Source organism: Streptomyces sp. NPDC001970 (assembly GCF_053594115.1).
On record NZ_JBSFDW010000015.1, the window covers coordinates 55,481 to 112,515 of the forward strand.

Below are 57,035 nucleotides of genomic sequence, written 5' to 3' on the forward strand. Positions count from 1 at the left end.
GGCCGGTCCGTACGAGGAGCCGGCCGCGCACTCCGGCTCGCTGCTCAGCCGGGTCGGCAGCGCCGAGTGGAATCTGCTGTCGGACGAGGTCAGTTGGTCGGACGAGCTGCACCAGATCTTCGGAAGGCCGCTGGAGGGCGGCCCGATGTCGCTCGACGAGCTGCCGTCGATGGTGTTCGCCGAGGACCAGTCCCTGCTCACCGCGATGGTGACGGACTGTCTCGTCGACGGGAAGCCGATCGACGGCGAGTTCCGTATCGTCAGGACCGACGGACGCGTCCGTACGCTCCACATGATGGGCGAGCCGGTCCTCGACTCCGACGGCTGCACGGCTTCGATGTGGGCGGTTCTGCGGGACGTCAGCGAGCTGCGCCGCAGCCAGCGCGCCGTCCGAGAATCGCGGGACACGCTCGCACGCCAGCGGCACATCGACCGCACGGAGCGCCGGATCGCCGTCGAGCTCCAGGAATCGGTCCTGCCGCCGTGGCGCGGCTCCCTCTCATTCCCCCAGAACGGGCCTGCGGCCCTGGATCTGGCGGGCCACTTCCTTCCCTCGGCGAGCAGCGCACTGATCGGCGGGGACTGGTTCGACGCGCTCGAACTGCCCAGCGGGGGCACGCTGTTGAGCGCCGGCGACCTCACCGGCCACGGGGTGACCGCGACGTCGACGATGGCGATGCTGCTCGGTGCCCTGCGCGGACTGGCCGTGGCGGGTATCCAGCCCGGCCCGCTCATGGAGCACCTCAACCAGCTGCTGGAATCCTCCGCACAGCCCGCGCTGGGCAGCGCACTGTGCTGCCACTACGATGCGGCGGCCCGGACGCTCTCCTGGGCGCAAGCGGGGCACCCCGCCCCGCTGCTGTTCCGCGACGGGACGGGGCGCGTGCTGACGCCGCCGGAGGGAGTGCTGCTCGGGGCGACACCCGGAGCGGTCTACGAGCAGGCCGAGGTGCACCTGCTCCCCGGCGATCTGCTGGTGCTGCACACGGACGGCCTGACCCGGAGCGCCGACGTGCGCAACGGGTCCGGAGCGGACCGTGTCCTCGCTCTCGCCCCCCGCTTCGCGGTCTCCCGCAGCGCGCAGGAGTGCGTGCGGACGATCGTCGAGGAGTTCGGCGAGAGCGAGCGTGAGGACGACGCCTGCGTGATGGTCGCCAGGATCAGCTAGCGCGGTGCACACGGCGGGCCACCTCGGTGGTCGTAGGTGTCGTAGGTGGTAGGTCGGTTGTTGTCGGTTGTTGCGTGCGCCGACCAGCAGTACTCCGCGAGGTGGTACACCCCTGGGCGGCACGCCGACAGGCAGTCCCGCGAGGTGTCCCGCACGGGGTCGGATGCGGTCAGATCTCCGCGCTTCTCCGACGGCCGGCGGGGCTGTTGGGCAGGGCAAGCTTGATCTCCTCGCGGAGGTCCTGGATCTTCGCATACCCGGAGTACTGTCCGGTGAGCCGGTACATCTCGCGCAGCCGGTCCCAGGTGCGGTGCGACGAGGTCTCCCCCATCGACACCAGTGCCAGCCGGGCGTACCGGTCGGCCTGTTCCGGGTCGTCGGCGATGAAGCAGGCCGAGGCCAGGGAGAGGTAGTCGAAGATCTTGGATCGCTGCCGGCCGCCTTCACGCAGGTCCAGCGCCTGTTTGGCGTGGCGCTGGGCGGTGGTCGCGGCGGCGGGCTCGTGCTCGGCGAGGGTGCGGTAGGCAAGGGCCTGCATACCGTGCAGGTCCGCCTCGTCGAACAGCTGCATCCAGCTGGGCGGTGGCACGTCGCCCTTGTCGGACACGAAGAGCTCCTCGGCCTCGCCGAGGGTGCGGCGCATGGCCTGGCCCCGGCCCATGGATGCCTGTGCCCAGGCCTCGATGGTGCGCAGCATGGCGTGCGTGCGCGGCAGGGTTTCCTCGCCCGAGCCGGACTTGGCGAGCTTCATGAGGTCGAGGGCGTCGTCCGGCCGGCCCAGGTGCACCATCTGGCGCGCGGCCCGGGAGAGGGCTTCGCCGGCGCGGGGGCGGTCGCCGCCCTCGCGGGCCGCATGGGCGGCGATGACGAAGTACTTCTGGGCGGTGGGTTCGAGGCCGACGTCGTGGGACATCCAGCCGGCGAGTACGGCGAGGTTGGCGGCGACGCCCCACAGGCGCCGCTGGAGGTGGTCGGGGTGGTGGTAGGCGAGCATCCCGCCCACTTCGTTGAGCTGGCCCACGACGGCCTTGCGCTGGAGCCCGCCGCCACGCGCCGCGTCCCAGGCACGGAACACTTCTACGGAGCGCTCGAGTGCCTCGATCTCCTGCGACCCGATGGGGGCGGCCTCATAGCGGTCGAACCCAGCGGGGTCGGCGTGCAGGGGATGGTCGACACGAGGGGCGTCGGTGGCGAGTGCGGGGTCGGTGTGCAGCCAGTCGTGCATGGCGCTGCTGAGTGCGGAGCCTGCGGCGAGCGCGGCGCCCGCGCCCACCAAGCCGCGTCGGTTGAGCATGAGGTCCATTCCCGTGAATTCGGTGAGGACCGCCGCCGTACGTTCGGGTGCCCATGGCAGGCCGTCAGGGTTCTGCGTGGTGCTGACGTCCCGCCTCTTTCCCGTGCGTTTCTGCCGTACGAAACCGAGGTCCTCGATGGTCACGACACGGCCGAGCCGCTCGGTGAACAGAGCTGCCAGCACCTTGGGCACGGGATCGCGCGGGGTCTCCCCCATGTCGATCCAACGCCGCACCCGCGAGGTGTCGGTCGCCAGCTGCGGGTGGCCCATGGCCGCCGCCTGCCGGTTCACGAGCCGTGCGAGTTCGCCCTTGGACCAGCCGGTGAGGCCGAACAGGTCGGAAAGGCGGGTGTTGGGTTCTCCGGTCACGTCAAGCCCCCAGGTTCTCGGCTGAGTTGACAGTAACCCCCTGTCATAGGGCTGGCGACTATTCGCCAGGGTTCGCCAGGGTCCGCCAGATGGTGTGCCACCCGCGAGCGGGTGTCAGGTAGGAACGCGCCACCCCGCCCCGGCGGCCCGAGCCGCACTCCCCAGGGTGCCGAAGGCTTCCGGGGCAGGGGCCGCGCAAGCGACCTGTCGGCACACGAAGGGATCTGTCTCGCCCATGTACACAGCATCGTCCTCCGTGTCCGCCCCGCTCCGGCCGCAGCGCTCCGTGCAGGCAGGCGGCAGGCCGTTTCTCGACCCCTCCCCGGCCGCGAGGGCCCGGCGATGGCCGGCGACCTCCGGCCAACCGCTCAGCGGGAGAATCGACTTGTCCGGCCCCCAAGGCGCGCAGCTGCGCATGGCGATCGCGTCGGTGCACCGGATCTGCCCGGAGTTCAATCCGGTGCAGGTACTGCGGAGGAGCGGACGCTCGGTCCTGCTCGTCGGCAGCACCGGACGCGCGACGGTCGTCGCCAAGTGTTTGCTGGATCAGTCGCCGGTGTGGGCGGAGCGGTTCCAGCATGAGATAGCTGCATATCGTGCGTTCGTCCGGCACCGCCCGCCGGTGCGGGTGCCGCGGCTCATCGCCGCGGATCCGGACAACTGCACGCTGGTCATCGAGCGGATGCCCGGCCGCCCGGCCGCCCTCGCCCGGCATCCCGCGGAGGCTCCGCCACGTGCGGACGTACGGGCGGCCCTCGGGGCGATCACCCGGCTCAACTCGTGGCGACCGCCCGCCGGGATGTTCGACGCGCCGCTGGACTACGCGTCGCGGATCGCCCGCTATCACGAGCTCGGGCTGTTCACCGACCGCGATCTGGGCGATCTGCAGAAGCTGTTGCACGGTCTCGCGCACGCGAGCGGGCGGCAGGGCGTCGGGCAGTTCTGCCACGGTGACGCGCTGCTGTCGAACATCCTGCTGGCGCCGACCGGTCCCGTGCTGGTCGACTGGGAGCACGCCGGCTGGTATCTGCCGGGGTACGACCTGGCGACGCTCTGGGCCATCATGGGCGATGCCCCGCTGGCCCGGCGGCAGATCAGCCAACTGGCCCAGCAGTCGGGTCCCGCCGCTCGGGACGCGTTCCTGGTGAACCTGATGCTGGTGCTGACCCGGGAGATCCGCACGTACGAGACGGCTGTGCAGCGCACGATGCGGGAGGCCGCTCCGGCCGGGACCGTACCGACACAGTCCGGCGCCGTCTCGTCCGGTGAGGAGCAGCGGCTGCTGTTGCGGCGGCTGCACGACGACTGCGCGCTGGCACGGCGGGCTGTGCGCGCTGCGGTCGGCACTCGCTGACCGTCAGGGACGGCGAAGTGACCCCAAGGGGCGTGGTGGAGCGTCCCGACGGGGTCCCCCCGCCCAGGGCAGGGGGACGATCCGAGCCGTGAGGGGGGAGCGCTGCGCGCCCAGTGCCGACACACTGGACGCGCAGCGCTCTGTTGTCTCCAGAGTTCCGGGGCGCTTGTCAGCGGCCTCCGGGTGTTTCCGAGGCGCACATCGACGCCCGTACGGGTGACACCGCGACCTGGGCAGGGCGCCGCCGCACGGGTTCTCGTATATCAAGTCCCGCTCGTCCGGGCGCCATTGGTCCACTCCGCTGACGCGTCACAGGCCACCGCGCCACCACCATGGGTTCGTTGACGCCTCGTCGCGCAACCGCTACCCCTGTAGGCGAGTCCAGTCCCGCGCGTCCCTTCGCGCGTCGCCCGTCTCAGGAGGCTGCATTGCGAGGACGAGGTCCCACCCCCGTACGACCGAGAAGTCCCCGCACGCGCGCAGTTCTGGCCTCGGCGGCCCTGCTGCTGTCGCTGGTCTCGGCCGCTCCGTCCGCGACGGCGGAGCAGTCCGCGTCCGGGGCGCTGCAGCGAAGTTTCGCCGCCGCTGCCACCGAGTACGGGGTGCCGGAGCGCGTGCTCCTCGGTGTCTCGTACCTCCAGTCCCGCTGGGACGGGCACGGCGGCGCGCCGAGTGTCACCGGCGGGTACGGGCCCATGCATCTGACCGACGCCAAGGCCGCGCCGGCCGATGCGCCGCACCACTCGCACGGCGCGGAGGACGCGCGCGGCGACGACGCCCGAGCGGCGCGCAGCGCCCTCGACGCGGCGATCAAGGACCTGTCCGCGCTGCCGGCCCGGCTGCGGACGCTGGAGCGGGCAGCGGAGCTCACCGGGATCCCCGAGGAGGAGCTGCGCACCAGCTCCGCCGCGAACGTCCGGGGCGGCGCGGCCCTTCTCGCCGACGCACAGCGCCGGCTCGGCCAGGAGCCCAGCGCGGATCCGGCCGACTGGTACGGGGCGGTCGCACGCTTCTCCGGCGCCGACGACACGGCGACCGCGACGACCTACGCCGACGACGTCTACGACGTCATGCGGTCCGGTCAGCACCGCACCACCGACAGCGGCCAGCAGGTCGCCCTGCCCGGTGACGCGGCCCTGCGACCGGACACGGCGACGGCCACGGGTCTCGGACTGCGCACCGTGGACGAGGGTCTGACGGAGTGTCCGCGGACGGTCGCGTGCGAGTGGATCCCCGCGCCGTACGCGGAGTTCGGCGAGGGCGACTACGGCAACCACGACAAGGCGAACCGGCCGTCGTCGCAGTCGATCGACTACATCGTGATCCACGACACCGAGGCGAGCTGGGACACCACGCTCCAACTGGTCCAGGACCCGGAGTACGTGTCCTGGCAGTACTCGCTGCGCTCGTCCGACGGGCACATCGCCCAGCATCTGCGGCTGAAGGACGTCGGCTGGCACGCCGGAAACTGGTTCGTCAACGCCAAGTCGATCGGTCTGGAGCACGAGGGCTTCCTCGTGAACCCGGACGCCTGGTACACCGAGGCGATGTACCGCACGTCGGCGCGCCTGGTGCGGTATCTGGCCCAGCGGTACGACATCCCGCTCGACCGGCAGCACATCATCGGCCACGACACTGTGCCGGGCACGGTGCCCTCGACCGTCCCGGGGATGCACACCGATCCGGGCCCCTACTGGGACTGGGCGCACTACTTCACCCTCCTCGGGCGGCCCTTCGTGCCGTCCGCCGGTCCGCGCGCCGCCGCAGTGACGATCCGCCCGGACTACGCGCAGCACCAGCCGCCCTACACGAGCTGTGCCGAGCCCGGTGACACCTGTGCGCCGCACGGTTCGGGCGCGGTGCGGCTGCACACCGCGCCGGACGCCTCCGCGCCCCTGGTGAAGGACATCGGTCTGCGGCCGGGCGGCGGGGACTCCACGGACGGGGTGAACGACACGGGGGCCCGGGCGTCGACGGGTCAGCAGTACGCGGTCGCCGAGCGGCGCGGCGAGTGGACGGCGATCTGGTACCTCGGGCAGAAGGCGTGGTTCCACAATCCCCGTACGCAGCCGACGGCGCTGAACGTGCGCGCCAAGGTCCTCACACCGCGCGACGGGCTCGCCGAGGTGCCGGTCTACGGCCGGGCCTACCCGGAGGCGTCGGCGTACCCGGCGGGTGTGCCGGTGCAGGCGGTGACGCCACTGCCGTACAAGCTGCTCGCGGGCCAGAGGTACGTGGTCGGCGAGCGGACGGCGGGCGAGTACTACTTCGCAACGACGTTCGACACGACAGATCACACGGTGGTGCGGGGCGAGGAGCTCTACTACCAGATCCAGTTCGGGCACCGGGTCGCGTTCGTGAAGGCCGCGGATGTGCGGGTGCTGAACGTGTAGGAACAGGGGCGTACCTGCGGGTTCATCCGGACGGGTGATCACCGCGGCCGCGTGGGCCGGATGGGCGACGGGTAGGGCTGGCCCGTACGCGACCGGTCCGCGCGGCTCATGCGCGGACGCTCACCGAAAGGCCGGGCACGCATGGCACAGCCCTTCCAACTGCCGGATTTCTACGTACCGTATCCGGCGCGGCTCAACCCCCATGTCGATGTGGCGCGAGCGCACACCCGTGAGTGGGCGCGCCGCATGGGCATGCTGGAGGGGTCGGGGATCTGGGAGCAGGAGGATCTCGACTCGCACGACTACGCCCTCCTGTGCGCGTACACCCACCCGGACTGTTCCGCCGAGGCGCTCTCGCTGGTGACGGACTGGTACGTGTGGGTGTTCTTCTTCGACGACCACTTTCTGGAGGTCTTCAAGCGCAGCGGGGACCGGGCGGGCGGCAAGGCGTATCTGGACCGGCTGCCGGCGTTCATGCCGATGGACCCGGCACAGGGCACGCCGGAGGCGACGAACCAGGTCGAGGCGGGACTTGCGGATCTGTGGACGCGGACGGTGCCGAGCATGTCACCCGCCTGGCGGGCCCGGTTCGCGCGGGCGACCGAGCATCTCCTCGACGAGTCGCTGTGGGAGCTCGACAACATCAACGAGGGGCGGGTCTCCAATCCCGTCGAGTACATCGAGATGCGCCGCAAGGTCGGCGGGGCGCCCTGGTCGGCGGGTCTCGTCGAGTACGCGGCGGGCGCCGAGGTCCCCGCGCAGGCGGCCGGCTCGCGGCCGCTGCGGGTGCTGACCGAGGCGTTCGCGGACGCCGTGCATCTGCGCAACGACCTCTTCTCCTACCAGCGCGAGGTGGAGAACGAGGGCGAGCTCAGCAACGGCGTGCTGGTCCTGGAGACGTTCCTGGGCTGTACGACGCAGGAGGCGGCCGAAGCCGTCAACGATCTGCTGACGTCGCGGCTGCAGCAGTTCGAGAACACCGCACTGACCGAAGTCCCGGCGCTGTGCGTGGAGAAGGGCCTCGATCCGGTGGAGTGCGCGGCGATCGCGGCGTACACCAAGGGGCTCCAGGACTGGCAGTCCGGCGGCCATGAATGGCACATGCGCTCCAGCCGTTACATGAACAAGGGTGTGGAGACGGGTCCTTCGCTGTTCGGCGGGGTGCTGGGTACATCGGCCCTGGACATCAGGACGCTGTTCGGCCGTCCGGCCAGTGCGCGGCTGCGCAGCCTCACCCATGTGCCGCACCGGCAGACCGGCCCGTCGCTGCTGCCGGACTTCGACATCCCGTTCCCGCTGACGCTCAGCCCGCATCTGGACGACGCGCGGCGGAAGTCCCTCGCATGGGCGGGCCGGATGGGTCTGCTGGACGACATCTGGGACGGCCAGATGCTCGCCGGTTTCGACTTCGCGCTCTGTTCGGCGGGACTCGACCCGGACGCCACGCCCGAGGAGCTGGAGCTCAGCGCCGAGTGGCTGACCTGGGGGACGTACGGGGACGACTACTACCCGCTGGTGTTCGGGCGTCCGCGCAACCTCGTCGGGGCGAAGGTCACGACCGAGCGGCTCAAGGCCTGCATGCCCGTCGACGATCCGGCCGCGGGAGCCGCGCCGGCGGCCGGTCCGATGGAGCGGGCGCTGGCGGACCTGTGGGCGCGGACCGCCGGGCCGATGGGCCCCGAGGCGCGGGCGGCACTGCGAGGGGCGCTCGACACCATGGTCGAGAGCTGGCTGTGGGAGCTGCACAACCATGCGCAGCACCGGGTGCCCGACCCCGTCGACTACATCGAGATGCGACGCCACACGTTCGGCTCCGAGCTGACGATGATGCTGTGCCGGCTGCGGCACGAGGGTGAGCTTCCGCCGGAGATCTACCGCAGTGGGACGGTGCGGAGCCTGGAAAACTCCCTGGCGGACTATGCGGCCTTCCTCAACGACCTCTTCTCGTACCAGAAGGAGATCGAGGTCGAGGGCGAGGTGCACAACATCGTCCTGGTGGTGCAGAACTTCTTCGGCTGCGGCTATCCGGACGCTGTCGCGATCACGGACGATCTGATGCGTTCGCGGCTGCGCCAGTACGAGCATGTGAAGCGCAACGAACTGCCCGTGCTGTACGACGACTTCGACCTGGACACGGAGGGCAGGGCGGCACTCGACGCCTATGTGCGGGAGCTGGAGGACTGGGTCGCCGGGATCCTGAACTGGCACCGGGGCGTGCGGCGCTACGGGGCGGAGGATGTACGGCGCGGGGCGGGTTCGCCGCTGCGGACCGACGGGCCCACGGCGATCGGCATGTCCGCTGCCAGGGTCGGCGCACTGCTGCGCGCGGACGGGCCTACTGCGGCCGCGGGGGTCGTCCGGGTGTAGTCGCGGGGATGTGGGGGCGGCCCGCTGTGACGTGGTCACGGCGGGCCGCACGTGGCCCTACGGCGTCCGCGGGGTCAGCCCGTCTGGAACAGTTCCGCGGGCAGCGGCTTGAGCAGCGCGTACAGATCGTCGGTGATCGGCCGGTCCCAGCTGGCGATCGTGACGAGCACATTGTCGCTGCGGTCGAACTGGACGCAGGAGATACGGCTCTCGGAGAGCTTGATCCGGCGAACGATCAGCAGGTTGTCGCCCTGCATGACCGGGACGTCCTCGGTGCCGGTGACCGTGACCTCCTCGTCGTTCTCCAGCGCCGCGAGGAGCTGGGCGACCTCGAAGGGCACCTGGCCCTCGGCGAGCTCGCGGGCGGGCGAGCCCTCGGGCAGATTGCCGATGATCATCGCGGGACCGCGTCCGCCGAACAGGTCGTAGCGGAGGAAGACGCCCTGGCAGCTGCCGTCGGGCGCGGGCAGCAGACCCGCGCCGAGGTTTCCGGGCCAGTCCCCCGGGTCCATGGCCAGGACGTCGAAGTCCGGGCCGGCGGGAGTGGCGGCGCTGCGGCGGCGGAGGAAGGACATGCGGCCATGGTACGTGCACGGGGACCGCGCACGCCGACCTGGGTACGGCCGGCCGGACGGGTGCGCGCGGGTGTTCCGGGGCCCTGTCCACGATCGCGTCGGGCTCCACGTCGACGAGCCGGGCGGGGTCGATGAAGCGGGACACCTCGACGAAGGTGCACGCGGTGTGTACGGCGGTGAACCGCTCGCCGTGCGCTCGCGCCGCTTCCTTCCACGGCCGCTGTCGGTGAGCATGACGCGGGTCCGCACGACCTCGTCGAGCGAGTGGCGAACCGGAACGCACCTGGGGACGGTCGTACCCCGGGGCGTCATGGTGGCAGAGGGGCTCAGCCGGTGCGGTGGCGTTCGTGGTGCCGGGCGACGCGGGCGCGGTTGCCGCAGGAGGGCTTGCACCACTCCTGGCGCGGATGCTCCTTGAGGAAGTACCGCACACAGCGCGGCGCGTGGCAGGCCCGCAGCCGTGCCCGGTCGGGGCCGGCGAGCAGCGCGATCGCCGCGCGGGCAAGGACGGCGGCGAGGGCCTCGCGCTCGCCCGCTCCCGGCACCGGCAGGTGGGCAGCGACCGGGTCCGCGTCTTCGGGCCAGTCCAGGTGCGCGACCGTGGGCACGGCGCCGGCCGCGGCGTTGAGCCGGTGCAGGGCCTCGTCGTCGGGCAGCAGCCGCTGGGCGTCGGCGGGGCTCGGCGGGCCGGGGCGTACGGCACGGGCGAAGAGGCTGCGGACGGCTGCGCGCAGGTCCCGGACGCCGGCCACGGTGCCGGCGTCCGCCGTGAAGCCCCGGACGTCGAGCACCCCGGTCAGCGCATCCTCCCGCTCGCGCACCCAGCGGGTGAGGCCCTCGTTCTCCAGGAGGTCGTCGGCGACCCCGCCGTGTCCGTCGTGGCGGATGGTGAGGGCGAGATCGAGCGCAAGGGCGGGAGCCAAGGCGGGAACCGTCATGGGCTAATGGTAAAGCCGCTGAAGTCCATTAGCCGGAGCGGGGCCGCCGCCACCTCGCAGGGGCGCGTCAGGTGAGGTCGAACTCCCCCTCACGGGCGTTCAGGACGAAGGCGCGCCACTCGGCCGGGGTGAAGATCAGCGACGGGCTCCCGGGCCTGCCACCGTTGCGCATCGCGATGAAACCCTCGACGAAAGCGATCTCGACGTCCCCCGCGCCCTGGGTGCCCGACTGCCAGTCGGCCTGGCTGAGGTCGAGGTCCGGCTTGCTCCAGCCCGTCAGCGGCTGCTCCCTGGTGATGCTCTCGGCCACGTCCGTACTCCTCCCGGTTCGTCGTCCGGGCTCAGACTAGCGATCGTCGACGGTCACGGACAGGCCCCGGAGTGCAGCGGAACGTGGTCGCCGCCGTTCCGCCCGCGCCGCCGGTCAGTTCGCCGGGGACTCCGCCCCGACCAGCCACATGGAGAAGAACTGCGATCCGCCGCCGTAAGCGTGTCCGAGCGCCTTGCGGGCGCCGTCGACCTGGTGCTCGCCCGCCTGTCCGCGCACCTGGAGCGCCGCCTCGGCGAAGCGGATCATCCCCGACGCGCCGATGGGATTGGTGGACAGCACCCCGCCGGACGGGTTCACCGGCAGATCGCCGTCCAGCTCCGTGACCCCGGACTCGGTGAGCTTCCAGCCCTCGCCCTCCTCCGCGAAGCCCAGGTTCTCCAGCCACATCGGCTCGTACCAGGAGAAGGGGACGTACATCTCGACGGCGTCGATCTCCCGGCGCGGATCGGCGATCCCGGCCTGCCGGTAGACGTCGGCCGCACAGTCCTTGCCGGCCTGCGGGGAGACGAAGTCCTTCCCCGCGAACAGCGTGGGCTCGCTGCGCATGGCCCCGCCGTGCACCCAGGCCGGCGGCTGCGGCGAACGGGCCGCGCCCGCGCGGTCGGTGAGGATCATCGCGCAGGCGCCGTCGGACGACGGGCAGGTCTCCGAGTAGCGGATCGGGTCCCACAGCATCGGCGAGGCCTGCACCTTCTCCAGGGTGATGCCGTGCTCGTGCAGATGCGCGTACGGGTTCCTGAGGGCGTTGCGCCGGTCCTTGTACGCGACGAGGGAGCCGACGGTGTCGGGTGCGCCGGTGCGGCGCATGTACGCCCGGACGTGCGGGGCGAAGAAGCCGCCGGCGCCCGCGAGGAGGGGCTGCTGGAAGGGGATCGGCAGCGACAGGCCCCACATCGCGTTCGACTCGGACTGCTTCTCGAAGGCGAGGGTGAGGACGGTGCGGTGGACACGTGCCGCGACGAGGTTCGCCGCGACGAGGGCGGTGGATCCACCGACCGAGCCCGCGGTGTGGACGCGCAGCATGGGTTTGCCGACGGCGCCGAGCGCGTCGGCGAGATACAGCTCCGGCATCATCACGCCCTCGAAGAAGTCGGGCGCCTTGCCGATGACGACGGCGTCGATGTCGGACCAGGTCAGCCGGGCGTCGTCGAGCGCGCGCCGGGCCGCCTCGCGGACGAGTCCGGCGAGGGAGACGTCGTGGCGGGCCGCCACGTGTTTGGTCTGGCCGACGCCGACGACGGCCACGGGCTCCTTACCGGACATGCGGCTCTCCTTCGAGGACGGCGACCAGGTTCTGCTGCAGACAGGGGCCGGAGGTGGCGTGGGCCAGGGCGCGGTCGGAGGCGCCTCGGTGGATGGCGGCGGCGGCCTCGCCGAGACGGATGAGACCCGCGGCCATGACGGGGTTGGCGGCGAGGGCTCCGCCGGACGGGTTGACTCTCACCCTCTCGTCGAGGTCGAGGGCCTTGCGGAGCACGACCTCCTGGGCGGTGAAAGGAGCGTGCAGTTCGGCGGTGTCCACGGGCCGCTCGAAGGCCCCGGCACGTTCGGCGGCGAGGCGGGCGGACGGCGAGTCGGTGAGGTCGCGCACACCGAGGCTGTGCGGCTCGATGCGGTGGTCCATGCCACGGATCCAGGCAGGCCGCTCGCACAGTTCGCGGGCCTTGTCCCCGGCCGCGAGGATCACGGCGGCGGCACCGTCGCCGATGGGCGGGCAGTCGCCGGCGCGCAGGGGCTGTACGACGTACTCGCCCTGCTCCCGGGGGCCGCGCAGCTGGGCGTGGGGGTTGTCGGCCGCGGCGGTGCGGCTGCGGGTGGCGATGCCGGCGAGTTCCCGCTCGCTCGTGTCCCCGGCGTCGATGAGCGCCCGGGCCTGGAGGGCCGCGAGGGCGACCGAGTCGGGCCAGAGGGGGGCGACGTAGTAGGGATCGAGCTGGCGCGTCAGTACGTCGCGAACGGATCCGGCCGAGGACTTGCCGTAGGCGTAGACGAGTGCGGTGTCGGCATCGCCGGTGAGGAGCTTGACCCAGGCCTCGTAGAGCGCCCAGGCGCCGTCCATCTCGACATGGGACTCGGAGATCGGCGGCCATGCGCCGACCCCGTCGAGTGCCATCGTGAAGGAGAAGGCCCGGCCGGCGAGATAGTCGGAGGAGCCGGAGCAGGTGAAGCCGATGTCGCCGGTGCGCAGCCCGGTCCGCGCCAGGACGTCGTGCAGCACCGGCATCAGCATCTCGACCTCTGAGAGCTCTTCGCTGCTGCGCAGATGGTCGGTCTGGGAGAAGGCGACGATCGCGACGTCTCGCATGGCTACAGCAGCTCCTTGTAGGTGTCGTAGTCGGCGTCGGGTTCGCCGGTGGGCCGGTAGTGGTCGGGGTGGCGGCCGCCTTCGCTCCACACCGGTTCGACGCGCAGCCCCATGCGCACCTGGTCGTACGGGATCCCGCCGATGCGGCCGTGGAGGGCGAGGTCGGCGCCGTCGAGGGCGATGTGCGCGTAGACGTACGGCACTTCGATGTCGAGGTTCTTCGCCTTGATGTTGACGATGCAGTAGGTGGTGACCGTGCCGCGCGGACCGACCTCGACCGGCTCGGAGGTGGCGACGCCGCAGGTGGGGCAGGCACCGCGGGGCGGGACGTACACCTTGCGGCAGGACGGGCAGCGCTCGCCGATGGTGCGCTGTGCGGCGAGGGCCTTGATGTGGCGGGACTGGGCGCGGCCTGGGCTGTAGGTGTAGTCGAGGCGGGCGGGGGCGACGATGCCGGTGACGGGGTTCTCGAACTCCCCGCTGTGGTCGCGTGCCCCGGCGTCGCCGTCGTTGCCGTCGCTGCCGTCGCTGCCGTCGCTGCCGTCGTACGGCTCGAAGCAGGCGATGTCGGTGATGGCTCCGCTGCGCTCGGCGGCCCAGCGGATGCGGACGCGCATTCCGGTGCGCACGGCGTCGGGGCCGGAGGCGTCCAGGGCGTGGAGGAGCGCGGTGTCGGCGCCGTCCAGCTTCACCAGTACCCAGGCGAACGGTGTGCCGAGGGGCTGGCCGCGACGCGGCTGCGGGTTCCAGGCCCAGGTGGTGACGGTACCGGCGGCGGCGACCTCGACCAGGTCGCGGATCTCGTCGGCGGTCTCCGGGTCGTACTCGACGGGCGGGACGAGGACGCGGCCGGCGGACGTCTTCACGCCGAGCACGGTGCGCTCGCGGAGCCCGGTCAGGAAGGCGGACTGGACGGGGCCGAGTGAACGGGTGAAGGGGAACTCGACGACCAGGGGTGCGCGCAGCACCTCCGGTGCGGGGGCGGCTGACATGTGCGGGCTCCTTGTCTTGGGGTGCGGGCCGTGGGTGCGTTGGGGGCTGCTGCGCGGAGCCTTCTCCCCGCCCCGCCCCTTCCTGAACGGGGGGCGAGCCCCCCAGGCCCGCGAAGGGGCCAGTACGGTGCGGTGGGCCCGGGTGTCCGTCCTCCCCGCCGGACGGGCTCCCAAGGGGGTGAAGCCCCTCACGCGGCGGAGCCGCGCACGTCGACGCAGCCGGGAAGGGCGGGGTGGGAAGAACTCACGCTCGGCGGTACACCGGGTCGCGTTTCTCCGCGAACGCGCGGGCGCCCTCCTTCGCGTCGGCCGTGTCGAAGATGGGCCAGCCGCGTTTCAGTTCGGCCGCGAGGCCTTCCGTCTCGGTCATCTCGGCGGTCTCGTAGACGGACGCCTTGACCGTCTCGACGGCGAGCGGGCCGCAGGCGTTGATCCGGTCCGCGATGGCGAGGGCCTTCTCCAGTGCGGTGCCGTCGGGGACGACGTGGCCGACGAGCCCGATGCGTTCGGCCTCCGCCGCCGTGTAGGGGCGGCCTGTGAGGAGCATTTCGAGGGCGTGGGTGCGCGGGATCTGGCGCTGGAGCCGTACGGTCGAGCCGCCGATCGGGAAGAGGCCGCGCTTGACCTCGAAGAGTCCGAAGGTGGCGCTCTCGCCCGCGACCCTGATGTCGGTGCCCTGGAGGATCTCGGTGCCGCCGGCCACACAGTAGCCCTCGACGGCCGCGATCACGGGTTTGCGCGGGCGGTGGTGGCGCAGCATCGCCTTCCAGTGCAGATCGGGGTCGGCCTTCAGCCGGTCCCGGTACTGCTCGCCCTCCATCCCCTTCCCGGCCAGGGCCTTGAGGTCCATCCCCGCGCAGAAGGCGCCGCCCGCGCCGGTCAGGACGACCGAGCGGATGCCGTCGTCCTCGTCGGCCTCGAGCCAGCCGTCGTGGAGCCCGACGAGCATCGGCAGTGAGAGTGCGTTCTTCGCCTCCGGCCTGTTCAGCGTGAGCACCAGTGTGGCGCCCTCACGCTGCACGGTGAGGTGTTCCGTACCAGCCATGACCGTCCTCCCGTCTCAAGACCTAGAACAGGTTGCAGGAGCCCGGGGTCCAGTTCAATAGTTTTCTGACAGACAGTCAGATTTCTTGTGCGGGACCCCTTCCCAGTTGCGTGCGGCGGCGCTCTAATGACCGCTCCGAGGCAGTTGTCAGCGCCGAGTGCGGACCACGGTCAGGAGGAATGGTGGAGTACAACCTTGCCGACCTGTTCGAGTCGGTCGTGGACGTGGTCCCGGACCGCGAGGCGCTCGTGTACGTCGACCATCCCGGTACGGGCGCGGAGCGCCGGCTCACCTACGCCGAGCTCGACGCCGCCGCGAACCGCATCGCCCACCACCTGGCCGGCGCCGGGCTGAAGCCCGGCGAGCACCTCGGGCTCCACCTCTACAACGGCGTCGAGTACCTGCAGACGGTCCTGGGCTGCCTCAAGGCGCGCATCGTCCCGGTCAATGTGAACTACCGCTACGTGGAGGAGGAGCTGGTCTACCTCTACCGCGACGCGGACCTCGCCGCTCTGGTCTTCGACGCGGAGTTCACGGAACGGGTCGCGGCCGCCCTGCCGCGGACGGAGAAGCTGCGGCATCTGGTCCGGGTGGGGACCCCGGCCGGCGGCGCGCCCGCACTCGACTGCACGGCCTTCGCGGACGCGGAGGCGGAGGGTTCGCCGGAGCGCGGCTTCGGGCTGCGCTCGGCGGACGACCAGTTCATCATCTACACCGGCGGCACCACCGGTATGCCCAAGGGCGTGATGTGGCGGCAGGAGGATCTCTTCTTCTCCGGGCTCGGCGGCGGCGCACCGACCGGCGACCCGGTGAAGCGCCCCGAGGAGCTGGCCGAGCGGGTGGCCGCGAGCGGCGACGGCATCACCTTCTTCCCCACTCCCCCGCTGATGCACGGTACGTCGACGCTCACCGCGTTCATCGGCTTCAACTTCGGTCAGCGGGTGGTACTGCATCGCAAGTACGTGCCCGAAGAGGTGCTCCGTACGATCGAGAAGGAGCGGGTGACCTCCGTTTCGCTGGTCGGTGACGCGATGCTGCGGCCGATCGTCGACGCGCTCAACGGGCCGCTGAAGGGGACGGACCTCTCCGCGTTGTTCAGCGTCTCCTCGTCGGGCGCGATCATGTCCGAGACGGTGCGGAAGCAGTTCACGGCGCTCGCGCCGAACGTGATGCTGCTGAACAACTTCGGCTCGTCCGAGTCCGGTTTCAACGGCACGGCGACGGACGACTCCGGCCCGGACAAGGGCTTCCGGCTGCGCGTCAACGCCCGTACGCAGGTGGTCGACCCGGCCACGTACGCGCCGGTCGCGGTCGGCGAGCCCGGGCGTATCGCGCAGCGCGGCCATGTTCCGCTCGGCTACTACAACGACCCGAAGAAGACCGCCGAGACCTTCTTCCAGAAGGGCGACGAGCGGTGGGTGCTCCTCGGTGACATGGCGACGGTCGACGAGGAGGGCATCGTCACCGTCCTCGGCCGGGGCTCCCAGTGCATCAACACCGGCGGCGAGAAGGTGTACCCGGAGGAGGTCGAGCAGGCGCTCAAGGCCCATCCGGACGTGTACGACGCGCTGGTCGCGGGCGTACCCGACGCGAAATGGGGCAACCATGTCGCGGCGGTGGTGCAGTTGCGCGAGGGCGCGGGGCGGCTGGACCTGGACTCCGTGCAGGCGCACTGCCGCAGCCGGCTCGCCGGGTACAAGATTCCCCGGCAGCTGGTGATCACGCCGGCGATCCAGCGCTCCCCCAGCGGGAAGGCGGACTACCGGTGGGCACGGGCGGTGGCGACGGCGGACAGCGAAGGTCGACCGCAGTAGCGGGTGAGGTACGCCCGTGGCGGCGGGCGCGGGGCCGCCTCGACCGTGCGGGGCCGCCTCGACCGCCCCTTGCGTCACTTCCGTTGAGCACGGTCGTGCGGACGTACGTATTCCCCGGCAGGCAGCAGCCAGCCACCTCCGGAGGAACCCCATGGCCGAAGCCGGCAGCAATGTCACCGAGCTCTTCCGCGCGTCCACGGCGCACAGCCCCTCGTACTTCACCCTGAGCAGGGCCGGGGCCTCGGCGCCGGGCGGCGGGGAAGGGGGCGGGCAGACGATCACCGACTTCTGCATCCCCTGCAACCCGTACTTCCCGACGCCCGAGATGTTCGACGAGCTGGGCGAGCGGCTGCGGGAGATCCTCACGTACTACCCGAGCGGTGCGGACACGATCACCGCCGAGCTGTGCTCGGTGCTCGGCCTCAATCCGCAGACCGTCGCCATGGGCAACGGCTCGACCGAGCTGATCACCTGGATCGACCATCTGCTGGTGCGCGAGTCCCTCGCGGTGCCGGTCCCGACGTTCGGGCGGTGGACCGACCAGCCGATGGAGACGGGCAAGCGGGTGGACATGTTCCCGCTGCCCGAGTCCAACGGGTTCGCACTCGATCCGGCCTCGTTCGTGGACTTCGTGCGCACGCGCGGCTCGCGTACGGCCGTCATCTGCAACCCGAACAACCCGGACGGCGGCCTGCTGCCCCGGCACGGGGTCCTCGCGCTCCTGGACCAGTTGCAGGATCTGGACCTGGTCGTCGTGGACGAGTCGTTCCTGGAGTTCGCCGACGCCGAGGCGGACTCTAGCGTCGTCGCGGACGCCGTACTGCGCCCGAACACGATCGTGCTGCGCAGCCTCGGCAAGAACTTCGGCCTGCACGGTGTGCGCTTCGGCTATCTCGTCGCCAATCCGGGGCTCGCGGGGAAGGTGCGGGCTGCGCTGCCCAAGTGGAACCTCAACTCCTTCGCGGAGACGGTGGTGTTCATGCTCAAGGAGCACCGGCTGGAGTACGCGCACAGCCTGCGGCTGGTACAGCGCGACCGCCACGAGATGATCTGGCATCTGAGCCGGCTGCCGGGCCTGACCGTCTACCCCTCGCAGGGGAACTTCGTGTACGTGCGGCTGCCGGAGGGCGTCGACGGTGCGGCGCTGCGCGACCGGCTGCTGGAGGAGCACGGCGTCCTGGTCCGCGAGTGCGGCAACAAGGTCGGCAGCTCCAGCCGCTATCTGCGGCTCGTGGTGCGACCGCAGACGGATGTGCAGCGGCTGGTGGCCGGGCTGGAACGGACGCTCTACGGGACGCAGGTCGCGCCGGGCGCCCAGGGGCTGGTGCCGGTGCCGGGACCAGGGCAGATGCCAGGGCCGGGGCAGGGCCCTGGTCCGATGCCCGCGCTCGCGCTCCCGTACGCCTCCGGGACGCCCGCGGTGGACCGGCTGATATGGAGGGCCTGACCGGACGCCGGCCACCCGGAATTCCGTTGCCGCGGACGTCGGCCGGTGCTGGAGTGATCGGATGGATCACGATGCGGTGCTGGCACTGTACGACCGGCAGATGCGGCAAGGCGCCCCGGCCGACGGCCCCGGGGCGCGGGTCGAGCGTGTGGGCGAGGTGGTGCGGCAGACGGGTGGGGAGCACGACTGGAACGGGGTTCTCTGGTCGGGCCTGGAGGCGGCCACCGCGGACGCGGTCATCGCGGAGCAGGTGCGGCACTTCGCCGCGCTCGGGCGCGAGTTCGAGTGGAAGCTCTACGCACACGACCGGCCGGCCGATCTCGGGGAGCGGCTGCTCGCCGCCGGGTTCGTCCCGGAGCCGGAGGAGACGCTGCTGGTCGCCGGGACGGGAGCCCTCGCCGAGCTGCCGGTCGACGGTCACCTGCCGGAGGGCGTCGAGCTGCGCCGGGTGACCGACCCGGCGGGCGTGGACCTCGTGGCCCGGGTCCACGAGCAGGCGTTCGGCACGGACAGCTCCCAGCTGCGGGAGCGTCTCCTCGCCCAGCTGTCCGCCGCCCCTGCCACGCTGGTCGCGGTCGTCGCGATGGCCGGTGACGTGCCGGTGAGTTCATCGCGGCTGGAGCTGCCGCCGGGGAGGGACTTCGCCGGCCTGTGGGGCGGCGGGACGGTGCCGGAGTGGCGCGGCCGCGGCATCTACCGCGCCTCGGTGGCCTTCCGCGCCCGGGTGGCGGCGGACCGGGGGTACCGCTGGCTCCAGGTGGACGCGATGCCGACGAGCCGGCCGATTCTGCAACGCCTCGGCTTCGCGGCGCTGAGCACGACGACGCCGTACGTGCACGGCCGCTGACGCGGCGACGGCAGATCGGGGGCCTGCTTCCGTCGATCCCGATCCCGATCCCGATCCCCATCCCGGTGCCGGTGCCGGTGCCGGTGCCGGTGCCGGTGCCGGTGCCGGCGCCGGCGCTGGCGCTCCGCCCCAGACCGGTGCGGCCCTTTTCCGGCATCCGGAGCACGGGCCGACCCGCCTCCCACTCGGGAACCAGCGCGGCCGCTTGCGGCGCAGTGCGGGCCGGGGCACGAGACCGCAGCCGTCTCTGCCGGTGTGCCGACTGCGGGGGTGTCGAGCCGGGGCCCGGTGGGGCAGCTGGCGAACATGTGCCATGGCATCTATTCGCCAATTCCACCATCTGGCACGGCGTCAACTCCTGGCTTGAATGGGGCCCCGGCACACGCCGGTGTCGCTCGTTCGTGGCAGCGCCTTCAGGGAGTTGGTACAGGGGATGGGATCCAGATCGAGGACCGCGGCCGTGATCGCGGCCACCGCGGTGGCGCTGCTCGCCACCGGGCTGCCGGCGGCAGCCGAGCCGGAGCCCGGCTCCGGGGCCGGCCGTTCGGCGGCGTCGCCGCCCGCGGCGGCGCCCGGGCAGCGCACCGTCACACTGGTCAGCGGCGACCGGGTCGGCTTCACCGGCAGCGGGAGCGGCCTCCAGGTCAGCGGGGTGACCCCGGGCGAGGGCCGGGGCCACATCGCGTTCACCCGGGCCAGGATCAACGACCACGAGTACGTCATCCCCGTCGACGCCACGCAGGCCCTCGCCGACGGGCGGGTGGACCGGCAGCTCTTCGACGTCACTGCGCTCGCCGCGCAGGGGTACGACGACGCCGCCCGGGCGGACATCCCGCTGATCGCGACGGCGCAGGCCGGCCCCGCACTGCGCGGGTCCGCGCTGCGGGACACGTTCCCCGAGCTGGGGCTGACGGCCCGTACGGTGCGCAAGTCCGAGGCGGCCACAGCCTGGCGGGGCTTCCTCGCGGCCGCGGGCGGGAAGTCCCGCGCCGCAGCGTCCGCGAAGCTCTGGCTGGACGCCAAGGTCGAGGCGAGCCTGGACCGCTCCGTCGCCATGACCGGCGCGCCCGACGTCTGGCGCAAGGGTGTCGACGGCAAGGGCGTGAGGGTCGCGGTGCTGGACACCGGGTACGACCCGGCCCACCCCGACCTCAAGAACAAGGTCACCGCGGAGAAGAACTTCACCTGGGACGAGAACGTCACCGACCTCAACGGCCACGGCACGCACGTCGCCTCGACCGTCGCCGGAAGCGGTGCCGCCTCGCAGGGCCGGTACAAGGGCGTTGCGCCGGGGGCCGAGCTGCTGATCGGCAAGGTGCTCGACGGGGGTGGGTCCGGCAGTTTCAGCGGAATCCTCGAAGGCATGGAGTGGGCGGCCGCCCAGGACGCCGACATCGTCTCGATGAGCCTCGGTTCCAGCCTGCCGAGCGACGGCAGCGATCCGCTCTCGCAGGCGGTCGAGACCCTGTCCAGGGACGGCGGACCGCTGTTCGTCGTCGCGGCGGGCAACGAGGGCACGCCGGGCAGCATCGGCTCGCCGGCCGCCGCGCCCAGCGCCCTGACCGTCGGGTCGATCACCAAGGAGGGGGAGATGTCGTCGTTCTCCTCCCGTGGACCCGCGGTGGCCGACGGCGGCGTCAAGCCCGAGATCACCGCGCCCGGCAGCGCGATCACCGCCGCCCGCGCCGCGGGCACCCTGAACGGCGCCGCGGACAGCGAGTTCTACGCGACGATCAGTGGCACCTCCATGGCGACCCCGCACGTCTCCGGGGCGGCCGCCATCCTCAAGCAGCAGCACCCCGACTGGGACGCGCAGCGGCTCAAGGCGGCGCTCGTCGGCGCCGCCGACCCGGTCGACGGCGCGGACGCGTACGAGCAGGGCGCGGGCAGCGTGGACGTGCCCGGCGCGGTCTCGTCCCGGATCACCGCCTCCCCCACCACGGTCTCCACCGAGCTGGCCTGGCCGTACAGCGGCAGTCCGACCCGCACGGTGACCTACCGCAACAGCGGTGGCAAGGACGTCCGGCTGAGCCTCTCCCTCGCCGGAACGGCACCGGTCTCGCTCGCCTCGCGGCAGCTGACCGTCCCGGCGGGCGGCACCGCCGACGCGACTGTCCGGATCGACACGCGCCGGGCAACCGCCGGCGCCCACAGCGCCTGGATCACCGCGCGCGGCAGTGACGGCAGCACGGTGCGCACTCCCGTCGGTGTCGACGCGGAGGGCCCGACCGCCACGCTCACCCTCGAACCCGCCGCCCTGCGGCCCGGGGTCGAGGTGGCGTACACGAACCTGGTGGTCCAGAACGAGAAGACCGGCGAGGCACAGCTGGTCGGCCTCACCACGGCCCCCGAGGAGATCCGGCTGCCGGTCGGCGACTACCGGGTGTTCGGCGGGGTGTGGGAGTACGTCCGCCACGGCAGGGCGAGCGTGCCCGAGACATCGGTCGCCGTCGCCCGGCGCGTCGCCCTCACCGGCGACCGGACGCTGAAGACCGACATGTCCGCGGCGAAGCCGGTCACGATGGGCATCGACGACCCGGAGATGCGGATCAACGAGTGGGGGTCGGCGACCGGGCTGGTCTCGTCGACCGGCGCGGGCGCCCCGGTCGGGCTGGCCGCGCCCCTCTACAACGGCGCGTACAAGTCGTACGCCGTGGGCAGCGCCCGGATACCGGGGCTGACGTACTTCTCCGCCGCTTCCTGGGAGCAGCCGTACGTCCTCGCGACGACGGTCGGCGGCTCCGGCACCCCGGTGGACGTGCCGGTGTGGCTGATGACGTGGCAGCGGCTGGAGTGGGACCTGGAGAAGCGGGTCACCGACGCGGGCTTCGGCGGGGACCTGTCGGGTCTTGAGCTCAAGGACCGGATCGTTCTCCTCGAGTCGGACTGGAGTCTGGGCTGGGAGGAGATGACCCGGCGCTACGAGGCGGTCAAGGCACAGGAGCCGGCTGCGATCCTGCTGGCGGGGTCGGCGTCGATCGATGCGGCCGACCCGACGCTGGGCACCGACGCCCACGGCGTGGCGCTGCTGCGCGAGCGGCTCGCCGAGGGAGGGGTGACCCTTCGGATCAAGGGTGAGCGCAACGGCGAACGCACCTACTTCACCTTCCACACCCATGACGACGGGGTGCCGGCCGGTGCGCACTGGCAGGACCGGCGCCGGGACCTGGCCCGCGTGGACCACAGCTTCCGCACCACCGGGTTCCCCAACGACCCCAAGGGGATCTACGGCTGGGTGACCCACAGCGGCCTGCGTCTCGCCCAGCAGTCGACGCTGTTCCGCGCACCGCACCGGATGACGGCGTACTACACGCCCGATGTTCCGTGGACGACGGCCACGTTCGAGTACGCGATCGACGCCGACGGGCCGCTCGGCGTGCAGTACACCAACCCGACGGTCTACCGGGAGGGACGTACGGTCACGGACAACTGGCTGACGGGGCCCTTCAACCCGTCGCTCTCGGTGAACGGACCCGACGGCCGGGCGCAGGCGACCCGCGACGGGGACAAGCTGCGTCTTGCGCTGCCGATGTTCTCGGACGCGGCGGGCCACCAGTCGGATCCCGCACGGGATCTGGAGTCCGGCGAGACGGTGCTGCGCGACGGCTCGGGCAAGGTGCTCGCCCGGAACGACGAGCCGGGGCAGGGGGTCTTCGACGTGCCCGCGCGTGGCCAGTGGTACGAACTCACCTCGTCCGCGCACCGCGACCACGCGGAGTGGACGCTGGGCACCCGGGTGACGGACACCTGGCGGTTCCGCTCGGAGCACACCGGTGGCGAGCGTCCGTTGCCGCTGCTCGACACGCGCTACGACGTGGCCGGGCTCGACGGCGACAACTCGGTGCCGGAGGACCGGGAGTTCACCTTCGGGCTCGGCATCGGCCGCCAGGCGGGGGTGACCGGCGGCGCCGGCATCGAGCGGGTGTCGGTGCAGTACTCCACGGACGACGGCGCCACCTGGCAGTCGGCGAAGGTCCGGGGCCGGGACGGCGACCGGCAGGTGACCGTGCCGGCGATGAAGACCGGCTGGGTCTCCCTGAAGGTGACTGCCGAGGACCGCTCCGGCGCGTCGGTCACGGAGACGGTCACCCGGGCCTACCGGGTCGGCTGCCCCGCGTACTGGTGCACGTACGCCCCGGCGTGGCCGCACTGGCCGGCCGGGTAGCCCGCACGGGGCGCTGACGGGAAGCCGCAACGGTGCGGGCCGGCCCGGTGGTCGGCCCGCACCGTCCTGTCAGCCCCGCCACGTCGGCCATGACGACACCCTCCCGCGGGCCGCACGTCGGCCGCGCTGCGCGCTTCGTGCGGAACGCCCCGCCGATCGTGCTGGAGGAGTTCCGGTCCGCAGGTGCGCCGCGGGGAGGCCCGCTTCCCCGCCGAGGCCGGCGTGCGGGCTGCGGGGGGTCAGTCGGTGGACAGGCCCGCCGCCGATCGGGCCAGTGCCTCGAGGACCGGGCTGAGGAGCGGGTGGGTCTCGGCGCCGCGCCGGACCGCGGCGAAGACGCGGCGGGTGGCGGCGGGTCCCGCGACGGGGAGGACGACGGTGTCCTTGAGCTCCATGCCGCGCAGTGCCGAGCGCGGTACGAGGGCCACTCCCGCGCCCGCGCCCGCCAGGGCGACGACGGCGCGGAAGTCGTCGGACGAGTGCAGGAGCCGTGGCTCGAAGCCGGCGAGTTCGCAGGCCAGGAGCATCACGTCGTGGCAGGGGTTGCCCGGGTAGGGGCCGATCCAGTCGCTGTCGGCCAGCTGGGCGAGCTCCACCTGGTCGTCACCGGCCAGCGGGTGGGACGAGTGGAGGACCGCGTCGAAAGGCTCCGCGTAGAGCGGGACACGGGCGAGGCGGCGGTCGTCCTCGTGCGGAGCCCCGCGGTATTCGACCGCGAGGGCCAGGTCGGCCTCGCCGTCGAGGACCATGGGCAGGCTCTCGTCGCCCTCGGCGTCCCTGACCCGTACACGTATGCCCGGGTGCTGGTCGGCGAGCCGTCCGATCGCGGGGGCGAGGACCTCGGCGATGCCGGTCGCGAAGGCGGCGACCGTGACCTCGCCGGCCGCGCCGCCCGCGTAGGCGGCGAGCTCCGCCTCGGCCTGCTCCAGCTGGGACAGCACCGCGTTGGCGTGGGCGAGCAGGATCTCGCCGGCCGCCGTGAGGCGTACGCCCCGGCCGCTGCGGATCAGCAGCGTGTGGCCGGTCTCCTGTTCCAGCGCTGCGAGCTGCTGGGAGACGGCCGAGGGGGTCAGATACAGCGCTGCGGCCGCGGCGGTCACCGTACGGTGGTCCGCCGCGGCGCGCAGTATGCGGAGCCTGCGGGGGTCGATCACCCGGCCATTGTCGCCCGGGCGTCGACGAAGGCGGCAACCGCCCGCTCCACGTCCTCGGTGGAGTGCGCGGCGGAGAGCTGGACCCGGATCCGCGCCTGGCCCATCGGGACGACGGGGTACGAGAAGCCGATCACGTACACGCCGCGCTCGAGGAGCAGGTCGGCCATGCGGCCCGCCTCGGCGGCGTCGCCGATCATCACGGGGGCGATCGCGTGGTCGCCGGGCAGGATCTCGAAGCCGGCCTCGGTCATCTTCGTGCGGAAGAGCGCGGTGTTCGCGGCGAGCTTCTCGCGCAGGTCGCCCGCGGACTCCAGCAGGTCGAGGACCTTGAGGGAGGCTGCGGCGATGACCGGGGCGAGGGAGTTCGAGAACAGGTACGGGCGCGAGCGCTGGCGCAGCAGCTCCACGATCTCCGCGCGGGCGGCGACATAGCCGCCGGACGCGCCGCCGAGGGCCTTGCCGAGGGTGCCGGTGATGATGTCGACGCGGTCCATCACGCCGTGCAGCTCGGGGGTGCCGCGGCCGCCGGGGCCGACGAAGCCGACGGCGTGCGAGTCGTCGACCATGACCATGGCGTCGTAGCGGTCGGCGAGGTCGCAGATCTCGCGGAGCGGAGCGACGTAGCCGTCCATGGAGAAGACACCGTCGGTGACGATGAGCCGGCGGCGGGCGTCCTGCGTCTCCTTGAGCTGCTGCTCGAGGTCGGCGAGGTCGCGGTTGGCGTAGCGGTGGCGGCGGGCCTTGGACAGGCGGATGCCGTCGATGATGGACGCGTGGTTGAGGGCGTCGGAAATCACGGCGTCCTCGGGGCCGAGGAGCGTCTCGAAGACGCCGCCGTTGGCGTCGAAGCAGGAGGAGTAGAGGATCGTGTCCTCCTGGCCGAGGAAGGTGGAGAGCCGTCGCTCCAGCTCCTTGTGGACCTCCTGGGTGCCGCAGATGAAGCGGACGGAGGCCATGCCGTAGCCCCAGCGGTCGAGGGCCTCCTTGCCCGCGGCGATGACCTCGGGGTGGTCGGCGAGGCCGAGGTAGTTGTTGGCGCAGAAGTTCAGTACGTCGCCGGGGGCACCGCCCGCGGTGACGGCGACGGACGCCGACTGGGGGGTGCCGATGACCCGCTCGGGCTTGTGGAGTCCGGCGGCACGGATCTCGTCGAGGGTGGCGCGGAGGTCGTCGCGTACGGACGCGTACATGTGGTTCTCCCTTGAGGGGGTGGCTGCGAGCTCGAGGGTGGCTGCGGGCCGGGCCGGAGGGTCAGGCGGTCCAGTCGAGGATGATCTTGCCGCTGCGGGCGGTGGCGGCCTCGTCGAAGGCGGCGGCGAAGTCCTGGTAGCCGTAGCTGCCGGTGATGACGGGGCCGAGGTCCAGGCCGCCCTCCAGCAGGACCGTCATCGCGTACCAGGTCTCGAACATCTCGCGGCCGTAGATGCCCTTGATCGTGATCATCGAGGTGACGATCTTCGACCAGTCGACGGCGAACTCCTGCGCGGGCAGGCCGAGCATCGCGATCCGGCCGCCGTGCGTCATGTTGTCGATCATGTCGCGCACCGCTTCGGGCCGGCCGGACATCTCCAGGCCGATGTCGAAGCCCTCCTTCAGGCCGAGAATGCGCTGGGCCTCGGCGATGTCGGTCTCGGCGACGTTGACGGCGAGGGTGGCGCCGACCTTGCGGGCCAGTTCGAGGCGCGGCTCGCTGACGTCGGTGATCACGACGTTGCGGGCGCCGGCGTGCCGGGCGACGGCCGCGGCCATGACGCCGATCGGGCCCGCGCCGGTGATGAGCACGTCCTCGCCGACGAGCGGGAAGGACAGCGCCGTGTGCACGGCGTTCCCGAACGGGTCGAAGATCGCGGCGACGTCCAGGTCGACCTCGGTGCGGTGCACCCACACGTTGGACGCGGGCAGGGTGACGTACTCGGCGAAGGCGCCGTTGCGCCCGACGCCGAGTCCGATGGTGCGGCGGCACAGGTGGCGACGGCCGGCCAGGCAGTTGCGGCACTTGCCGCAGACGAGGTGGCCCTCGCCGCTGACCAGGGCGCCGACGGCGATGTCCTCGACGTCCGCGCCGATCGCGGCGACCTCGCCGACGAACTCGTGGCCGATGACGAGCGGCGTGTCGATCGTCTGCTGGGCCCAGCCGTCCCAGGAGCGGATGTGCAGATCGGTTCCGCAGATGCCGGTACGCAGCACCTTGATCAGCACGTCGCCCGGGCCGTACTCCGGCTCGGGTACGTCCATGAGCCACAGCCCGGGCTCGGCGTGCTGCTTGACAAGTGCCTTCATGGGTGCGGCTCCAGGCATGGCGGGGCGGTGCTGACCAGGTACAACGGCTCGGGTGCGCCGGTGCGGGTCGATGGACGCGCACCAATCTGCCGACCCGGGAGCGTTCGGTCCATCGAGGATTTCTTAAGCGGGCCGACAGCGGAGCTTCACGCGAGGCCGAAATCCCTGATCGCGGCCAGGAACTCCGCGGGCCTGGTCTCGTGGATCAGATGGCCCGCGTCGATCGCGACGAGCCGCGCATCGGGAATCTGTTCGACGAGCCAGGCAAGCTCCTCCTGGTTGACATGGCTGGTCGCGCCGCCCGCGATGACGAGGGTCGGTGCGGTGACGGCACCGAGAGCCTCCCGCCATCCCGGGTCCGGGGCGTTGCGCTGGGCGTCGGTCGCCGGGACGACCGGCCAGTCGAAGTCGGTGTCGTCCTCGGGCCGCTCGGCCGCGGGGCGCGGCGGGTCCAGCGGAAAGAGCGCGGGGGCGTCCTCGACGACGAGCCGGCCGACGAGCGACGGTGCGTCGGCGGCGAGCAGGTACGCGGCGATGCCGCCCATCGAGTGGCCGACGACGGCGGTGCCCTCGATGTCCAGGGCCCTGATGAAGGCGCGCAGGTCCTCGCGGAAGACGTCGAAGCCGTAGCTGCCGGGCCAGTCGCTGAGGCCGTGGCCGCGGAAGTCGAGGGCGTACACCCGGTGGGTGCCCGCGAGCTGCTCCGCGATGCCGGCCCACTCGCGGGCGCTGCCGCCTCGCCCATGGGCCAGCACGACGGGCGGGGCGTCCGGCGCGCCCCGGACGCGGTAGGCGAGGCGTACGCCGTCGGGCGTCGTGACGCTGTGCACGTCCGGATCGAGGAACGCGGCCACGGTACGGCGGAATGCTCCGGGGTCGTCCAGCCAGGGATAGTGCGCCGCGCCCGCCTGGACGGCCACCTCGGCGTGCGGGAACAGCGCGGCCGCCTCCGCGGCGCGGGCGGGGGTGAGATCGACGTCGTACTCGCCCGCGAGGACCAGGACCGGGGCTTCCAGGGCCGTCAGGGCCTTCACCGTGGCCGCCGGGTCGAACGCGCCGTCGGCGTAGTAGGCGCTTCTCGCCTGCGGATTGGCCTGGTGCGCGTCGGCGGCGGCGTGTTCCCGGGCGGTACGGTCCCAGCGCCCGTACATCAACGGTTCGACGGCGGACCACACTTCGTGCGGGTCACGCCCGGCGAAGTACTCCTCCAGGGCGGCCAGTGCCTCGTCGTACAACGGCTCGCCCCGGCGCAGGGCTGCGGCGTCCCGCAGGTCCTGGTCGGTGACCACGACGCCGACGGCGCGGGCGCTCGGGGTGACGAGGGCCAGCGAGCGCACGCGGGCGGGGTGCGCAGCGGCGTACAGCACGGCGAGATTGCCGGAGGCCGAGTGCGCGAGGAAGTCGGCGCGGTCGAGTCCGAGGTGTGCGCGGAGCGCCTCGACGTCGTCGACGAGCCGGTCGCAGCGGTAGGTGGCAGGATCGGCGGGCATCGCGGAGTCGCCGGTGCCGCGCAGGTCGAGCTTGACGAGCGTGCGGTGCGCGGTGAGCCCGCCGAGGTCGCCGAAGTACGCGGAGGCCCGCATCGGGCCGCCCGGCAGACAGATCAGCGGCTCACCCTCCCCTTCGACGTGGTAAGCGAGTGAGGTCCCGTCGGGCGCACTGATGATCGGCATACGTCGATCCTCTCCGGGCGTCCGGGAACACGCCAACGGATTGCCCGGATGCGCCCGCCGCTCGCGCCGTCGGCGCACTCGCCCTGGCGCAGCGGGGTCTGCCGAAGGTCTTGACGCCCGGGCGGGCGGCTGGATTACTGATCCCGAACAGCTCGACCGAATGATCGGTCGTCCGATTTGCGAGTGACACGGGAGTCATCCGTATGACGGATCAGGCGGACCTGCCGGACCTGCCGAACCTGCTGGACGCCGGCGAGCGACTCGGCCGCGACGAGCTCAGCGCCCTGCAGCTGGAGCGGCTGCGCGCGACCCTGCGCCATGCGTACGAGCACGTCGGCTTCTACCGGGAGTCGTTCGACAAGGCAGGGCTGCGCCCCGACGACTGCCGCTCGCTCGACGATCTCGCGCGCTTCCCGTTCACCACGAAGGCCGATCTGCGCGATCACTACCCGTTCGGGATGTTCGCGGTGGAGCAGTCACAGGTACGGCGCATCCACGCCTCGAGCGGGACGACGGGCCGCCCCACGGTCGTCGGCTACACCGACCGCGACCTCGACACCTGGTCGGACGTCGTGGCCCGCTCGATCCGCGCGGCAGGCGGGCGGCCCGGGCACAAGGTCCATGTGGCGTACGGATACGGACTGTTCACCGGCGGCCTCGGCGCGCACTACGGGGCCGAGCGGCTCGGCTGCACGGTCATCCCCGCGTCGGGCGGGATGACGGCCCGCCAGGTCCAGCTGATCCAGGACTTCCGGCCCGAGATCATCATGGTGACGCCGTCGTACATGCTGACGCTGCTGGACGAGTTCGAGCGCCAGGGCGTCGATCCGCGGTCGACCTCGCTCAAGGTCGGGATATTCGGCGCGGAGCCGTGGACCGAGGAGATGCGGCGCGAGATCGAGGAGCGGTTCGCGATCGACGCGGTCGACATCTACGGACTGTCCGAGGTCATGGGCCCCGGCGTGGCCCAGGAGTGCGTGGAGACGAAGGACGGCCTGCACATCTGGGAGGACCACTTCTACCCGGAGGTCGTGGATCCGTTCACGGGCGAGGTGCTGCCGGACGGGCAGGAGGGCGAGCTCGTCTTCACCTCCCTGACCAAGGAGGCGATGCCGGTGATCCGCTACCGCACCCGGGACCTCACGCGGCTGCTGCCGGGAACGGCGCGGGTGTTCCGGCGGATGGAGAAGGTCACGGGGCGCAGCGACGACATGATCATCCTGCGCGGGGTGAACCTCTTCCCGACCCAGATCGAGGAGATCGTCCTGCGGACACCCAATGTCGCCCCGCACTTCCAGCTGCGCCTGACCCGCGAGGGCCGGATGGACGCCCTGACGGTGCGTGCGGAGGCGCGCGGTGAGGCGTCGCCGCAGCAACGGGAGGCCGCCGCCCGGGAGATCGCGGCGGCGGTGAAGGACGGCATCGGGGTGTCGGTGGGGGTGGAGGTCGTCGACCCGGAGACCCTGGAGCGGTCGGTGGGCAAGATCAAGCGCATCGTGGACCTGCGGGGCTGAGGCCCGAGCCGGGGCGGGGGCGCAGGGGCCGCTGTTCGGGGCGCGTCTCCCTGGCCCCGGCCCTTCCCGGCACGGGCCCCGCCGCGAGGGCTTCCGGCTTTTCGCTCGACGGGGGCTGTCTCCGACCGTGCAGGCGGACCGGACCCTGCCGCACAAGAGGGTTCGTGCGTGGCGTTGTGCGTGCGTTCGCTCCGCACGGCGTGTGCAGCGGGCAGGCTTCGGCCGGCCGGGACGCGGACACCGGTCGACCGGGGCGGAACGGCTGCCTACCTCACCCCGAGCGGGCCGAGTATCGGCACGATCACCTGACCGGGGGCCGCCCAGCCACATGTGCTCGTCCTCGGCGGTCACCGTGAGCCCGAACTGATCGGCGTCCGGCGAGTCGAGCTCGACATCGTCGCGACAGGTCCGCTGCTCAGTGCAGTCGGTCGGCTCCGTCGTGCTCGCCCGCACCCGGCGGTCCCGCCTCGCGCAGATCGCGCCATCCCGGTCGGTCACCCGCGCGGATCGACTTTGCCCCACGTGTGTCGGAGACGAGAAGAAACGGAGCACATGGTCACATAGGGGCATGGCGGAAGGTGCGCGCGGGCCTGACGATGTCCCGATCGACCGGACCGAAAGCTTCGGGGAACGGCTGCTGGGCGTGCTCCTCGACCGGGCCCACCATCTGCCGCCGCAACTGATCGCGCCGCTGATCGCAGAAGAGATCGGCAAAATCGGCGGTCGTGACGTCTCGGTACTCCTCCAGGACTTCGAACAGCTGATGCTTGTGCCGCTGCCGGGGAGAGGGCTCGTGGCCGGCGCGGCCGAACCGATCACGGGCTCCCACGCCGGCCGGGCCTTTCTGGAAGCCACGTCCGTGGAAGTGCCCCAGGTGGACGGTATCCGGATGTATCTGCCTCTGCTCGGCAGCGACCAGGTGGGGGTTCTCGGCGTCACCATGGACAACGTGGATGACGACGACCGCAGGCTCTTGCGGCGGCTCGCTGCCCTGATCGCCGACATCCTGGTGACGAAGAACAGCTACACCGACCAGTTCACGAAGACCCGGCGCCGGATCGCGATGACCGTGGCCGCGGAGATCCAGTGGTCGCTGCTGCCCCCGCTGATGATGTCCGTCCCACAGGTCGCGGTGGCGGGAGTGCTCGAGCCCGCCTACCAGGTCGCCGGCGACAGCTTCGACTACGCCCTGAACGACGACATCCTCCACCTGGCCGTGATCGACGCGATGGGTCACGGGCTGGGCGCCGCCGTGATGGCGACCGCGGCGATCGGCGCCTACCGTCACGCCCGCCGCGCCGATGTGGGCCTGTCGGAGATCTACGCGTTCATGGACCAGGTCATTGCCGAACAGTTCGGGCCCGAGCACTTCGTCACCGCGCAGATGATGCGTCTCAACGTCGCGACAGGACATCTGCAATGGGTGAACGCCGGCCATCCGGCACCGCTCCTCATCCGTGACCGGCGCGTCATCCAGCGGCTGGAGAGCTGGACCACTCTTCCGGTCGGCTTCGGCGGAGAGGATCCCCGCGTCAGCGAGTTGGAGTTGCAGCATCGCGATCGCGTGCTGTGCTTCACCGACGGTCTCATCGAGGAACGCGCAGCAGGAGGAGGAACCGAGTTCGGCCTTGACCAATTGATCGGCATCGTCACGAGGGTCGGGGCCAGGGAGAGGGACGTACGGGCCACGGCGCGGGTTCTCTCCCACGCCCTGAAGCGCGCGCGAGGCGGGGTCACCAGCGACGACGCAACAATTTTCCTCTTCGAGTGGCGCGGTGGAACCGCCGACCACGTTGCCACCGTGAGGTAGCCGGAAGGCCAGGCACCGGCCGGTGTTTGTCCGTCCGTGCCCGCTCGCGCGGTCCGAGCCGTTGGCAGAAGGCCGTTCCGGATGAGCGGCAACAGCCTCGCGACGTCGGTTCTGCCGACAGCAAAGAAGCCCAAGGTGCATCACCTGGGGCTACTTTGCCGGAGCGAGTGACGGGGGGCGAACCCTCTGTCCGAGCTGGGGAATCACGGGCGGGTCCAGAGCCGGCCGGCCTGCTGACCGGCCGCAATGGGTGGGTGAGGCGATCTCGTGGAACGGTTCTGGGCTCCTCGTCGACCGCGGTTGTCCGCTCTGCCATCCCGCCCAGGCCACGACGGCGGATCCCGCAGGCCTTGCTTCTGCACTGGATCCGCCGGGCCCGTATCAGTGCTTGAAGGCGTCCTTCGTCTTCTCCTTGGCCTGACGAAGGTCACCTTTCGCCTTCTCGGCGCGACCCTTGGTCGTCAGACCTTCGTTGCCCACAGCCCGGCCGGCACTCTCCTTCACCTTGCCCTTGGCCTGTTCCGCTTTGGCCTTCGCCTTCTCACTCTTGGCCACGACACTCACATCCCGTTTCCCTCAAAACTCAATGATAACTTCCACCTCACCCGAAAAATGGCCCTTAAACGCAATCACGCCGACCACGCCGATGCCGACCGCGGCGATCAAGACAACGCGGTCCGAGGATGAGGATCATTGAAGCACTCCTTGGATCGGCTTTCCCCGAGGAAATTGTGCTGTCCGGCTGCTTGCGGCACCAGCCGCGTCCACCCCTGAGAACGATCTGCAATCCCCTCCACCGGTCGGCATTCGGCCCTGGGCTCTCGGACCGAGACGGCAGCCGCCCCAAAAAGGGGCTCAAGTGGGCATGCCCGGAGTTCACCCCTTGTCCAGACGTCACATCATCCCGCTCCGGTGCGACTGGATCGGTAGATTCTCGTACGGCGCGCACGGACTTACCGGGGGGTTCTCGGTCTTCGGCTATGAGGTCACGAGTTCGACCGGGACGCTCTTCCTCTGCGGCATCACTATCGGAGCGGCGGCTGTGCTCGGGCCGGCGCTGCTGCTGATCGGGGCGCGGCGCGCCAGTCGCCGCCGCATGGTATGCAGCTGCCGGGAGGCGCACACGCTGGTCAAGGCGAGATCCGCGTTTGCCCCTGAGAAAGCCGGAAAGCTGTGACGAGAGAGGGGGCGTCCGAAGAGGACGTCCCGCGCACCGGAGGGCGTCATGATCATCCTCGGAGTCATTCTGCTCGTCATCGGCCTCTTGGCCGGCATCGGTATCCTCTGGACCATCGGCATCGCCCTGGTCGCGATCGGGGTTCTGCTGTGGATTCTGGGAGCGGTAGGACACGCGGTCGGCGGACGACGGCACTACTGGTAGCCCGCGCGGCACTTGCGTCAGGGCAGTCGGCTGAACATGTCGGCGACACCCTCCCCGCGCAGCGATGCGCGTCAGCACGAGCTGACGGAAAGCTCCGGCCCTGCGCCGGCTCGCTACGCCTCCAACCAACGGAGACTGGCCGAGTGGCGGCACCCACGTCAGGTGGTCGGCTCCCGCAGTCATGAGCTGCAGGGCTGTCCCGCAGTCATGAGCTGCAGGGCTGAACGACGGCCCAATACCCCACCGTCCGCGGATCGTCCCCGGATTCGGCGGAGACAAGTGCGCCCTCCGACGGGGACAACGGCCTGGCCAGAGGACGGGCAGAACCCGTCTGCGCAAGGCAGCCGTCGTCAGCATGGTTCGGTGCTCTGCCATCGAGGGCCGCTGTCTCACCTCCGCTGGACCGGTGGCTCCCAACGGCTCGACGGGGACGGGCCGTCACAGTGTGGTTGGGGCCACCTGGTCCCGCGTCTCGCTCCTACCGGGATCGCGCCTCCCGGTCTTCATCGGCGGCCTCGTCCTCCCATTCGTCCTCCTCGACGTCCCCTTCTTCTTCGTCCTCGGCATCGCCGTCTTCGTCTTCCGCGGTTTCGTACTCGCCGTCATTCTCCGAGTCCTCGGCCTGTGCTGCTTCTTCCTCTTCCAGTGCTTCTTCGTGCGACATGACGACTTCGCCGTCCCGGATCTCGCCGCGCCAGCCTTCCGGCTCTTCATCGGTGAGAGTGACGTACCGCTGGAAGTGCTTGAAGTCCAGGCGCATCCGGCGGCCCTGGGCCCGCCAAATATTTCCGGTCTTCTCGAAGAACCCGGACGGGTAGTACTCCACGACCAGGACGATCCGCGTCAGCGTCGGAGCCAGTTCGTGGAAGCTGACCGCACCCTTGGTGCTGCCCTTTGCTCCTTCGGAGGTCCAAGAAATCCGGTCGTCCGGGATCTGCTCCTGAACCGTCGCTTTGAAGCTGCGGGAGGAGGGGCCGACCTTGACCTTCCAGTCGCTGGTCATCTCGTCGCTCATCGAGACGCTGCGAACCCCCTTGGTAAAGCTGCTGAACTCCTCGTACTGGGTCCAGTAGTCGTAGGCCGTGCGAAGGGGCACACCGACATCGAGGACCTCGATGATGTTCATGCTCTTGTTACCGCTGGACTTGCCCTTGCCGCCACCGAACGCCTCCTTGGCCTTGTCCACGACACTGTCCTTGAGGCCTTTGGCCTTCTCGGACAAGAACGCCTTCACGGGGGATTCACCCCCGAGGATGCGCGAGCCAATCTTGAGCAGTGACCCACCGTTGTCGGCGACATCGGTGAGCTGCCCCGTGAGGTCCGTGAGCTTGTCGCTGGCTTTCTCCGCGAGCCGTTCCACCTGTGAACCGACGAAACCCGACAGCGCCTCACCCAGTCCGCCCGCCCCCGATCCCTGCGTCTCCGGCTTTTTCGTGTCCTTCCCGGCCATGGTGGGCTACCTCCGGCGATCGGCACGCTTGGATATCTTCTTCGCCGCCCGCCCTGAAGATGCCGCCTTCTTTGCGGGGGCCTGCTTCCTGGTGGCGGACTTCTTGGCCGGAGCTGCCTTCTTCGCGGCCGGCTTCGCCGCAGAGGTCTTCTTCCTCCGGGATGGCTCCTTCGCCGCTGCCGCGGAAGAACTGCGGGCAGAGGTGGCCCTCTCGCGCCTGGACGCGGTACCTCTGTCGGGCCGAGCCGGCTTCCGGGAGCTTGTCCGGCGCTGCGGGCGCTCGGGTTCAGGCTCCTCCGCCTCTTCCTCCTCCGGCTCCTCTTCCTCGTACTCCTCCTCCGGCTCTTCCTCTTCCTCCTCCGGCTCCTCCTCTTCCTCGTACTCCTCCTCCGGCTCTTCCTCTTCCTTCTTGCCGAGGCCGGCCGTGCGGTCACGGAGCGTGTCCGCGAGTGTCCCCATGCCGCGAGTGGCAGCAGCTGTCACTGCCTTGCGGCCGGCGTCGAGGAACTCCCCTTTCAGCTGGTCCTGTAGGTCGGCGACCTGCGGGATCTCCCCCAGCCTGCGCATTCCCTCGGCAGCGAGCTGGCGCGGCTCGAGACCGAACCGTCTGCCCGCCAGATAGGTCCCCACGCTCAAGGCGAGCTTGCCCTTCTTCGTACGGCCCAGCACGTAACCGCCGGCAATGGCCGCGGCGAGAGCCAACTTGGTCTGATCGTCCATGCGCCCGTCACCTTCATCGTTCCCTCGGGGGCCCGCCTGTGCCGCGCAAAGTGCTGCTGTCAGTGGTCTCCCCCAACAACAGCCACTGCGGCCGAATTCAGGAGCGCAACGAAGGGGGAACCTGGTCCGCTCGCTTCGGTGGGGCCGGCCATCCACAGCCCGGCCATCCACAGCCCGGCGATTCCGGCCCCGAAGGGCGGTCGCCTCGGCACGAGAGCCCTCACTCAATGCCGGTCCTGTATTCACCAGTCTCGCCCGAATCGTGTCGGTCGCATCTTGAGAAGCTCTGCCTCCTGCCACGGAGGCGGCCCGCTGCGGCAGGAGGCGTAGTTTCCGGTCGCTGGAAGTCAGCGCCGACTGCTGCAGCGGACCCGTGTGCGGCAGATGCTTGATGTGCCGCCGTGACGATGGCCCGGCCGTTGTGTCCTTCTAGTGCCCGCCGCGGTTCGGCCGGTGTTCCAGCAGAGATTCGGCCGGTGTTCCAGCAGAGAAGGGCCCGAGAGCATGCCTGGCGCAGGGAGGTTGTGCAGGTGACGTCGCCAGCCGGTGTCGGTTCACAGTCCGCCTCCCCGGCTCCGGAGGTGGCACTGGATGATGCCACCTTGGTGGTCCGCGCCCGTGACGGCGACACACGCGCCTTCGAAGTGCTGGTGCGCCGTTATCAGGGGCCGATGTACCGCTTGGCACTCCACATGCTCTCCAACCGTGGCGACGCCGAGGACGTCGTGCAAGAGGTGTTCCTGAGCGCTTGGCGGCAACTGGGGCAACTACGGGACGACGCGGCCTTCGTGGGCTGGCTCTACCGGACGACGACCAACCGGTGCCTGAACCTGATCCGAGCACGCAGACCAGTTGCCGAAGCTGACCTGGATAGTCGCGAGTCCGCCGAGGCGGCTGGATCGCCTGAGCGGGCGGCACAGGTCAACGAGCAGTTGATCGCGCTCGCAGCCGCTCTGACGCAGCTGACACCCGAGCAGCGGGCCTGCTGGCTACTGCGGGAGGTTCACGGGCGCCCCTATAAGGAGATCGCGCGAGCCACGGGCACGACCCAGACAGCAGTACGCGGACGCATCGCGCGCGCTCGAGCGCAGTTGGCGGAGGCGATGTCCCCATGGCAATGAGCGACGCCCAAGGCTACATGCTGCCGTGCGGCCGCTCTGTCGACACGGTGTGGGAACGGCTCGATCCGATGGATACCGGCGTGGCTGACGCCCATGAGCTCACCTGCGAGTACTGCTCTGCTGCTCGGCAGTGCCTGGTGATCCTGCAGGAGGTGACCGGCAGGCTGGCCTCGGAGGAGACCGGGCCTCCGCTGGGCTTGACGGGCCGAATCATGTCCGCGGTGCGCGCAGAAGTCCGCCGTCACCACATGCTCGCGCTGCCCACCCCGGAGCCGGGCGGGGTGCACATCAGCGAACAAGCGGTCGCCGCGGTGCTGCGTCGCGCCGCCGATTCCGTCGACGGTGTGCGCGCGCGTCGCTGCCGGATCACCGTCACGGAGACTGAGGGCGCGATGGAGGTGGCGATGAGCCTCGCGGTGGCCTACCGCAGGTTTTCCGCCAACGCTGTCGACGAGGTCCGCGAGCGGGTCCGGGCAGCCGCTGCAGCACGGGTCGGGATAACCCTGGTGCGTCTGGACCTGACCGTGGAGGACCTCTACGACGCATGACGCCCCGGGGATCGGGCAGCAGACCGTTGAGACTGGCTGAAGCACAAGGACCTGGTGCTCGCTATGACAACGACCGTGCCGGACGACAAGGCCAGGGTTCCCCACTCTCAGTGGGTCATCGCCGAGCCCGTGATCGCCGCAGTGGCCGCCCGAGCCGCTGTCGGCGTCCCTGGTGTTGTGCGACTCGAACCCGGCCTGACCGGGCTCGCCTCCCAGATGACTCGTTCAGCACGCCAGAAGATCAACGGCCTCACCCCAGCCCCGACCGAAGGTGTGACGGCCACGGCCGACCACTCAGCCGTGCCATCGACCCTGCGCGTGTCCATCGACCTGGTCACCTCCGGGCAGGACCAGGCTGCGGCGGTGGCACAGGCCGTTCAGCGCGAGGTCACGCGCGCGGTCGGCGATGCCACGGGCCTCACCCCGCAGGCCGTCGTGGTGTCGATCATGGACATCGGCACGTACGGGACCGGTGCGTGGTGACACCGCGAACAGAGATGGCCCACTCACTCCTGGCCGCCCTGGGCAGGATCCGCGGCCTGCGCCCAGCGACCCCCTCCACCACCCACATCGGCTCACGCGTGCCGTGGAACCTCGACACCTTGGCCGTCGGCATCGACGACGAACTCATCGAGATCCGCGTCGTCGCCCTCGCCCTCCCTCTTCCTCCGACCCTGCGCGAAGCCGAGGCCGCCCTGCACGCGACCCTGAGGGGAACCCAGTGGACGAACGCCCGGCTGCGCCTCGTCGTCACCGACATCGATGCCGCCGCCCTCACCCATCTCGATTTCGCGAGTGACGCCGGTGCGTGAGGGGCCATGACGTTCTCCCCTGCCACGGGTCCTTCAGGTGTGACGAGCGCACAACTCGTCCAGATCCAGGAACCGAGGAAAACACCATGACGAACCCGGCCACCACGAACAGTGCCGATCACTCCGCTTTCGCCGCAGCTGACGCGGCCAAGAGCCCCACCACCCCATCGGGAGCTTCCCCGGCACGAGCCTCCGGGCAGGGGTCCACCACCATCGCCGACGTCGTCGTCCAGAAGATCTCCGGGATAGCCGCTCGCGAGGTACCCGGCGTATACGAGCTGGGTGGCGGAGCGGCACGGGCGTTCGGCGCAGTCAAGGGGCGAATCCCCGGAGCCTCGGCCAGCGCCGGACAGGGCGTCTCTGTCGAGGTCGGTCAGAAGCAGGCGGCTGTGGACCTGCAGATGCTGGTCGAGTACGGCGTGTCCATACCCGAGCTGGCCAAGGACGTCCGCAACAACGTCATCGACTCCGTCGAGCAGATGACGGGCCTGGAAGTCGTCGAGGTCAACATCAACGTCAATGACGTACACATCGCCGCTGACGACGGTGACGGCGACGATCAGGGTACCGGCGACCGCGTCCAGTAGCTGCCGCCAGGCCCCGGCGCCCGCAGGACGCCGTGCATCACCGCGGTGCGTACGGGGACCTCACCCATGAATCCACGCCGCGAAAGGGCCCCGCGGCCTCGCACGTCCCGACTCATCGCCGCACGGCGCACCGTCAGGGCGACGTAAGGAGAATTGACATGACGTCCACTCAGATGGGGCTGCTGACAGGGCTCGTACTCGGCCTCGCCGCCGCGTTCGGCGGTTTCGACACCTTCCTCATCGTGCTCGTTCTCGGGACGGTCGGGCTACTGGTAGGGCGCTACCTCGACGGCAAACTCGACCTCGCCCAGCTCACCGGCCGTGACAGGGGCGACTTCCATGAACACCGTGATCACCACGTCAGTTGAGGCCGAGGCCGAGGCGGCGCAGCGCGGCACCACAACGATCTCCGACCGCGCCGTGGAACGCATCGCCACCCGGGTGTTGACCGAAGTCGAGCACATCGGCGGAACAGCCGGCCGGATACTCGGCATAACCGCCCCAGGAGAACGTGCCGACCACTTGGCCCGGGTCACCGCGAAGGTCAGTGGCGACTCAGTTGCGGCGCTCGATGTTCGCCTGTCCGTCGTCTATCCACAATCCGTCGCCCGCACCACCGAGGACGCCCGCGCATGCTTGGTACGCCGCGTTGCGGACCTCACCGGTCTGACCGTGGCCCGTGTCGACATCACCGTCACTGCACTGCGCGTTCCCGACTCCCCCACCAGGAGAGTCCTATGAAACGCCGACCCCGCCGCACCATCCCCGCCACTCTCACCGCGCTGGTCCTGCTGGCCGCCTGCGTCCTGGTCGCCATCGTCGCCATTCAGCTGGCCATCGGCCGGACTCCGATCATCAGCTACCGCTCCGTCACCGGCACCCTGCACAGCACCCACTGGAACGACACCGCCCCCCTCATCGCCGGCGGCGCATTCGCCCTGCTCGGGCTGCTCCTGCTGCTCGCGGCACTCCTGCCGGGAAAACCGGTAGTCCTGCCGCTTACCGGTGGCATGGACGCCGGCGTCACAAGGCGCAGCCTGCGCCACGCCCTGCACAACACCGCCGCGACTGTCGACGGGGTCACCCGAGCGAAGCTGAAACTGGGCCGCCGCACGATCGTCGCCCGCATCCGCACCGACCGGACCAACACCGCGGGGCTCACCGATGCCGTCCGCGGCGCCCTCGATCAGCGCCTCGACCAGGTCACCCCACTCACCCGTCCGGCAATGAAGATCCAGCTCCGTGCCACCAGGAACGCACCATGACCAGCCTCAACCGCCCGGCCTGCCTCAACCGCGCCCTGCTCGCCGTCTTCGGTCTCCTCCTGCTCGGCTCAGGCTCCTTCGCTGGGGCGGCTCACTTCGGGCAACTCGCCTTCCTCGATTCGGGCGCCGCACTCATTCCTGCCGCCGCCGACCCGTCCACCTGGGTGCTGTGGGTCGCCGCCGCCACTGCCATCGTGCTGGGCCTGGTCATGCTGCGCTGGCTCGCTGTGCAATTTGCCCGGCGCCCCAAGACCCACACCTGGCACCTCGAGCAGAATTCCGAGCAGGGCAGTACCGAACTGGCCGCGAACACTGCCACCGCCCCGTTCCTCAGTGAAGTCACCACCTACCCCGGCGTCCACCACGCCCGCGCCACGCTCGCCGGAACCCGTCAAAACCCCACCCTCGCAATGGTGATCAGCACCGAGCAGGGCGGTGATCTGACCACCATCAACGATCACCTCAACTCCCACGGGCTGCCCCGGCTCCGTCAAGCACTCGACCTCGACACCCTCCCCCTCACCGTCGAGTACCGCCTGACCACCCACACCGGCACCCGCGCACACTAGCCCTGGCATCGGCATGGCCGGGTCCTACTTCTCAGTGGCGTCGCCGTCAGGGGCCGCAGAAAGACGTGGCCGGCAGGCCTTCGACCCCTCCGAGAACACCAGACCCAGAGAACACCAGACCCATGGGTGCCGGTGCGACTGATCGGCCGGAGCGTCCGCGCGATGCTGCACGGCTCCGAGCTGGTCGTTCATGACAGCCGCGAGGAGGTGCCCTTGGCATGAACGGCTGATCGCCAAAGGCCGATCCCAGCTGGAGCTGGACCACTACCTGGCGGCATCCCCGGGGGCGATGGCCCTTCGGGCGGTCGGTCCTCGGGCGCCCCGGTGCGCCCGGTTCCCCACGCAGGGCCGGCACGCCCGCGGCCCCGGACCGCGTCGACGACGTGCGCCGGGAGACGGACGCCGCCGGGGAGGCGGGTCTCGACGTCGTTTACGTGGAGGAGCCGCCGCTGCCGTTCCCCGTCGCGGCGGCCGTCAGGCTCGACGACCAGGTGCAGTTCCACCCCCGCAAGTTCCTGCTCGCCCTCGCCGTCGATCTCGTACGCCACGGAGGAAGGATCTTCGAACGCAGCCGCGTGACCGACCTGCGCGAAGGGGAGCCCTGCCGATTGACCACGAGTGCGGATCACCTCGTCCGGGCGGACGACGTCGTGGTGGCCACGCACCACCCCGTCTTCGACCGCGGGCTGCACTTCACGAGGCTGGAACCCAAGAGAGAGGTCGTCGTCGCGGGGCCACTGCCGCCGGACGCGATCGCGCCGGACGGCATGTTCCTCACGCCGGAGGAGAACACCCGGTCCTTCCGCACCGCTCCGCATGACGAGCACGGCCGGATGCTGATCGTCACCGGCGAGAAGTTCAACCCGGGCGCCCCGAACGACAGTGGCGCTGCCGCGCACTTCGAGACCCTCACGACCTGGGCCGGGGAGCACTTCACCGACTTCACCGTCACCCACCGCTGGGCCACGCAGGACACCTTCCCCACCGACCACGTGCCCTACGTGGGCCGGCTTCGCCAAGGAGGCCATCATGCGTACGTGGCAACGGGATTCGGCGGCTGGGGCCTGAGCGGGGGGCGTGATGGCGGGCCGGCTGCTCACCTCCCTGATCACGGACGCCGCGTCACCGTGGGCCGAGCTCTACGACCCCGTCCGGCTCCACCCGGTCGCCGAGGGGCCCGCGATGCTGCGCCTCGGCGCGAAAACGGTCAGGCACCTCGTCGGCGACCGGCTGCCGGGCGGGCATGCCGACTCCGTGGACGACATCGGCCCGGGCCAGGGTGCGGTGCTCCGCGGCCACGGTGAAGGACCGCTGGCAGTGCACAGGGATCTGTCCGGGACGCTGCACCGTGTGTCTGCCCGCTGCACGCATCTGGGCTGCATCGTCCATTTCGACGAGGCCGAGCGCGCCAGGGAGTGCCCTTGCCACGGCTCCCGTTTCGACGTGGACGGTGCCGTCCTCCAAGGCCCGGCCGTACGCCCCTTGGAGCGGCCTCCCACGGACGACGACGGCAACGCACGGCAGTGAACCAGCAAGGGGCCCTGGCGGGCGGAGCCCGGACGGACGGTCCTCTCCGGATGCCGCCCGCCCCGGACCGGGCCGCGGCAGACCGCGATGGTCCTGACGTACAACCGACTGCCCACCGATCTGATCAGCTGACGCGCCGGACAAAAGAGCCTGCCTCCGTGCTCCCGCCCACACGTGGGTGAGAGAGCGGAACGAGGAGCAGACGTCGTCAACGTGATCTTGGGCCAGTGGGAGGGCCCCGCTTCCGAACGAGACGCGAGCGAGCACAATCTTCGCCGGCCGACTCCGACACCCCCTGGCACTCCCTGGCCTCTGCCCGACGCGATTCACCAGACCGTGAGACCGGGGGGCGGCTCTGCTGAGGCTGGAGACGGCGCATGCCCGCGAGGGAATCCCGGATGGTGCGCGGTGGCCGCGATCCAGGGACATCGGTGCCGAGCTTCCGTCGCTGATCAGCGCGCTGACCGACTACGTCTGACCTGTCACCCGCGTCGGACTGGACGCCACAACCTTGGAGGAACTGCCGACACGGCTGACTGTCGACGACCGGGTCGTGCGTATCGGCTCCCTCCCGGTCGGTGACGACACCATCCTCATCACCCGAGGCGATCGGGACTGTTTCAGCCTGCTGGTGGTCCCACCGGACACGACTCTGACGCAGCAGGCGCCGCCATGGCCAGGGCGGTCCGCGCCGACAACGTCACCGACGCCCCACCAGAGCTTCATCGAAACCAACCCGCCACGGCACGTCCCCTCACATGACCTCCGTCGGCGGCAGTGCACTCCCGGGACGTGAGCGATGCTCCGAGACCAGCACTCTAGATACGGGCGAACCTCTCGCTCTGGTCGGCGAACTCCTGGGCCATGGAACTGCTGACCGTGGGTTGGGTCTCACGGATCGTGTTCAGGTAGTCGTCCGTGGTGGGGCGGGTCCTGGTTCCGCTGTCGAAGGTGCGCTCGAACTGGGCCTGCGAGACGGTACGTGCGACGTGGGCGATGTCGGCGGGGGTGAACCCCTCACTGGCGGACGCGAGTCTCGCGCTGTCGGCCTTCGCGCCCGCTCGTGCCAGGTAGCTCGCCCACAGCGCGGCCCTGGCGCTGTGGTCGGGAGGGCCGATGGGCATGACGTAATCGAAGCGACCGTGCCGCAGGAAGGCCGAGTCCAGCGTGGTCACATTGTTGGTGGCGCAGACGAGCAGCCGCCCGTCCTGGCTCCGGAACCGCACAATCGCCTTGAGCAGCTCGTTGACGACCCCCACCGCGGTCGTGTCCGCGCCACTGCGTGTGGATGCAACCTCCTCGACCTCGTCGATGAAGACCAGAACGTGGTCGAGCTGGGCGATCTCGTCGAAGCGTCGGTTCAGTCCGGCCGCCAGCCCGTACTCGGCGGCGAGGCGTGCGGGGAACAGTTCGAGGAAGGGCCACGCCAGACGGCTGGCGATCGCGTGGGCGAAGGTGCTCTTGCCTGTCCCTGGCGGGCCGAACAGCATGACCGCGTGCGGAAGCTCCACTCCGTGCTGGGCGGCCAGTTCGGGATGGGCCAGCGGCAGGACCAGGCGGCGCTCGATCAGCTGCTTCTCCCGTCGCATGCCCGCGACCTTCTGCCACAGCCCCCCGGGTGGCAGCTCCGCTCCGAGCGAGGACAGCATGCTGATCGCCTGGGGAGTCACGGGCCCGCGCTTTTCGAAGAAGACCAGGCCCGAGCGGGCGTGGAAGTCGCAGTTTCGCAGAGCGGCGGCACCGGTCTCCCCCTCGGGCAGGGCCGCGTGCACCGCGCGGACGCCGCCGGCGAAGAGCCGGTGCTCAAGGGCCGTGATCAGGGCACTGCCCAGCCCTCGTTGCCGCCAGGTGGGTGCCATGCAGATGCGCAGGATCCACGCCCGGTCGCCCTCCAGCCTGCTCACCGCGGCGCCGACCATCACATCGTTCGCCATGGCCACCACGGCCGGATGGAGGGCTTGGAGGGCAGCTACGGCGTCGGAGAGCGGGAAGAGGGGAGGCTCTCCGGTCGTGCCGCTCTCCGTGTCGACGCGGATCACCGCCTCGAGATCATCCTGGGAGTAGTCCCTGATAAGCCAACCCGTCATGATCAGCTCCGCGTGCTTGGCCGTACTCCCATCATCAGCTGCCACCAGTGGTGTGACGAGCGGACCCTGGGGACCCGGCGATCTGCTGGGGAAAAGCTGCTCCATCACGAGGTCGTCGGATCATCGGTGGTGGCGCCGCGCCACCCGATGTGGAGGAGCGTCGCATCGTCGGTCATGATCGCGCCTCGTGCGTGCGTGAGCGTGAGGGAAAGGGAGCGGGCCACTGCCCGGGCTCCTTGCTCGGCACGCAGCCGGCTCACTCCAGGACGGCGAGGTGGTCGGCGGCGCCCCCGCGCCACTCGATAAGGAAGAGGGTCGCGTCGTCACTGGTGCTCCCGCCCCGTTCCTGTTTCAGGGTGTGGGAGAGCGAGCGCACCACCGCCCGCACTCCCTGCTCCGTCTGCTCGATGCGGTTGACCCAGTGGATGAGTTGTTCCTCGCCGAACTGGTCTTCGCCGGCTTCGTGCTCCTCGATCAGGCCGTCGGTGAAGCACAGCACCCGGTCGCCGCGTTGGAGCATCTGCTCACTGACCTGGGGCTCTTCACCGCCGAAGCCGACCGGGAGGGTGGTCGGGCTCCGCAGTTGCCGCAGGACCTGGTGGTTGCGGATCAGCAGGGGCGCGGGGTGGCCCGCGTTGACCCACTGCAGGTGGCCCGTTGTGATGTTCAGGCGCATCATCTGCGCGGTGACGAAGTGTTCGGGCCCGAACTGCTCGGCGATGGCCCGGTCCATGAACGCGTAGATCTCGGACAGGCCGATGCCGGCACGTCTGGCGTGCCGGTAGGCACCGACGGCGACAGTGGCCATCGTGGCGGCGTCCAGGCCGTGGCCCATTGCATCGACCACCGCCAGGTGCAGGATGTCGTCGTTGAGGGCGTAGTCGAAGCTGTCGCCGGCGACGTTGTAGGCGGGCTCCAGGATTCCTGCCACCGCGACCTGCGGCACGGACATCGCCAGCGGCGGTAGCAGAGACCACTGGATCTCCGCGGCCACGCTCATGGGTTCGCGGCGCCGGGCGAGGAAGAACTGGTCGGTGTAGCCGTGCTTGGTGACCAGCATGTCGGCGATCAGGCCGGCGAGCCTGCGCAGCAGGCGCCGGTCGTCGTCATCGACGGTCCCCCGGGTGAGGGCCAACACTCCCACCTGGTCGCTGCCGTCCAGCAGCGGCAGATACATCCGGACGCCGTCGGCCTGCGGGACCTCGACAGTGGTCGCACGCAGGAAGGCCGTGCCGGCGTGGGAGGCACCGATCGGCTCGGGCTCACCGACGACCAGCCCCCTGCCGGGCAGCGGCACGAGGAGGAGCTGCGCATAGTCCTGCAGGAGTATCGAGATGTCCTGGCCACCGACCCTGGCCACCTCTTCCGCGATCAGTGGGGCGATCAGCTGCGGCGGCATCTCGTGTGCCCGGTCCAGCAGCACTCCCAGCAGCCGCTCACCGAATCCCTCCGACCGGTCCACCGCGCCGTTGCCGGGCTGCTGATCACCCTCCGCCATAGCAATGTCCTTTCACCCACCCGCCTGGTTTCGCCTTCACCTGCTGGGCCGACTACCTCCGACGGGTCGGACACCTGGCAGCCCGTTGCCCGGCTTCGTACGTGCTGGGCCGCCTTGTGCACCGGAATCCGCTCGTTCCCTGCCGTCGCGCCGACAGTGCACAACGGCCCCGGTGTATACACACCGGGGCCGCCCTTCCGGGTCGGTTGCACGTGAGAGTGCACCGGCCCACTGACCATGCTATGCCTGTACCGCCTGTCCGGCAGAAGGGATCATTTGGGTCATGCGGCCCTTGGTCGGACAGGGCTTCAGCGCCCGTGTCACCCGCGTTTCTCCTCTTCGGCCTCCATGAGCCGGATTCCCTGATGTGTCAGTGTGACCATCGCGGGTGTATTTCCTTGTGCCCAGTCGACGGCGATGAGTCCCTCGCCGACCAGATAGGCGCAAGCGGCGGCCAGATCCTGCTCGGGGACCTGGAGGTCGTCGTGCAGCTTCGCCCCGGTGACGCCGAGGAGGCGATTGCCTTCCGTGGCCTCGTACAGGGTCTTCATGATCGCTTCGCGGTACTGCTTCCGCTCGTGGAGTGTTGCCATGATTGCCGCCGACTCGTGCCGGGCGCCGTCGAGAGCCCTCGCCTCAGACCTCGTCCGTCTGCGTGACGTCCTGCTCGGAGGACTGACTGGCTTCCAGCCAGGACCGCGCCCGCTCTGCCGTGTGCGTGGTGTCCACAGTGAGGTGGAGGCGGGTTCCGCCGTCGTTGCCCGCGGGGTAGCTGCGCTGTTCGGTGGCGGCGAAGCAACGGCGGAGCACCTCTGCGACCCGCCGGGCGGCCTCGGGAGACGCGGCGACGATGCGTACCTCGGTTCGCCCGCCCGAAGGTGGTTCCGGTGGCTTCATGGTGACCTCGTTCATCGGGGCGATGTGCCGGTGGGCGGGCGCCGTGGCGCCGCGCAGCCACCGCCCCCGGTCAGGAGAAAGGTCTGCGTCATCCGGCCCCCTCGTCGGGTTGCTTGCGGTGAGGGGTGGCGGCGGGCGATCCGGCGGCGGGCTCTGCCGGCCGTCGGCCCTTCCGGCTCCGTCGCCTGACTCCCGGCATGACATCGCCGTAGCGGAACGCGGCGATCCGTTCGTCGTGCTGCCCATTGAGCAGATGGATCCACAGCACTCCAATGATGATCATGGCGATGATCACGGACACGGTGATGGCGATCTCCATGTCGTTACATCCCTCGGGCGGAACTCGGGCGCCCGGTCGGGTCCGGGTTCCCGGCCGCCGCTGAGGCGTGCCCGCCTTCGGTCTCCCACTCCTCTTCCCGATTCAGCGTCTCCCTCGCGTCACGGGTGATGTCCTCGCGCGCCATCAGAGCGCTGGCGGTGAGGAGGCTGCCGGGGGTGGCTGCGGCGGACATCAGCCGGGCGGCGGCAGCCGCACCGGTCTCCGGTGGGATCACCAGCAGGTCCCAGCGGCCTGCGGTGCGGGAAAGAAGGATCAGCTTGTGCGGGTCCTGCTCATCCTTGAACCAGCCCACGTGCACCGTATGCCCCGCCACGGGCACCTTGCGCGGGATCACGGGCCAGTGCGACGGGTTCACCGTGACACGCGTGATCCGTCCCCAGCACGCGTCCAGCACGTCCATCAGGGCGGGCAGTTCACGGGAAAGATCGCGGGAGCGAGGCCACCAGGCGCCGTCCAGAAGACCTGGACCCGACCCGGCCGGGGTCAGAGACAGGCGGGCCGGTGGTGAGGGAACGCGCTCATTGATGATCGTACGGTCGATGGTCGCGGTCATGGCGCGAACCTGTCCCCGGGGCCCGTCTTCGACGTCCCGGCGTTGTTGCTCGCCGCGAGCGGCACCGGCATGGAAGCCGGTGTGCGAAATACTCCCGGTGCCTCCACTGTACTGCCGGGACGGTCCGATGAACTCGTGCGTGACCAGGGATTTCATCGGGAACCGGGTCTTGGGTTCGCGGCGCGTGGGTGAGCCTGGGGATCGCCACACGGAGTACGGTGAAACCGGCAGCCGCCGGGGACATCCCAGGCGATCAGCAACCGTACGCCGAACCCCGCAGACGGGTGAGCACACCATGTCCGACGCCGACACCCCGCGTGAATCGAAGCTTCTGCCGGACGCGATCCACAAGGTCGTAAAACCTGGAACGGCCCTCGTGCGGTTGGAGACGACACATACCCGTCAGGGAATTCTCGACGGTGCCTGGTGGCCGCGATCCCGGGACATCGGCGCCGAGCTTCCCGGCCTGATCACCGCACTGACCGAGCGCCTCGGACCTGTCACCCGCGTCGGCCTCGACACCGCCGCCTGGGAAGAACTGCCCACACGTTTGATTGTCGACGACCGGGTCGTGCACATCGACTCCTTCCCGGTCGGTGACGACACCGTCCTCATCACCCGAGGCGACCGGGATCACTTCTCCCTGCTGGTGGTTCCACCGGATGCGACGCCTGACGCGGCACGCGCGGCGATGGCCAGGGCCGTCCGGGCCGACAATGTCAGCCAGGCCGATCAGATCCTCATCGACACCGGCACCGGCCGAGCGCACCCGATTGTCACGGAAGACCCGTAGGCAGGCGATGTCCACCTGCCCGCTGCCGGATGGCCCCTGTCGACCGTGGTTCCCCGCTCGATGCGGCACGCATCTGGCACGCGCCACCAGGTTGATCACCGCACTTCCGCGTCCCGTCGCCCCGCTCGCGCGCGTCGGAGCGCCCTGGCAGATGCCGCCCCGGCCGAGGCCGGCCTGGGCGGGAAGCACCGGTCGGTGGCGTAGGCGTATCTCCCGGACAAGGGGAGTTGCCCGGAGCCGGTCTCAGGAGGCGATGTCGGTCATCGCGCCGCCGCCGGTGGTGACTCCGCCTTGCGGCTTGGACGCGGGGAAGGGGGGCGTGTCCTGTTGGCACGTTGTTCCGGCCGGCGGGAGGGTGCCGTCGATGAAGTAGCGGCTCTCGTGGTCGTTGACGCAGCTGCTGGGGTTGAGCAGTGCGGTGTGCCCGTAGCCGTTGTTGGTGAGCAGGCGGGCGTTGGCCAGTTCTCGGGCCATGGCCTGCGCGTCCCGGTAGGGAGTGGCGGGGTCGTAGGTGGTGCCGACCACCAGGACCGGGTGCGCCGTGGGCTTGTTCCACGGGCCGCGGTAACGGTTGGCGGCTACGGCCGGCCAGGTGGAACACGGCTCGCCGGCCCAGGTCCAGAAGCGTCCGGCATCGCCCGCACGGGTGGCACTGGCCTCCTCCAGCGCATGATAGGCGCCGGGGTTGCGCGGATTGGGACTGTCGGAGCAGAGCACCGCACCCGCCTGTTCATCGCCGGTGTACGGATTCGGGACCGGCGGTGCGGGTAGGGGTGGGGACTGCTCCGGGACGCGGCCCTGCCACAGGGCCTGCAGCCTGCCGGCGAGGAACGTCCATCCGGGGTGGACGACGTCGAGGCCGCTCACCACGTCAGCGACCGTCCTGCCGTACGTCCACGCGCCCTGCGGACGCTCCCTGAGGCGCTGCATCAGCTGGTCGAACTTGTCCCGGGTCGCTTCCGGGCTGCCGGCCGAGAAGGCGCAGCGGGCGGTGGTGGTGGAGCCGCACAGGGCGAGGAACCGGTCCAGAATTGCGGCGGCGCCGACGTCCGAGCCCATGCGCAGGAATGTCGGGAGCCGGGGGTCGTCGTCGGAGGCGTGGTTCGTCCAGGCCTGCGGGTCGATGTTGCTGTCGATGGTCATGGCGCGGACCTTGTCGGGGTACAGGTTGGCGTAGGTGGCGCCGAGGATCGAACCGTAGGAGATCCCGAGGTAGGTGAGTTGGGGGTCGCCCACCGCCTGGCGGAGCTGGTCGAGGTCGCGAGCGGTGTCGGCGGTCGACACATGGCGCAGGAGCTCGGGGTCACGCTGTTGGCAGCGCCGGGCCAGATCTTTGTACGCGGCGATCCAGGTCGTCCGCTGCTGTTCGCCCACCGGGAGGCCGGCCGGTTTGCTCGACATCCAGGCGTCGGCGTCCTCAGGAGTGTGGAAGCAGTTCACCGCGGTGCTGTTGCCGACCCCGCGTGGGTCCCAGCTGACGATGTCGAACCGCTCCCGCACCTCTCGCGGGAAGAACTCGTAATTCTGTGGCATCTGCACCGTTCCGGGGCCGCCGGGGCCGCCGGGGTTGAAGAACAGGGTGCCGATGCGCCGTCCGGGCCCGGTTGCCCTGCGTTTGACGACTGCCAGCTCAATGGTGCGGCGGCCGGGGTCGCGGTAGTCCAGCGGCACCTTCGCGGTCGCGCAGTCGAACTGATGGCCCTGGACGCAGGGTCTCCAGTCCAGCTTCGGGGCGGGCACCGGTGGTGACGGCGCGCCGGCCGCGGCGAGGTCCGGCCCGGTGAATATGGTGGAACAGGACACCGCTGCGGCGACGGCCGCGGCGCAGCGCCGGCGGCCCGCCGTGGATCCGGGTATGGGCATGCTCCGTCCTTCCGGCTTCATCGCTGAAAGCCTGATGCCACCGATGCCTTGGACATCGGCACGCACCCGCATAGACAGCACCGCGACCGGACAAGGCGCGCAAGCCAACCGCGGCCGAACGGGCCGACCGAGCTCCTCGAGGCGTGTACATCGTCGGCCGAGGCCGGCTGTGGTCCGAGGCCGACAGCCCTGGCGGTGAAAGTCGGATCCACTCCGACCCGGCGTTGACGGAGCTCCCGCTACCGGGGCCCGCGGCGTCGCCGGCCCTGTGCACACGTGGCCTCGCTGCGCTCGGAGGCGAGCAGGTCGGCCTGTGCTCCACGTCGGGCTCCGGCAGCTTCCCGACGAGGGGATCGATCCGGGTGACACGACCACCGCTGCGTTCGCGGCCCGGTCCCGCTGACGCGGCAGGCCGGTGACGGACCGCCCCCCACGACCGGCTAAGCTCGGCAGCTGCTCCCGGTTCCAGGGGAGCGGAAATCGCTTTGACGAAAGGCTTGTTGACTGTGTGGCAGGAGGCGCCGATCTACGACCGGCTCGTCACGGAGCGCGGTGACGTGCCCGCGCAAGCACGCCGGGAGGCCGAGCAGACCCTGCGGAGCCTGGAGCAGGTCATGCGGTCGGGCATGCCCCCGATGGGCGGGCTTCCGCAGCAGGCGCTGCCGTATCCGCCCGGCCCGTGACGTCAGCTGTCAGGCGAACCGGTCGCGCAGCTCCCGCTTGAGGATCTTCCCGCTGGCGTTGCGCGGCAGCTCGTCCACGAACAGCACCCGCTTCGGGGCCTTGAAGTGGGGAAGCTTCTCACGGGCGTGGGCCAGGATCTCGTCCTCCGTCACGTCGTCGCGCGGAACGACGACGGCGGTGACGGCCTCGATCCAGCGGTCGTCCGGGAGCCCGACGACCGCGGCCTCCGCAACCGATGGATGGGTGTAGAGAGCGTCCTCGACCTGGCGTGAAGCGACCAGCACTCCCCCGGAGTTGATGACGTCCTTCACCCGGTCGACGATGGTGTAGTAGCCCTCGCTGTCACGGACGGCGAGGTCACCGGAGCGGAACCAGCCGTCGCGGAACGCCTCCTCGGTCTCCTGGCGCTTGTCCCAGTAGCCCTCGCACAACTGCGGCGATCGGTAGACGATCTCTCCCGCGGTGCCGTCCTGGACGTCCTTGCCGTCCTCGTCGACGACCTTCGCCTCGACGTGGCGGACGGGACGCCCGCACGAGTCCATCCGCCCCTCGTGCTCGGCGGGCCCGAGCACCGTGGCGAGCGGACCGATCTCGCTCTGGCCGAAGCAGTTGTAGAAGGCGAGTTCCGGCAGTCGCTCCCGGAGCCGTTCGAGTACGGGCACGGGCATGATCGACGCCCCGTAGTACGCCTTGCGCAGGCCGCTCAGGTCGCGGGTGGCGAACTCCGGGTGGTCGGACAGTCCGATCCAGACCGTGGGCGGCGCGAAGAGACTGTCGGCGCGCCCCGCCTCCACCAGGTCGAAGATCCTTGCGGCGTCCGGCGCGTCGAGGATCGTGTTCTCCGCGCCGACGGCGAGGTACGGCAGCAGGAACACATGCATCTGGGCGGAGTGGTAGAGCGGAAGCGAGTGCACCGGCCGGTCGTCCGGCCGGAGGTCGAGCGCCTCGATCGCGCTCGCGTACTCGTGCGCCAGCGCCCGGTGGGTCATCATCGCGCCCTTGGGCAGCGCGGTGGTTCCGGAGGTGTACAGCAGTTGGACGAGCTCGTGGGCGTCCCGGTCGGCGTCGTACGGCCGCGGCTCGGCGAGTGCGGTCAGCAGCGAGTCGTCACTGTCGCGCAGGGGGCGCACGGCGAAGCCCGCCGGAACGCGCTCGGCGAGGCCCGGGTCGGCAAGGACCAGGGAACTCCCGGACTGGCGCAGGATGTACGCCAGATCCTCGCCGGTGAGGTTGTGGTTGACCGGGACGTGCACGAGCCCGGCGCGGGAACAGGCGAGGAAGGCGATCAGGTAGGCATCGGAGTTGTGCCCGTAGGCCGCGACCCTGTCGTACCGGCCGAGCCCGTGCTCGCTCAGCACGGCGGCCGCGGTGCTGACGGCACGGTCGAGCTCGGCGTAGGTCCAGGACCGGTCGCCGTAGCGGACGGCGGTGCGGTCGGGGGTGCGCCGGGCACTGCGGCGCAGCACGCCGTCGACGGTGCTGCTGAGGAGACGATCCGTGACTGCCATGGCTGGATCCTGGGCGGCGCCGCCGCGCGGGTCAAGCATGCCGCACACACGGATACCGAACGGGATGTTGACACGGAGGGTCCGTGCTGCGTGCATGTACCAACCGGCCTTCATCACAGCCCTCTTGGGAGGCACGTTGCTCTTCCGCACGCGTCTGAGACACCTGGTCCTGGCGGGTCTCGCCCTGGTCACCGCCACCGCTTCACTGCCGCCCGCCGCGGCCGCCGGCTCCCGTGACCAGGACCGGCACCGTCCCTCGGGCGGCGGGCTGTCCGCCGTCATCCGGTACACCGAGTACGGCATACCCCACATCGTCGCGCAGGACTGGGCGGACCTCGGCTTCGGCACCGGCTGGGCGCAGGCGGCCGACCAGGTGTGCACCCTCGCCGACGGTTTCGTGACCGTACGCGGGGAGCGGTCACGCCACTTCGGCCCGGACGCGGCGCCCGACGGTTCGCTGTCGTCCGCCACGAGGAATCTGTCGAGCGATCTCTACTTCCGGGGGGTACGGAACGCGGGAACGGTCGAGAAGCTGCTCGCCGCACCCGCGCCGGCCGGCCCGAGCAGGCAGGTCAAGGAGCTGATGCGCGGCTGGGCGGCCGGCTACAACGCCTGGCTGAAGCAGCACCGCATCAGCGATCCGGGGTGCGCGGGAGCGGCCTGGGTGAGTCCGGTGAGCATGCTCGACGTGGCCCGGCGCGGCTTCGCCGTATCGGTCCTGGGTGGGCAGGGGCGTGGCATCGAGGGAATCACCGCCGCTCAGCCGCCGGGTGCGGGGGCCGCCGCCGCGGGCGCCGCGCGTACGGCGCCGGACCCGGCAGCGGCCACGCGTACGGCGCCGGACCCCGCGGCGACCGCGCGCGCCGCCCGCGAGCTCTTCGCCGCCGGGAGTGCCGACATGGGCTCGAACGCGGTCGCCTTCAGCGGCGGCACCACGGCGAACGGGCGCGGCTTGCTGCTCGGCAATCCGCACTACCCGTGGCAGGGCGGCCGCCGCTTCTGGCAGTCGCAGCAGACCATCCCGGGTGAGCTGAACGTCCAGGGCGCCTCGCTGCTGGGCACGACCGTGGTCAACATCGGCTTCAACGACAGGGTCGCCTGGAGCCACACGGTCGCGACCGGTGTCACGCTCAATCTGCACCAGTTGACCCTGGATCCGGCCGACCCGACCGCGTATCTCGTGGGCGGGAAGCCGGAGCGGATGACCCGGCGTACCGTCACCGTGCCGGTGAAGGACGGTCCGGCGATCACCCGGACGCAGTGGTGGACGCGCTACGGACCGGTCGTCACCTCGCTCGGCGCCTCGCTGCCACTGCCCTGGACGGCGACCACCGCGTACGCGCTGAACGATCCGAACGCGGCCAACCTCCGCGGCTCCGACACCGCGCTGGGCTTCGGCCGCGCCCGCTCCACCGACGACATCCTGCGGACCCTGCGCCGCACGCAGGGCCTTCCGTGGGTCAACACCGTCGCGGCGGACTCTTCCGGGCACTCCCTCTTCACCCAGGCGCAGGTCCTGCCGCGCCTCACCGACGAGCTGGTCGCGCGCTGCTCGACGCCGCTCGGCAAGGTCACCTACCCGGCGTCGGGCGTGGCCGTGCTCGACGGCGCGCGCACGGACTGTGCGATGGGCACCGACCCGGACGCGGTGCAGCCGGGGATCTTCGGACCTTCGAGGATGCCGGTGCTGAAGGACGCCCCGTACGCCGAGAACTCCAACGACAGCGCCTGGCTGACCAACGCCGACCGCCCGTTGACCGGCTACGAGCGGGTCTTCGGCACGATCGCCACGCCTCGCTCGCTGCGCACGCGCGGCGCGATCGAGGATGTCGCGGCGATGGCGGCGAAGGGCCGGCTGACGGTCACGGACCTGCAGCGCCAGCAGTTCGCGAACCGTGCGCCGGCCGGCGATCTGGCCGCGGCCGACGCGGCGAAGGCCTGCCCCACGGTGCTGCCGCAGGACACCGAGGCGTGCGGGGTGCTGGCGGGCTGGGACCGTACGGTGAACACCGCCAGCCGGGGGGCGCTGCTCTTCGACCGCTTCTGGCGGAGGTTCACGGCGTCGGTGCCGTCGGCGGAGCACTGGAAGGTGCCGTTCTCCGCCGCCGACCCGGTCCGCACGCCCCACACCCTGAACACGTCGTCACCCGGCTTCGCCAAGGCCCTGACCGACGCGGTGGCCGAGCTGCGCGCCGCCGGAATCCCGCTGGACGCGCCGTTGGGTGCGGCCCAGTTCGTGGTACGGAACGGCACGCGCATCCCCGTTCACGGAGGTACGGAGGCGCTGGGCATCTGGAACAAGGTCGAGCCGGTCTGGAGCCCGGCCGCGGGCGGGTACGCGGAGGTCGCGCACGGCTCCAGCCACATCCAGGCGGTCGGCTGGAACGGCGGCCCGTGCCCCGACGCCCGCACCCTGCTGACGTACTCCCAGTCGTCGAACCCGGTGTCGCCGCACTACAGCGACCAGACCGGGCTGTACGCGGACGGACGCTGGGTGACGGCGCGCTTCTGCGAGAAGGACATCCTGCGCTCGCCGCAGCTGAAGGTGGTACGCGTCAGGGACTGAACGACAGGAACACGAAGGCGGCGAACAGCACCAGATGGACGCCGCCCTGGAGCAGCGTGGCCCGGCCGGGTACCAGGGTGAGGACGCTGACCACGGCAGTCAGCGCGAGGAGCACCATGTGGGTGGCGTCCTCACCCAGGATCAGGGAGCCCGGCAGCCACACCGAGGCGAGCGCGATCGCCGGGATCGTCAGTCCGATGCTGGCGATGGCGGAGCCGTAGGCCAGGTTGAGGCTGGTCTGCATCCGGTCCCGGCGTGCCGCGCGCACGGCGGCGAGGGTCTCGGGCATCAGGACCATGAGCGCAATGACGACGCCGACCACGGACTTCGGCAGCCCCGCCGACTCCACGCCCTCCTCGATGGTGGGCGAGACGACCTTGGCGTCACCGACGACCGCGACGAGCGCCACGAACAGCAGCGCCGCGCTCCACCAGGTCTGGCGGACCGCGGGCGGCGGAGCGTGCTCGTCGGGATCCGATTCCTGGCCGTCACGGACGACGGGCAGGAAGTAGTCGCGGTGCCTGACGGTCTGTACGGCGACGAAGAGCCCGTACAGGCACAGCGAGGCGATGGCGGCGAACGCCAGCTGGGCCGGTGTGAACGCGGGGCCCGGCCGGCCGGTGGTGAAGGTGGGAAGCACCAGGGTCACGGTGGCGAGGGTGCAGACGACCGCGAGTGCGCCGCCAGAGCCCTCGGCGTGGAAGACGGCGATGCGGTTGCGCAGAGAGGCGACCAGAAGGGACAGTCCGACGATGCCGTTGCAGGCGATCATGACGGCGGCGAAGACGGTGTCCCTGGCGTAGGTGGACGCCTTCGCGCCGCCGCCCGCCATCAAGGTGACGATGAGGCCGACCTCGATGACGGTCACGGCGACGGCGAGCACGAGGGAGCCGAACGGTTCGCCGACCCTGTGCGCGACGACCTCGGCGTGGTGCACGGCCGCCAGCACGGCGCCGACCAGGCAGAGTGCGACGACCACGACGGCGAAGGCCGGGAGGGCGCGCCCCCAGCCGAGCACCAGGGCCACCGCGGCGGCGACCGGTGCCCAGGTGGTCCACCGTGCCGTGAGCGCTCTCGTGCCGGTCCTCATGCGGCCCACGCTGCCAGGAGCCCGAGCGGGCCGCGCGGGCTGCTGCGCCGATAGAGGCCTCCCGCCGAGGGTCCGTCAGCGCCCGTCGAGCCGGGCGCTGCTCTCGCCGAACACCCAGGAGCCGGTCTCCGCAACGGGATGCACGGCACCGGAGCGTGCGGGTCCAGGCGAGGACGACCTGCGACGGGGCACGCCCAGGGGGACCTGGAGGCCCGCGAAGGGCTGCCGGCCGCGCCGTCCGGCAAGGTGTCGGCGGGGAAGACGGTCCAGGCGGGCGCGTCGCGGATGCCGCCACGGGGCAGCCCGCCCAGAGCATGGCGCAGGCGGTCAGGCAGGACCGTGTGAACGCTCCGGACGGGGACTGCGGACCGGGGTGAGCAGCGCCAGCGCCGCTATGAGCAGACAGCCCGCTCCGGCGGCCAGGCCCATCGGCGCCGTGCCGTGGCGCTGCGCGGCCCAGGTGAGAACGGCCGCTCCGAGCGGGGCCGCCGAGTAGTGGATGGTCCAGAACGCCGAAGTGACCCGTCCCAGCAAGTGGTCAGGGGTCACTTCCTGGCGCAGCGACATGGAGCAGGTCCCTGCGACGCCGACACAGCCCAGGAAGGCGGCGGTCAGGGCCGCGATGCCCGGCACGCTCTGGGCCGAGCCGATGCCCGCGAGGGCGATTCCGCAGACCGCCACGGCGCCGATCCACGTGGCGCCGAAGCCGAGCCTTCGGCGGACCGGGGCCACGAGCAGTGCTCCGGTGATGGTGCCCATCGCCCCGGCCGCGAAGACGGTGCCGACCGTGCCGTCGCTCCGGCCGAGATCGTGCTTGAGGTGATAGATGAGCAGGTCGTTCATGCCGAGTGTCAGGAAGCTGAAGAAGGACAGACAGACGGTCAGGGCCCGTAGTACCGGATGTCGCCGCAGGAAGGACACGCCCGGGACGCGGCGCTCGACCCGCAAGGCGGACAGGACCGGTTCGGCCGGCTCCCGACATGATCACGGAGTACCGGACGACAGCCTCCCCGGTCCAGGCGTGAGGCCCAGCGGCAGAAGCGAAGGGCGCACAACGGTGCATACCGGGGCGAGACGGGAGAAGTTTGACCCTTGCGCCGAGTCCATCGCGACTCCCGCACCACCAACCCGACAGACCCGACAGACCCGACAGACCCGAAGAGTCCGAAGCCCAGATCGGTTGAGAACGACTCCACAGGGAGCCGAACACCCTCTGAGGATCACAGCGGGCGGTCGTGGCCCTCCCAGTACGGGTCGCGCAGGCGGCGCTTGTAGAGCTTGCCGTTCGGGTCGCGGGGCATCGCGTCGATGAAGTCGACGCTCTTCGGGCACTTGTAGCCT

General features: G+C 70.7%; 48 protein-coding genes and 4 pseudogenes (2 of these 52 running past the window's edge). 26 read left to right on the forward strand and 26 right to left on the reverse strand.

Annotation, left to right across the window (positions count from 1 at the left end; translation table 11 throughout):
- Window positions 1–1,168: the 3' portion of a PP2C family protein-serine/threonine phosphatase gene (locus ACWCP0_RS19575; protein WP_451080052.1), read on the forward strand. The gene continues 323 nt to the left of window position 1, outside the view; only the last 1,168 of its 1,491 coding nucleotides appear in the window; the start codon falls outside the window, past its left edge; the stop codon is at window positions 1,166–1,168.
- 169 nt (window positions 1,169–1,337) lie between these two features.
- Here the strand turns inward: ACWCP0_RS19575 and ACWCP0_RS19580 are convergent, their stop codons facing one another.
- Complete coding sequence (locus tag ACWCP0_RS19580; RefSeq protein WP_451080053.1) at window positions 1,338–2,831, reverse strand: DNA-binding protein NsdB; 1,494 nt, start codon at window positions 2,829–2,831, stop codon at window positions 1,338–1,340.
- 235 nt (window positions 2,832–3,066) lie between these two features.
- Here ACWCP0_RS19580 and ACWCP0_RS19585 point away from each other — a divergent pair, with 235 nt between their 5' ends.
- From ACWCP0_RS19585 to ACWCP0_RS19595, 3 genes are all read left to right on the forward strand, one after another.
- On the forward strand, window positions 3,067–4,185 hold the full coding sequence (locus tag ACWCP0_RS19585; RefSeq protein WP_451080054.1) for an aminoglycoside phosphotransferase family protein: 1,119 nt from the start codon (window positions 3,067–3,069) through the stop codon (window positions 4,183–4,185).
- Between the two features lie 428 nt (window positions 4,186–4,613).
- A complete protein-coding gene (locus tag ACWCP0_RS19590; RefSeq protein ID WP_451080055.1) occupies window positions 4,614–6,578 on the forward strand; it encodes an N-acetylmuramoyl-L-alanine amidase in 1,965 nt (654 codons plus the stop codon).
- Between the two features lie 141 nt (window positions 6,579–6,719).
- Window positions 6,720–8,945, forward strand: coding sequence for a terpene synthase family protein (locus ACWCP0_RS19595; RefSeq protein WP_451080056.1), 2,226 nt, complete (start codon window positions 6,720–6,722; stop codon window positions 8,943–8,945).
- Between the two features lie 74 nt (window positions 8,946–9,019).
- On the opposite strand, the gene ACWCP0_RS19600 is transcribed toward ACWCP0_RS19595, so the two are convergent.
- From ACWCP0_RS19600 to ACWCP0_RS19630, 7 genes are all read right to left on the reverse strand, one after another.
- Entirely contained in the window at window positions 9,020–9,520 is a 501-nt protein-coding gene (locus tag ACWCP0_RS19600; protein ID WP_351234981.1) for a hypothetical protein, read from the reverse strand.
- Between the two features lie 326 nt (window positions 9,521–9,846).
- The gene (locus tag ACWCP0_RS19605) at window positions 9,847–10,458 is read right to left on the reverse strand and encodes a CGNR zinc finger domain-containing protein (protein WP_451080057.1); all 612 of its coding nucleotides are present in this window, start codon (window positions 10,456–10,458) and stop codon (window positions 9,847–9,849) included.
- Between the two features lie 67 nt (window positions 10,459–10,525).
- Entirely contained in the window at window positions 10,526–10,768 is a 243-nt protein-coding gene (locus ACWCP0_RS19610; RefSeq protein ID WP_451080058.1) for a DUF397 domain-containing protein, read from the reverse strand.
- A gap of 114 nt (window positions 10,769–10,882) precedes the next feature.
- Entirely contained in the window at window positions 10,883–12,052 is a 1,170-nt protein-coding gene (locus ACWCP0_RS19615; protein ID WP_451080059.1) for a thiolase domain-containing protein, read from the reverse strand.
- Entirely contained in the window at window positions 12,042–13,094 is a 1,053-nt protein-coding gene (locus ACWCP0_RS19620; RefSeq protein WP_451080060.1) for a thiolase domain-containing protein, read from the reverse strand. Before ACWCP0_RS19620 ends, ACWCP0_RS19615 begins: the two co-directional genes overlap by 11 nt.
- A 2-nt stretch (window positions 13,095–13,096) precedes the next feature.
- Window positions 13,097–14,086 carry a Zn-ribbon domain-containing OB-fold protein gene (locus tag ACWCP0_RS19625; RefSeq protein WP_451080061.1) on the reverse strand — a complete coding sequence of 330 codons (990 nt, stop codon included), beginning with the start codon at window positions 14,084–14,086 and terminating at the stop codon, window positions 13,097–13,099.
- A gap of 244 nt (window positions 14,087–14,330) precedes the next feature.
- On the reverse strand, window positions 14,331–15,131 hold the full coding sequence (locus ACWCP0_RS19630) for a crotonase/enoyl-CoA hydratase family protein (RefSeq protein ID WP_451080062.1): 801 nt from the start codon (window positions 15,129–15,131) through the stop codon (window positions 14,331–14,333).
- A gap of 182 nt (window positions 15,132–15,313) precedes the next feature.
- On the opposite strand from ACWCP0_RS19630, the gene ACWCP0_RS19635 reads away from it, so the two are divergent.
- The 4 genes and pseudogenes from ACWCP0_RS19635 (at window position 15,314) to ACWCP0_RS19650 (ending at window position 23,404) form a co-directional block, all read left to right on the forward strand.
- The gene (locus tag ACWCP0_RS19635; RefSeq protein ID WP_451080147.1) at window positions 15,314–16,945 is read left to right on the forward strand and encodes an acyl-CoA synthetase; all 1,632 of its coding nucleotides are present in this window, start codon (window positions 15,314–15,316) and stop codon (window positions 16,943–16,945) included.
- A gap of 151 nt (window positions 16,946–17,096) precedes the next feature.
- Window positions 17,097–18,380: pseudogene (locus ACWCP0_RS19640) on the forward strand (pyridoxal phosphate-dependent aminotransferase); the annotation flags it as partial.
- A 73-nt stretch (window positions 18,381–18,453) separates the two neighbouring features.
- The gene (locus tag ACWCP0_RS19645; RefSeq protein WP_451080063.1) at window positions 18,454–19,239 is read left to right on the forward strand and encodes a GNAT family N-acetyltransferase; all 786 of its coding nucleotides are present in this window, start codon (window positions 18,454–18,456) and stop codon (window positions 19,237–19,239) included.
- A gap of 433 nt (window positions 19,240–19,672) precedes the next feature.
- Window positions 19,673–23,404 carry a S8 family serine peptidase gene (locus ACWCP0_RS19650; RefSeq protein WP_451080064.1) on the forward strand — a complete coding sequence of 1,244 codons (3,732 nt, stop codon included), beginning with the start codon at window positions 19,673–19,675 and terminating at the stop codon, window positions 23,402–23,404.
- Window positions 23,405–23,643: 239 nt separating this feature from the next.
- Here the strand turns inward: ACWCP0_RS19650 and ACWCP0_RS19655 are convergent, their stop codons facing one another.
- The 4 genes from ACWCP0_RS19655 to ACWCP0_RS19670 form a co-directional block, all read right to left on the reverse strand.
- Window positions 23,644–24,558 carry a LysR family transcriptional regulator gene (locus tag ACWCP0_RS19655; protein ID WP_451080065.1) on the reverse strand — a complete coding sequence of 305 codons (915 nt, stop codon included), beginning with the start codon at window positions 24,556–24,558 and terminating at the stop codon, window positions 23,644–23,646.
- Entirely contained in the window at window positions 24,555–25,748 is a 1,194-nt protein-coding gene (locus ACWCP0_RS19660; RefSeq protein WP_451080066.1) for a glycine C-acetyltransferase, read from the reverse strand. The genes ACWCP0_RS19655 and ACWCP0_RS19660 overlap by 4 nt, the downstream gene beginning before the upstream one ends.
- Before the next feature lie 61 nt (window positions 25,749–25,809).
- Window positions 25,810–26,838, reverse strand: a complete 1,029-nt coding sequence (tdh, locus tag ACWCP0_RS19665; RefSeq protein ID WP_451080067.1) for an L-threonine 3-dehydrogenase — start codon at window positions 26,836–26,838, stop codon at window positions 25,810–25,812.
- A 146-nt stretch (window positions 26,839–26,984) separates the two neighbouring features.
- Window positions 26,985–28,511 (reverse strand): alpha/beta fold hydrolase, encoded by a 1,527-nt coding sequence (locus ACWCP0_RS19670; RefSeq protein ID WP_451080068.1) that lies wholly within the window; start codon window positions 28,509–28,511, stop codon window positions 26,985–26,987.
- A 203-nt stretch (window positions 28,512–28,714) separates the two neighbouring features.
- Between ACWCP0_RS19670 and paaK the strand changes: the two genes are divergently transcribed.
- Window positions 28,715–30,025: a phenylacetate--CoA ligase PaaK gene (paaK, locus tag ACWCP0_RS19675; RefSeq protein ID WP_451080069.1), complete on the forward strand. Its 1,311-nt coding sequence runs from the start codon at window positions 28,715–28,717 to the stop codon at window positions 30,023–30,025.
- A gap of 568 nt (window positions 30,026–30,593) precedes the next feature.
- Window positions 30,594–31,835 (forward strand): PP2C family protein-serine/threonine phosphatase, encoded by a 1,242-nt coding sequence (locus ACWCP0_RS19680; RefSeq protein WP_451080148.1) that lies wholly within the window; start codon window positions 30,594–30,596, stop codon window positions 31,833–31,835.
- Window positions 31,836–32,216: 381 nt separating this feature from the next.
- Here the strand turns inward: ACWCP0_RS19680 and ACWCP0_RS19685 are convergent, their stop codons facing one another.
- Entirely contained in the window at window positions 32,217–32,390 is a 174-nt protein-coding gene (locus tag ACWCP0_RS19685) for a CsbD family protein (protein WP_451080149.1), read from the reverse strand.
- Between the two features lie 670 nt (window positions 32,391–33,060).
- Here ACWCP0_RS19685 and ACWCP0_RS19690 point away from each other — a divergent pair.
- Complete coding sequence (locus ACWCP0_RS19690) at window positions 33,061–33,216, forward strand: DUF6131 family protein (protein WP_451080070.1); 156 nt, start codon at window positions 33,061–33,063, stop codon at window positions 33,214–33,216.
- A gap of 478 nt (window positions 33,217–33,694) precedes the next feature.
- On the opposite strand, the gene ACWCP0_RS19695 is transcribed toward ACWCP0_RS19690, so the two are convergent.
- A complete protein-coding gene (locus ACWCP0_RS19695) occupies window positions 33,695–34,666 on the reverse strand; it encodes an SRPBCC family protein (protein WP_451080071.1) in 972 nt (323 codons plus the stop codon).
- Between the two features lie 6 nt (window positions 34,667–34,672).
- On the reverse strand, window positions 34,673–35,386 hold the full coding sequence (locus ACWCP0_RS19700; RefSeq protein ID WP_451080072.1) for a histone protein: 714 nt from the start codon (window positions 35,384–35,386) through the stop codon (window positions 34,673–34,675).
- Between the two features lie 581 nt (window positions 35,387–35,967).
- Here ACWCP0_RS19700 and ACWCP0_RS19705 point away from each other — a divergent pair.
- The 12 genes and pseudogenes from ACWCP0_RS19705 (at window position 35,968) to ACWCP0_RS19760 (ending at window position 42,611) form a co-directional block, all read left to right on the forward strand.
- A complete protein-coding gene (locus tag ACWCP0_RS19705) occupies window positions 35,968–36,507 on the forward strand; it encodes an RNA polymerase sigma factor (protein ID WP_451080073.1) in 540 nt (179 codons plus the stop codon).
- Window positions 36,498–37,055 (forward strand): hypothetical protein, encoded by a 558-nt coding sequence (locus ACWCP0_RS19710; protein WP_451080074.1) that lies wholly within the window; start codon window positions 36,498–36,500, stop codon window positions 37,053–37,055. The genes ACWCP0_RS19705 and ACWCP0_RS19710 overlap by 10 nt, the downstream gene beginning before the upstream one ends.
- A gap of 63 nt (window positions 37,056–37,118) precedes the next feature.
- The gene (locus ACWCP0_RS19715; RefSeq protein WP_451080075.1) at window positions 37,119–37,538 is read left to right on the forward strand and encodes an Asp23/Gls24 family envelope stress response protein; all 420 of its coding nucleotides are present in this window, start codon (window positions 37,119–37,121) and stop codon (window positions 37,536–37,538) included.
- Between the two features lie 14 nt (window positions 37,539–37,552).
- Window positions 37,553–37,867 (forward strand): hypothetical protein, encoded by a 315-nt coding sequence (locus ACWCP0_RS19720; RefSeq protein ID WP_451080076.1) that lies wholly within the window; start codon window positions 37,553–37,555, stop codon window positions 37,865–37,867.
- An 86-nt stretch (window positions 37,868–37,953) separates the two neighbouring features.
- A complete protein-coding gene (locus ACWCP0_RS19725; RefSeq protein ID WP_451080077.1) occupies window positions 37,954–38,454 on the forward strand; it encodes an Asp23/Gls24 family envelope stress response protein in 501 nt (166 codons plus the stop codon).
- Window positions 38,455–38,612: 158 nt separating this feature from the next.
- Window positions 38,613–38,822, forward strand: a complete 210-nt coding sequence (locus ACWCP0_RS19730; protein ID WP_451080078.1) for a hypothetical protein — start codon at window positions 38,613–38,615, stop codon at window positions 38,820–38,822.
- Window positions 38,794–39,195 (forward strand): Asp23/Gls24 family envelope stress response protein, encoded by a 402-nt coding sequence (locus ACWCP0_RS19735; protein ID WP_451080079.1) that lies wholly within the window; start codon window positions 38,794–38,796, stop codon window positions 39,193–39,195. Before ACWCP0_RS19730 ends, ACWCP0_RS19735 begins: the two co-directional genes overlap by 29 nt.
- Window positions 39,192–39,719: a DUF6286 domain-containing protein gene (locus tag ACWCP0_RS19740; RefSeq protein ID WP_451080080.1), complete on the forward strand. Its 528-nt coding sequence runs from the start codon at window positions 39,192–39,194 to the stop codon at window positions 39,717–39,719. Before ACWCP0_RS19735 ends, ACWCP0_RS19740 begins: the two co-directional genes overlap by 4 nt.
- Window positions 39,716–40,288 carry a hypothetical protein gene (locus ACWCP0_RS19745; RefSeq protein ID WP_451080081.1) on the forward strand — a complete coding sequence of 191 codons (573 nt, stop codon included), beginning with the start codon at window positions 39,716–39,718 and terminating at the stop codon, window positions 40,286–40,288. The genes ACWCP0_RS19740 and ACWCP0_RS19745 overlap by 4 nt, the downstream gene beginning before the upstream one ends.
- 434 nt (window positions 40,289–40,722) lie before the next feature.
- Window positions 40,723–41,298 (forward strand): annotated as a pseudogene (locus ACWCP0_RS19750) (NAD(P)/FAD-dependent oxidoreductase); the annotation flags it as partial.
- A 70-nt stretch (window positions 41,299–41,368) separates the two neighbouring features.
- On the forward strand, window positions 41,369–41,815 hold the full coding sequence (locus ACWCP0_RS19755; RefSeq protein WP_451080082.1) for a Rieske 2Fe-2S domain-containing protein: 447 nt from the start codon (window positions 41,369–41,371) through the stop codon (window positions 41,813–41,815).
- Between the two features lie 391 nt (window positions 41,816–42,206).
- A pseudogene (locus tag ACWCP0_RS19760) lies at window positions 42,207–42,611 on the forward strand (DUF5994 family protein).
- A gap of 22 nt (window positions 42,612–42,633) precedes the next feature.
- On the opposite strand, the gene ACWCP0_RS19765 reads toward ACWCP0_RS19760, so the two are convergent.
- From ACWCP0_RS19765 to ACWCP0_RS19790, 6 genes are all read right to left on the reverse strand, one after another.
- Complete coding sequence (locus ACWCP0_RS19765; RefSeq protein WP_451080083.1) at window positions 42,634–43,902, reverse strand: ATP-binding protein; 1,269 nt, start codon at window positions 43,900–43,902, stop codon at window positions 42,634–42,636.
- A 256-nt stretch (window positions 43,903–44,158) separates the two neighbouring features.
- Window positions 44,159–45,400: a PP2C family protein-serine/threonine phosphatase gene (locus ACWCP0_RS19770; RefSeq protein WP_451080084.1), complete on the reverse strand. Its 1,242-nt coding sequence runs from the start codon at window positions 45,398–45,400 to the stop codon at window positions 44,159–44,161.
- Between the two features lie 320 nt (window positions 45,401–45,720).
- Window positions 45,721–45,993, reverse strand: coding sequence for a hypothetical protein (locus ACWCP0_RS19775; protein WP_451080085.1), 273 nt, complete (start codon window positions 45,991–45,993; stop codon window positions 45,721–45,723).
- Window positions 45,994–46,036: 43 nt separating this feature from the next.
- On the reverse strand, window positions 46,037–46,297 hold the full coding sequence (locus ACWCP0_RS19780; RefSeq protein WP_451080150.1) for a hypothetical protein: 261 nt from the start codon (window positions 46,295–46,297) through the stop codon (window positions 46,037–46,039).
- Between the two features lie 88 nt (window positions 46,298–46,385).
- Window positions 46,386–46,616, reverse strand: coding sequence for a hypothetical protein (locus ACWCP0_RS19785; protein WP_451080086.1), 231 nt, complete (start codon window positions 46,614–46,616; stop codon window positions 46,386–46,388).
- A 4-nt stretch (window positions 46,617–46,620) separates the two neighbouring features.
- Window positions 46,621–47,190 (reverse strand): DUF5994 family protein, encoded by a 570-nt coding sequence (locus ACWCP0_RS19790; RefSeq protein WP_451080087.1) that lies wholly within the window; start codon window positions 47,188–47,190, stop codon window positions 46,621–46,623.
- Between the two features lie 295 nt (window positions 47,191–47,485).
- On the opposite strand from ACWCP0_RS19790, the gene ACWCP0_RS19795 reads away from it, so the two are divergent.
- On the forward strand, window positions 47,486–47,983 hold the full coding sequence (locus ACWCP0_RS19795; RefSeq protein WP_451080088.1) for a DUF5994 family protein: 498 nt from the start codon (window positions 47,486–47,488) through the stop codon (window positions 47,981–47,983).
- A gap of 243 nt (window positions 47,984–48,226) precedes the next feature.
- Here ACWCP0_RS19795 and ACWCP0_RS19800 read toward each other — a convergent pair whose 3' ends face one another.
- Window positions 48,227–49,846, reverse strand: a complete 1,620-nt coding sequence (locus ACWCP0_RS19800) for an alpha/beta hydrolase (protein WP_451080089.1) — start codon at window positions 49,844–49,846, stop codon at window positions 48,227–48,229.
- 500 nt (window positions 49,847–50,346) lie between these two features.
- Between ACWCP0_RS19800 and ACWCP0_RS19805 the strand changes: the two genes are divergently transcribed.
- Window positions 50,347–50,529, forward strand: a complete 183-nt coding sequence (locus tag ACWCP0_RS19805) for a hypothetical protein (RefSeq protein WP_351225081.1) — start codon at window positions 50,347–50,349, stop codon at window positions 50,527–50,529.
- A 9-nt stretch (window positions 50,530–50,538) separates the two neighbouring features.
- Here ACWCP0_RS19805 and ACWCP0_RS19810 read toward each other — a convergent pair whose 3' ends face one another.
- Window positions 50,539–52,038 carry an acyl-CoA synthetase gene (locus ACWCP0_RS19810; RefSeq protein WP_451080090.1) on the reverse strand — a complete coding sequence of 500 codons (1,500 nt, stop codon included), beginning with the start codon at window positions 52,036–52,038 and terminating at the stop codon, window positions 50,539–50,541.
- Between the two features lie 136 nt (window positions 52,039–52,174).
- Here ACWCP0_RS19810 and ACWCP0_RS19815 point away from each other — a divergent pair, with 136 nt between their 5' ends.
- On the forward strand, window positions 52,175–54,604 hold the full coding sequence (locus tag ACWCP0_RS19815; RefSeq protein WP_451080151.1) for a penicillin acylase family protein: 2,430 nt from the start codon (window positions 52,175–52,177) through the stop codon (window positions 54,602–54,604).
- Here ACWCP0_RS19815 and ACWCP0_RS19820 read toward each other — a convergent pair.
- From ACWCP0_RS19820 to ACWCP0_RS19830, 3 genes and pseudogenes are all read right to left on the reverse strand, one after another.
- Entirely contained in the window at window positions 54,594–55,694 is a 1,101-nt protein-coding gene (locus ACWCP0_RS19820; protein ID WP_451080091.1) for a calcium:proton antiporter, read from the reverse strand. The genes ACWCP0_RS19815 and ACWCP0_RS19820 overlap by 11 nt on opposite strands.
- A gap of 327 nt (window positions 55,695–56,021) precedes the next feature.
- Window positions 56,022–56,618 (reverse strand): annotated as a pseudogene (locus ACWCP0_RS19825) (MFS transporter); the annotation flags it as partial.
- 296 nt (window positions 56,619–56,914) lie between these two features.
- A protein-coding gene (locus ACWCP0_RS19830; RefSeq protein ID WP_451080092.1) for an acyl-CoA synthetase crosses the window boundary here: on the reverse strand, window positions 56,915–57,035 show its end. 1,475 nt of this gene lie beyond the right edge of the window; 121 of the gene's 1,596 nt are visible here — the last part of the coding sequence; its start codon lies beyond the right edge, outside the window; it ends in the stop codon at window positions 56,915–56,917.

Coding starts and splice junctions, on each gene's coding strand:
- ACWCP0_RS19585 (WP_451080054.1), top strand. CDS start 3,067: ATGTACACAGCATCGTCCTCCGTGTCCGCCCCGCTCCGGCCGCAGCGC.
- ACWCP0_RS19595 (WP_451080056.1), top strand. CDS start 6,720: ATGGCACAGCCCTTCCAACTGCCGGATTTCTACGTACCGTATCCGGCG.
- ACWCP0_RS19600 (WP_351234981.1), bottom strand. CDS start 9,520: ATGTCCTTCCTCCGCCGCCGCAGCGCCGCCACTCCCGCCGGCCCGGAC.
- ACWCP0_RS19605 (WP_451080057.1), bottom strand. CDS start 10,458: ATGACGGTTCCCGCCTTGGCTCCCGCCCTTGCGCTCGATCTCGCCCTC.
- ACWCP0_RS19615 (WP_451080059.1), bottom strand. CDS start 12,052: ATGTCCGGTAAGGAGCCCGTGGCCGTCGTCGGCGTCGGCCAGACCAAA.
- ACWCP0_RS19620 (WP_451080060.1), bottom strand. CDS start 13,094: ATGCGAGACGTCGCGATCGTCGCCTTCTCCCAGACCGACCATCTGCGC.
- ACWCP0_RS19625 (WP_451080061.1), bottom strand. CDS start 14,086: ATGTCAGCCGCCCCCGCACCGGAGGTGCTGCGCGCACCCCTGGTCGTC.
- ACWCP0_RS19630 (WP_451080062.1), bottom strand. CDS start 15,131: ATGGCTGGTACGGAACACCTCACCGTGCAGCGTGAGGGCGCCACACTG.
- ACWCP0_RS19645 (WP_451080063.1), top strand. CDS start 18,454: ATGGATCACGATGCGGTGCTGGCACTGTACGACCGGCAGATGCGGCAA.
- ACWCP0_RS19650 (WP_451080064.1), top strand. CDS start 19,673: ATGGGATCCAGATCGAGGACCGCGGCCGTGATCGCGGCCACCGCGGTG.
- ACWCP0_RS19660 (WP_451080066.1), bottom strand. CDS start 25,748: ATGTACGCGTCCGTACGCGACGACCTCCGCGCCACCCTCGACGAGATC.
- tdh (WP_451080067.1), bottom strand. CDS start 26,838: ATGAAGGCACTTGTCAAGCAGCACGCCGAGCCCGGGCTGTGGCTCATG.
- ACWCP0_RS19670 (WP_451080068.1), bottom strand. CDS start 28,511: ATGCCGATCATCAGTGCGCCCGACGGGACCTCACTCGCTTACCACGTC.
- paaK (WP_451080069.1), top strand. CDS start 28,715: ATGACGGATCAGGCGGACCTGCCGGACCTGCCGAACCTGCTGGACGCC.
- ACWCP0_RS19680 (WP_451080148.1), top strand. CDS start 30,594: ATGGCGGAAGGTGCGCGCGGGCCTGACGATGTCCCGATCGACCGGACC.
- ACWCP0_RS19690 (WP_451080070.1), top strand. CDS start 33,061: ATGATCATCCTCGGAGTCATTCTGCTCGTCATCGGCCTCTTGGCCGGC.
- ACWCP0_RS19695 (WP_451080071.1), bottom strand. CDS start 34,666: ATGGCCGGGAAGGACACGAAAAAGCCGGAGACGCAGGGATCGGGGGCG.
- ACWCP0_RS19700 (WP_451080072.1), bottom strand. CDS start 35,386: ATGGACGATCAGACCAAGTTGGCTCTCGCCGCGGCCATTGCCGGCGGT.
- ACWCP0_RS19710 (WP_451080074.1), top strand. CDS start 36,498: ATGGCAATGAGCGACGCCCAAGGCTACATGCTGCCGTGCGGCCGCTCT.
- ACWCP0_RS19715 (WP_451080075.1), top strand. CDS start 37,119: ATGACAACGACCGTGCCGGACGACAAGGCCAGGGTTCCCCACTCTCAG.
- ACWCP0_RS19720 (WP_451080076.1), top strand. CDS start 37,553: ATGGCCCACTCACTCCTGGCCGCCCTGGGCAGGATCCGCGGCCTGCGC.
- ACWCP0_RS19725 (WP_451080077.1), top strand. CDS start 37,954: ATGACGAACCCGGCCACCACGAACAGTGCCGATCACTCCGCTTTCGCC.
- ACWCP0_RS19730 (WP_451080078.1), top strand. CDS start 38,613: ATGACGTCCACTCAGATGGGGCTGCTGACAGGGCTCGTACTCGGCCTC.
- ACWCP0_RS19735 (WP_451080079.1), top strand. CDS start 38,794: ATGAACACCGTGATCACCACGTCAGTTGAGGCCGAGGCCGAGGCGGCG.
- ACWCP0_RS19740 (WP_451080080.1), top strand. CDS start 39,192: ATGAAACGCCGACCCCGCCGCACCATCCCCGCCACTCTCACCGCGCTG.
- ACWCP0_RS19745 (WP_451080081.1), top strand. CDS start 39,716: ATGACCAGCCTCAACCGCCCGGCCTGCCTCAACCGCGCCCTGCTCGCC.
- ACWCP0_RS19755 (WP_451080082.1), top strand. CDS start 41,369: ATGGCGGGCCGGCTGCTCACCTCCCTGATCACGGACGCCGCGTCACCG.
- ACWCP0_RS19765 (WP_451080083.1), bottom strand. CDS start 43,902: ATGACGGGTTGGCTTATCAGGGACTACTCCCAGGATGATCTCGAGGCG.
- ACWCP0_RS19770 (WP_451080084.1), bottom strand. CDS start 45,400: ATGGCGGAGGGTGATCAGCAGCCCGGCAACGGCGCGGTGGACCGGTCG.
- ACWCP0_RS19775 (WP_451080085.1), bottom strand. CDS start 45,993: ATGGCAACACTCCACGAGCGGAAGCAGTACCGCGAAGCGATCATGAAG.
- ACWCP0_RS19780 (WP_451080150.1), bottom strand. CDS start 46,297: ATGAAGCCACCGGAACCACCTTCGGGCGGGCGAACCGAGGTACGCATC.
- ACWCP0_RS19785 (WP_451080086.1), bottom strand. CDS start 46,616: ATGGAGATCGCCATCACCGTGTCCGTGATCATCGCCATGATCATCATT.
- ACWCP0_RS19790 (WP_451080087.1), bottom strand. CDS start 47,190: ATGACCGCGACCATCGACCGTACGATCATCAATGAGCGCGTTCCCTCA.
- ACWCP0_RS19795 (WP_451080088.1), top strand. CDS start 47,486: ATGTCCGACGCCGACACCCCGCGTGAATCGAAGCTTCTGCCGGACGCG.
- ACWCP0_RS19800 (WP_451080089.1), bottom strand. CDS start 49,846: ATGCCCATACCCGGATCCACGGCGGGCCGCCGGCGCTGCGCCGCGGCC.
- ACWCP0_RS19810 (WP_451080090.1), bottom strand. CDS start 52,038: ATGGCAGTCACGGATCGTCTCCTCAGCAGCACCGTCGACGGCGTGCTG.
- ACWCP0_RS19820 (WP_451080091.1), bottom strand. CDS start 55,694: ATGAGGACCGGCACGAGAGCGCTCACGGCACGGTGGACCACCTGGGCA.